The sequence below is a fragment of the Actinocorallia sp. API 0066 genome (assembly GCF_020991275.1).
Classification (GTDB): Bacteria; Actinomycetota; Actinomycetes; order Streptosporangiales; family Streptosporangiaceae; genus Actinocorallia.
Genome location: NZ_JAJLQY010000015.1, coordinates 112,271 through 169,941 on the forward strand (window position 1 = coordinate 112,271; position 57,671 = coordinate 169,941).

Annotated in this window: 50 protein-coding genes and 3 pseudogenes (2 of these 53 running past the window's edge); 23 read left to right on the plus strand and 30 right to left on the minus strand. The window is 71.4% G+C overall.

Annotation, left to right across the window (positions count from 1 at the left end; translation table 11 throughout):
• The 4 genes from LO762_RS29615 to LO762_RS29630 all read right to left on the minus strand — a co-directional run.
• Positions 1–747: the 5' portion of a peptidoglycan DD-metalloendopeptidase family protein gene (locus tag LO762_RS29615; RefSeq protein WP_230619434.1), read on the minus strand. 585 nt of this gene lie to the left of the window's left edge; the window shows 747 of its 1,332 coding nt (coding positions 1–747); it begins with the start codon at positions 745–747; its stop codon lies beyond the left edge, outside the window.
• 38 nt (positions 748–785) lie between these two features.
• A complete protein-coding gene (locus tag LO762_RS29620) occupies positions 786–2,507 on the minus strand; it encodes a hypothetical protein (protein ID WP_230619435.1) in 1,722 nt (573 codons plus the stop codon).
• Positions 2,508–2,572: 65 nt separating this feature from the next.
• Positions 2,573–3,916, minus strand: coding sequence for a peptidoglycan DD-metalloendopeptidase family protein (locus LO762_RS29625; RefSeq protein WP_230619436.1), 1,344 nt, complete (start codon positions 3,914–3,916; stop codon positions 2,573–2,575).
• A 32-nt stretch (positions 3,917–3,948) separates the two neighbouring features.
• Complete coding sequence (locus tag LO762_RS29630; protein WP_304523718.1) at positions 3,949–4,923, minus strand: alpha/beta hydrolase family protein; 975 nt, start codon at positions 4,921–4,923, stop codon at positions 3,949–3,951.
• A 322-nt stretch (positions 4,924–5,245) separates the two neighbouring features.
• Here LO762_RS29630 and LO762_RS29635 point away from each other — a divergent pair, with 322 nt between their 5' ends.
• Positions 5,246–6,232 (plus strand): helix-turn-helix domain-containing protein, encoded by a 987-nt coding sequence (locus LO762_RS29635; RefSeq protein ID WP_230619437.1) that lies wholly within the window; start codon positions 5,246–5,248, stop codon positions 6,230–6,232.
• 3 nt (positions 6,233–6,235) lie between these two features.
• On the opposite strand, the gene LO762_RS29640 is transcribed toward LO762_RS29635, so the two are convergent.
• The 7 genes from LO762_RS29640 to LO762_RS29670 form a co-directional block, all read right to left on the minus strand.
• Positions 6,236–7,996 (minus strand): hypothetical protein, encoded by a 1,761-nt coding sequence (locus LO762_RS29640; protein WP_230619438.1) that lies wholly within the window; start codon positions 7,994–7,996, stop codon positions 6,236–6,238.
• Positions 7,989–12,212: a DUF6603 domain-containing protein gene (locus LO762_RS29645; protein WP_230619439.1), complete on the minus strand. Its 4,224-nt coding sequence runs from the start codon at positions 12,210–12,212 to the stop codon at positions 7,989–7,991. The genes LO762_RS29640 and LO762_RS29645 overlap by 8 nt, the downstream gene beginning before the upstream one ends.
• A complete protein-coding gene (locus LO762_RS29650; protein ID WP_230619440.1) occupies positions 12,209–13,366 on the minus strand; it encodes a ComEC/Rec2 family competence protein in 1,158 nt (385 codons plus the stop codon). The genes LO762_RS29645 and LO762_RS29650 overlap by 4 nt, the downstream gene beginning before the upstream one ends.
• 9 nt (positions 13,367–13,375) lie before the next feature.
• Complete coding sequence (locus LO762_RS29655; RefSeq protein WP_230619441.1) at positions 13,376–15,718, minus strand: LamG domain-containing protein; 2,343 nt, start codon at positions 15,716–15,718, stop codon at positions 13,376–13,378.
• Positions 15,715–15,879, minus strand: coding sequence for a hypothetical protein (locus tag LO762_RS29660; RefSeq protein WP_230619442.1), 165 nt, complete (start codon positions 15,877–15,879; stop codon positions 15,715–15,717). The genes LO762_RS29655 and LO762_RS29660 overlap by 4 nt, the downstream gene beginning before the upstream one ends.
• A 9-nt stretch (positions 15,880–15,888) precedes the next feature.
• The gene (locus tag LO762_RS29665) at positions 15,889–19,173 is read right to left on the minus strand and encodes a hypothetical protein (RefSeq protein ID WP_230619443.1); all 3,285 of its coding nucleotides are present in this window, start codon (positions 19,171–19,173) and stop codon (positions 15,889–15,891) included.
• Between the two features lie 1,335 nt (positions 19,174–20,508).
• Complete coding sequence (locus LO762_RS29670) at positions 20,509–21,690, minus strand: helix-turn-helix domain-containing protein (RefSeq protein ID WP_230619444.1); 1,182 nt, start codon at positions 21,688–21,690, stop codon at positions 20,509–20,511.
• Between the two features lie 211 nt (positions 21,691–21,901).
• Here LO762_RS29670 and fxlM point away from each other — a divergent pair, with 211 nt between their 5' ends.
• The 3 genes from fxlM (at position 21,902) to LO762_RS29685 (ending at position 24,244) form a co-directional block, all read left to right on the plus strand.
• Positions 21,902–23,152 carry a methyltransferase, FxLD system gene (fxlM, locus tag LO762_RS29675; RefSeq protein ID WP_230619445.1) on the plus strand — a complete coding sequence of 417 codons (1,251 nt, stop codon included), beginning with the start codon at positions 21,902–21,904 and terminating at the stop codon, positions 23,150–23,152.
• Between the two features lie 103 nt (positions 23,153–23,255).
• Complete coding sequence (locus LO762_RS29680; RefSeq protein ID WP_230619446.1) at positions 23,256–23,852, plus strand: 3'-5' exonuclease; 597 nt, start codon at positions 23,256–23,258, stop codon at positions 23,850–23,852.
• A gap of 218 nt (positions 23,853–24,070) precedes the next feature.
• A complete protein-coding gene (locus LO762_RS29685) occupies positions 24,071–24,244 on the plus strand; it encodes a GlsB/YeaQ/YmgE family stress response membrane protein (RefSeq protein ID WP_230619447.1) in 174 nt (57 codons plus the stop codon).
• Between the two features lie 400 nt (positions 24,245–24,644).
• On the opposite strand, the gene LO762_RS29690 is transcribed toward LO762_RS29685, so the two are convergent.
• On the minus strand, positions 24,645–26,153 hold the full coding sequence (locus LO762_RS29690) for a hypothetical protein (protein WP_230619448.1): 1,509 nt from the start codon (positions 26,151–26,153) through the stop codon (positions 24,645–24,647).
• Between the two features lie 238 nt (positions 26,154–26,391).
• Between LO762_RS29690 and LO762_RS29695 the strand changes: the two genes are divergently transcribed.
• From LO762_RS29695 to LO762_RS33770, 4 genes are read left to right on the plus strand one after another with little or no spacing between them, the layout of a single operon-like run.
• Positions 26,392–28,623: a WD40 repeat domain-containing serine/threonine protein kinase gene (locus LO762_RS29695; RefSeq protein ID WP_230619449.1), complete on the plus strand. Its 2,232-nt coding sequence runs from the start codon at positions 26,392–26,394 to the stop codon at positions 28,621–28,623.
• Entirely contained in the window at positions 28,614–30,899 is a 2,286-nt protein-coding gene (locus tag LO762_RS29700) for a WD40 repeat domain-containing protein (protein ID WP_230619450.1), read from the plus strand. The genes LO762_RS29695 and LO762_RS29700 overlap by 10 nt, the downstream gene beginning before the upstream one ends.
• Positions 30,896–31,927 carry a MoxR family ATPase gene (locus tag LO762_RS29705; RefSeq protein WP_230619451.1) on the plus strand — a complete coding sequence of 344 codons (1,032 nt, stop codon included), beginning with the start codon at positions 30,896–30,898 and terminating at the stop codon, positions 31,925–31,927. The genes LO762_RS29700 and LO762_RS29705 overlap by 4 nt, the downstream gene beginning before the upstream one ends.
• Entirely contained in the window at positions 31,924–34,029 is a 2,106-nt protein-coding gene (locus LO762_RS33770; protein ID WP_230619452.1) for a transglutaminase domain-containing protein, read from the plus strand. Before LO762_RS29705 ends, LO762_RS33770 begins: the two co-directional genes overlap by 4 nt.
• A 68-nt stretch (positions 34,030–34,097) precedes the next feature.
• Here LO762_RS33770 and LO762_RS29715 read toward each other — a convergent pair whose 3' ends face one another.
• Positions 34,098–34,886 (minus strand): RDD family protein, encoded by a 789-nt coding sequence (locus LO762_RS29715; RefSeq protein WP_230619453.1) that lies wholly within the window; start codon positions 34,884–34,886, stop codon positions 34,098–34,100.
• 102 nt (positions 34,887–34,988) lie between these two features.
• Positions 34,989–35,810: a hypothetical protein gene (locus LO762_RS29720; protein WP_230619454.1), complete on the minus strand. Its 822-nt coding sequence runs from the start codon at positions 35,808–35,810 to the stop codon at positions 34,989–34,991.
• A gap of 733 nt (positions 35,811–36,543) precedes the next feature.
• Between LO762_RS29720 and LO762_RS29725 the strand changes: the two are divergent.
• Positions 36,544–36,753 (plus strand): annotated as a pseudogene (locus tag LO762_RS29725) (DUF58 domain-containing protein); the annotation flags it as partial.
• Positions 36,754–37,131: 378 nt separating this feature from the next.
• Here LO762_RS29725 and LO762_RS29730 read toward each other — a convergent pair.
• From LO762_RS29730 to LO762_RS29740, 3 genes are all read right to left on the minus strand, one after another.
• Complete coding sequence (locus LO762_RS29730; protein ID WP_230619493.1) at positions 37,132–37,554, minus strand: PIN domain nuclease; 423 nt, start codon at positions 37,552–37,554, stop codon at positions 37,132–37,134.
• Complete coding sequence (locus tag LO762_RS29735; RefSeq protein ID WP_230619455.1) at positions 37,551–37,766, minus strand: type II toxin-antitoxin system VapB family antitoxin; 216 nt, start codon at positions 37,764–37,766, stop codon at positions 37,551–37,553. Before LO762_RS29735 ends, LO762_RS29730 begins: the two co-directional genes overlap by 4 nt.
• A 91-nt stretch (positions 37,767–37,857) precedes the next feature.
• Positions 37,858–38,475, minus strand: coding sequence for a TetR/AcrR family transcriptional regulator (locus tag LO762_RS29740; protein WP_230619456.1), 618 nt, complete (start codon positions 38,473–38,475; stop codon positions 37,858–37,860).
• A 144-nt stretch (positions 38,476–38,619) separates the two neighbouring features.
• Here LO762_RS29740 and LO762_RS29745 point away from each other — a divergent pair, with 144 nt between their 5' ends.
• Genes LO762_RS29745 through ald form a run of 4 tightly spaced genes read left to right on the plus strand, consistent with a single transcriptional unit; the run spans position 38,620 to position 41,946 of the window.
• Complete coding sequence (locus tag LO762_RS29745; protein WP_230619457.1) at positions 38,620–39,885, plus strand: aminotransferase class III-fold pyridoxal phosphate-dependent enzyme; 1,266 nt, start codon at positions 38,620–38,622, stop codon at positions 39,883–39,885.
• Entirely contained in the window at positions 39,886–40,503 is a 618-nt protein-coding gene (locus LO762_RS29750) for a hypothetical protein (RefSeq protein WP_230619458.1), read from the plus strand.
• Positions 40,443–40,796, plus strand: coding sequence for a hypothetical protein (locus LO762_RS29755; RefSeq protein ID WP_230619459.1), 354 nt, complete (start codon positions 40,443–40,445; stop codon positions 40,794–40,796). Before LO762_RS29750 ends, LO762_RS29755 begins: the two co-directional genes overlap by 61 nt.
• A 34-nt stretch (positions 40,797–40,830) precedes the next feature.
• Positions 40,831–41,946 carry an alanine dehydrogenase gene (gene ald, locus LO762_RS29760; protein WP_230619460.1) on the plus strand — a complete coding sequence of 372 codons (1,116 nt, stop codon included), beginning with the start codon at positions 40,831–40,833 and terminating at the stop codon, positions 41,944–41,946.
• Positions 41,947–42,099: 153 nt separating this feature from the next.
• Here ald and LO762_RS29765 read toward each other — a convergent pair whose 3' ends face one another.
• On the minus strand, positions 42,100–42,495 hold the full coding sequence (locus LO762_RS29765; protein ID WP_230619494.1) for a RidA family protein: 396 nt from the start codon (positions 42,493–42,495) through the stop codon (positions 42,100–42,102).
• 148 nt (positions 42,496–42,643) lie between these two features.
• Here LO762_RS29765 and LO762_RS29770 point away from each other — a divergent pair, with 148 nt between their 5' ends.
• Positions 42,644–43,609: a YafY family protein gene (locus tag LO762_RS29770; RefSeq protein WP_230619461.1), complete on the plus strand. Its 966-nt coding sequence runs from the start codon at positions 42,644–42,646 to the stop codon at positions 43,607–43,609.
• 323 nt (positions 43,610–43,932) lie between these two features.
• On the opposite strand, the gene LO762_RS29775 is transcribed toward LO762_RS29770, so the two are convergent.
• Together LO762_RS29775 and LO762_RS29780 are read right to left on the minus strand one after the other, a co-directional pair.
• Entirely contained in the window at positions 43,933–44,112 is a 180-nt protein-coding gene (locus LO762_RS29775) for a hypothetical protein (protein WP_230619462.1), read from the minus strand.
• A gap of 93 nt (positions 44,113–44,205) precedes the next feature.
• On the minus strand, positions 44,206–44,640 hold the full coding sequence (locus tag LO762_RS29780) for a hypothetical protein (protein WP_230619463.1): 435 nt from the start codon (positions 44,638–44,640) through the stop codon (positions 44,206–44,208).
• 198 nt (positions 44,641–44,838) lie between these two features.
• Here LO762_RS29780 and LO762_RS29785 point away from each other — a divergent pair, with 198 nt between their 5' ends.
• Positions 44,839–45,525, plus strand: coding sequence for an ATP-binding cassette domain-containing protein (locus LO762_RS29785; protein WP_230619464.1), 687 nt, complete (start codon positions 44,839–44,841; stop codon positions 45,523–45,525).
• A 132-nt stretch (positions 45,526–45,657) separates the two neighbouring features.
• Here LO762_RS29785 and LO762_RS32975 read toward each other — a convergent pair whose 3' ends face one another.
• Both LO762_RS32975 and LO762_RS29795 read right to left on the minus strand, forming a co-directional pair.
• Complete coding sequence (locus LO762_RS32975; protein WP_255688032.1) at positions 45,658–46,584, minus strand: NAD(P)H-binding protein; 927 nt, start codon at positions 46,582–46,584, stop codon at positions 45,658–45,660.
• 30 nt (positions 46,585–46,614) lie between these two features.
• The gene (locus LO762_RS29795) at positions 46,615–47,094 is read right to left on the minus strand and encodes a hypothetical protein (RefSeq protein WP_230619465.1); all 480 of its coding nucleotides are present in this window, start codon (positions 47,092–47,094) and stop codon (positions 46,615–46,617) included.
• A gap of 32 nt (positions 47,095–47,126) precedes the next feature.
• Between LO762_RS29795 and LO762_RS29800 the strand changes: the two genes are divergently transcribed.
• The gene (locus LO762_RS29800; RefSeq protein WP_230619466.1) at positions 47,127–47,645 is read left to right on the plus strand and encodes an SCP2 sterol-binding domain-containing protein; all 519 of its coding nucleotides are present in this window, start codon (positions 47,127–47,129) and stop codon (positions 47,643–47,645) included.
• Between the two features lie 26 nt (positions 47,646–47,671).
• On the opposite strand, the gene LO762_RS29805 is transcribed toward LO762_RS29800, so the two are convergent.
• Both LO762_RS29805 and LO762_RS29810 read right to left on the minus strand, forming a co-directional pair.
• On the minus strand, positions 47,672–48,685 hold the full coding sequence (locus tag LO762_RS29805; protein ID WP_230619467.1) for an LLM class flavin-dependent oxidoreductase: 1,014 nt from the start codon (positions 48,683–48,685) through the stop codon (positions 47,672–47,674).
• Between the two features lie 5 nt (positions 48,686–48,690).
• On the minus strand, positions 48,691–49,554 hold the full coding sequence (locus LO762_RS29810) for an NAD(P)H-binding protein (protein ID WP_230619468.1): 864 nt from the start codon (positions 49,552–49,554) through the stop codon (positions 48,691–48,693).
• 69 nt (positions 49,555–49,623) lie between these two features.
• Here LO762_RS29810 and LO762_RS29815 point away from each other — a divergent pair, with 69 nt between their 5' ends.
• Entirely contained in the window at positions 49,624–50,223 is a 600-nt protein-coding gene (locus LO762_RS29815) for a TetR/AcrR family transcriptional regulator (protein WP_230619469.1), read from the plus strand.
• A 294-nt stretch (positions 50,224–50,517) separates the two neighbouring features.
• Here the strand turns inward: LO762_RS29815 and LO762_RS29820 are convergent, their stop codons facing one another.
• Positions 50,518–50,844: a hypothetical protein gene (locus LO762_RS29820; protein WP_230619470.1), complete on the minus strand. Its 327-nt coding sequence runs from the start codon at positions 50,842–50,844 to the stop codon at positions 50,518–50,520.
• 258 nt (positions 50,845–51,102) lie between these two features.
• Between LO762_RS29820 and LO762_RS34000 the strand changes: the two are divergent.
• The 6 genes and pseudogenes from LO762_RS34000 to LO762_RS29840 form a co-directional block, all read left to right on the plus strand.
• Positions 51,103–51,309, plus strand: a pseudogene (locus LO762_RS34000) (helix-turn-helix domain-containing protein); the annotation flags it as partial.
• 28 nt (positions 51,310–51,337) lie between these two features.
• Positions 51,338–51,553, plus strand: coding sequence for a helix-turn-helix domain-containing protein (locus tag LO762_RS29825; protein ID WP_230619471.1), 216 nt, complete (start codon positions 51,338–51,340; stop codon positions 51,551–51,553).
• 65 nt (positions 51,554–51,618) lie between these two features.
• Positions 51,619–51,741: pseudogene (locus tag LO762_RS34005) on the plus strand (helix-turn-helix domain-containing protein); the annotation flags it as partial.
• Between the two features lie 13 nt (positions 51,742–51,754).
• Positions 51,755–52,147 (plus strand): hypothetical protein, encoded by a 393-nt coding sequence (locus LO762_RS29830; protein WP_230619472.1) that lies wholly within the window; start codon positions 51,755–51,757, stop codon positions 52,145–52,147.
• Between the two features lie 8 nt (positions 52,148–52,155).
• Positions 52,156–52,425: a hypothetical protein gene (locus LO762_RS29835; protein WP_230619473.1), complete on the plus strand. Its 270-nt coding sequence runs from the start codon at positions 52,156–52,158 to the stop codon at positions 52,423–52,425.
• Between the two features lie 108 nt (positions 52,426–52,533).
• On the plus strand, positions 52,534–52,974 hold the full coding sequence (locus tag LO762_RS29840) for an NUDIX domain-containing protein (protein WP_230619474.1): 441 nt from the start codon (positions 52,534–52,536) through the stop codon (positions 52,972–52,974).
• On the opposite strand, the gene cyaB is transcribed toward LO762_RS29840, so the two are convergent.
• From cyaB to LO762_RS29865, 5 genes are all read right to left on the minus strand, one after another.
• Complete coding sequence (gene cyaB, locus LO762_RS29845; protein WP_230619475.1) at positions 52,971–53,549, minus strand: class IV adenylate cyclase; 579 nt, start codon at positions 53,547–53,549, stop codon at positions 52,971–52,973. The two genes, LO762_RS29840 and cyaB, sit on opposite strands and share 4 nt — an antisense overlap.
• Positions 53,546–54,163, minus strand: coding sequence for a hypothetical protein (locus LO762_RS29850; protein ID WP_230619476.1), 618 nt, complete (start codon positions 54,161–54,163; stop codon positions 53,546–53,548). The genes cyaB and LO762_RS29850 overlap by 4 nt, the downstream gene beginning before the upstream one ends.
• A 2-nt stretch (positions 54,164–54,165) precedes the next feature.
• Positions 54,166–56,151 carry a radical SAM protein gene (locus LO762_RS29855; RefSeq protein WP_230619477.1) on the minus strand — a complete coding sequence of 662 codons (1,986 nt, stop codon included), beginning with the start codon at positions 56,149–56,151 and terminating at the stop codon, positions 54,166–54,168.
• On the minus strand, positions 56,148–57,338 hold the full coding sequence (locus LO762_RS29860) for a radical SAM protein (RefSeq protein ID WP_230619478.1): 1,191 nt from the start codon (positions 57,336–57,338) through the stop codon (positions 56,148–56,150). The genes LO762_RS29855 and LO762_RS29860 overlap by 4 nt, the downstream gene beginning before the upstream one ends.
• A gap of 135 nt (positions 57,339–57,473) precedes the next feature.
• A protein-coding gene (locus tag LO762_RS29865; RefSeq protein ID WP_230619479.1) for a hypothetical protein crosses the window boundary here: on the minus strand, positions 57,474–57,671 show its end. Its footprint extends 264 nt past the window's final position; the window shows 198 of its 462 coding nt (coding positions 265–462); its start codon lies beyond the right edge, outside the window; it ends in the stop codon at positions 57,474–57,476.

The following is a 57,671-nucleotide window of genomic DNA, read 5'->3' on the forward strand; positions in this document are numbered from 1 at the left end:
GCCGACCTTGCTCCAGTTCTCGGGGGTGCCGTTGTAGCGGTAGAGGTCACCCGTGGACGGGTTCGTGGCGAAAAGCCCCGCGCCGCCCGAGTACAGCGCGCCCGCCGCGCCGCCGACCTTTGTCCAGGCGGTGCCCTGGCCGGAGTACTGGAAGACGCCCGAGCGGTCCGGCGACAGGGCGAACAGGCCGCTCCCGCTCGGCACCGGGTTGCCGCAGTTGCGGCTGACCTCGAAGTGCTGGTTGTAGGACCAGTTGACGGGCAGGAGGCGGCCGTCGATGGTGGCCTGCACGACGGTGCCGTTCAGCTTCTGCTCGTAGTGCAGGTGCGCGCCCTGGGACGCGCCGGTGTTGCCGACGGTGCCGAGCTGGCGGCCGCGCTCCACGTTGGCGCCGACGGCGACGTCGCGCCGGTCCAGGTGCAGGTAGCGGGTCTGCCAGCCGCCGCCGTGGTCGATCACGACGTAGTTCCCGGCGCTGCTGGAGAACTCCGAGATCACGACGCGGCCGGACGCGGAGGCGAGCGTCGGCTGGCCGAGGGTGGGCCCGCTGGTCGGGATCATGTCGATCATGTACTGGTTGGCGTGGCCGCCGTGGGTGGAGGTCGTCCACCGCTGGCCGCAGGGGACGGGCAGTTGGAAGGCGGGCTTCTCCGCCGCTCCGGCCGGGGCGGCGGCGGGCAGGGCGGCGACCGGCGCGAGGAACAGCGTCGCCGCCGCCACGAGGCCGATCCTTCTGAGGATCTTCATGCGTCTCCTTCGAGGGTGGGGGGTGCGAAGAGCGCGTGTCAGTCGGTGGTGATGCTCGCGGCGGGGCCGCCGATCCTGGCCCAGCCGAGGCTGAGGCCGGACCACTGGTAGACGCCGCTGCGGTCGGGGCTCAGCCCGTAGATGCGGTCTCCGGTGACGGCGAATTGTGCGCCGGGCCCGCCGACCTTGCTCCAGCTCTGCGGGACGCCGCTGAACTTGTAGAGGTCGCCGGTGAGGGGGTTCGTGGCGAAGAGTCCGGCGCCGCCGCCGTACAGCGCGCCCGCCGCGCCGCCGACCCTGGTCCAGGTGGTGCCGGAGCCCGTCCACTGGAAGACGGCGCTGCGGTCGGGGCTCAGCCCGTACACGCGGTCGACGGTGACGGCGAACTGCGCGCCGGGTCCGCCGATCTTCGTCCAGTTCTCGGGGGTTCCGCTGTAGCGGTAGAGGTCGCCCGATGTCGGGTTTGTGGCGAAGAGTCCGGCCGGGCCCCCGTAGAGCCTGCCCGCCGGGCCGCCGACCTTGGTCCAGGTGGTGCCGGAGCCCGTCCACTGGTAGACGGCGCTCCGGTCGGGCCGCAGCCCGTAGAGCCTGCCGCCCGCGACGACGAACTGGGCGCCCGGTCCGCCGACCTTGCTCCAGTTCTCGGGTGTCCCGTTGTACTTGTAGAGGTCGCCCGTCGTCGGGTTCGTCGCGAACAGGTTGCCGTCGCCCCCGATGAGCGTCCCGGCCGCGCCGCCGATCCTGATCCAGGACGAGCCGCTGGTCCGCTGGTAGACGGCGCTCCGGTCCGGGCTCAGCCCGTACACGCGGTGCGGGGTGTACGGCCGCGCGCGCCAGCTCAGCCGTGCCAGGTCGACGCCGCCCGCGCCCCAGCCCGCGCTGCTCAGCCACAGGCTCCCGTCGGTGTCCGCGACGACCTCGGCGGCGTGTGACGGCAGCCTGCCCACCTGGCCGGACTGGGTGAACCGGAACGGGTCGGTGCTCGCGTACACCTCGGCCCCCACGTAGTCCGCGGTGGAGGAGGAGCCGCCGAGGAACAGGTGCCAGAGGCCGTTCCGCTGCATCACGTAGGGGGATTCGGTCCAGCCGTCTCCCACGGCGGTGTAGGCGATCTTCCGGGCGCTCCACGTGACGAGGTCGGTGCTGGTCCGGTAGGCGACGACGTCGCGGCCCCCGTTGGCGCGCTCCGTCGCGGTGTAGTACATGACCCACTGGGACCCGATCCGGGCGACCATCGGGTCGCGCGCCTCCCATCCGTCCCGGAACAGGGGGCCCGCCGCCCGGCGCGTCCAGTGGTACAGGTCGGTGGACGTGGCGAGGTTGATCTGGCTCCGGGACGCGTCGCCCACGGTCTGGCCGCCCGCGTAGAACATGTAGTACGTCGATCCGGAGCGGATGACGTGCGGCGCCCACAGGTGCGACTCCCCGTAGGAGGGGTCGACCGTCAACGCCATGGGGCGTTTTGTCCAGGGGCCGCGCAGGCTGGGCGCGGTGGCGTGCGCGAACTGGTCCTCGTCCTCGGGGGAGGCGGGTTCGGGGTGGGTGATGCCGAACAGGTGCCAGGTTCCGGTCGCCTCGTCCCGGATGAACGTGTGGTCGTTGATGTACCAGGGCCGGGTCTCTCCGACGCTCGGGTCGTAGATCCGGAAGAAGTCCCCGGTGGTCACGGACTCGGCGGGCGCGGCGGCGGCCGGGACGGCGGGTACCGTCCCGAGCGAGACCGCCACGAGGACGGCGGCGAGGGCGGTGCGGAGGTGCACGGTGGGGCTCCAGGGGGTTCCCCGTGGGCGGGCCGGGGGCCGGCCCGCCCACGGAACGGTGTCGGTTATCGGCCGGAGATGGAGTGCGCGGGGCCGCCGACCTGGACCCACGACGTGCCGGACCCGGTCCACCGGAAGACCGCCTGGCCGTTGGGCGCGAGCCCGTACAGCTGGTCGGCGGTGACCGCGAACTGGCGGCCGGGACCGCCGACCTTGGCCCAGTTCTCGGGGGTGCCGCTGAACTTGTAGATGTCACCCGTGGACGGGTTCGTGGCGAAGAGTCCGGCGCCGCCCGCGTAGAGCTGGGCCGCCGCGCCGCCGACCTTGGTCCACGCGGTGCCGGAGCCGTTCCACTGGAAGACGGCGGTCCGGTCGGGGCTCAGCCCGTAGAGGCGGCTGCCGGTGACGGCGAACTGGGCGCCGGGTCCGCCGACCTTGCTCCAGTTCTCGGGTGTCCCGTTGTACTTGTAGAGGTCGCCCGTGGACGGGTTGGTGGCGAAGAGTCCGGCGCCGCCCGCGTAGAGCTGGCCCGCCGCGCCCCCGACCTTCGTCCAGGTGGTGCCGGAGCCGTTCCACTGGAACACCGCGCTCCGGTCGGGGCTCAGCCCGTAGACGCGGTCGCCGCTGACGACGAACTGGGCGCCGGGTCCGCCGACCTTGCTCCAGTTCTCCGGCGTCCCGTTGTAGCGGTAGAGGTCGCCCGTGGACGGGTTCGTGGCGAAGACTCCCGCCCCGCCCGTGATGAGCTGGCCCGCCGCGCCGCCGACCTTCGTCCACGCGTTGCCCTGGCCGGTGTACTGGAAGACGCCCGAGCGGTCCGGGGACAGCGCGAACAGGCCGCTCCCGCTGGGCACCGGGGTGCCGCAGTTGGTGCTCACCATGTCGATCGGGCGGTCCGGGTGCATGATCAGCAACTGGCCCTGCAGCCTCGAATGGACGATGTGCTGGTTCTCGGCGTTCTGGTCGCTGTTCGGGTTGTAGAGCTGCTCGTAGTGCAGGTGGGGGTAGTTGGCTCCGACGGAGCCCATGTAGCCGATGACGTCGCCGCGCCTGACCGTGGTGCCGGGCCGGGCGACGTTGGTCATGTGGAGGTACAGGGTGAACCAGCCGTTGCCGTGCCGGATCTCCAGCCCGCCGGGCGAGACGTTCTCGTGCACGTAGCCGTCGGCCGACGCCAGGATCGGGCTGCCCGTCTGCATCCCGTACCGGTACATGTCGATCTTCTTGTCGGTGGGGTTGTGGCCCCCGTACGTCTTCAGCTCGATCCTGGTGTTGCAGGGGAACGGCAGCCGGAAGTCCGGCCTGGTGTCCTCCATGCCCGCCTGCGCCGAGGTCGCGACCGACACGGCGGCGAGCGGCGCGAGGAACAGCGCCGCCGCGGCCGTGAGGCCGACCCTTGTGATCCTCATGTGTCTCCTTGGGGGTGGGAGCGTGCCTTGGGTCAGGCTTTGCGGAGCCGGCCGATGATGCCGTCGATGTCCCGGATGAACATGTCCGGCCGGATCCAGTGGCCACCGGGCCGTTCGAGCGGCTCGTGCGGGATGCCCGCCTGACGGAGCAGGGAGCTGAACTCGCGGTGGCCGTTGAGGACGTGGCTCTCGTTGAACCAGTCCCAGACGGTGTCGGGGCTGGTCCCGGCGACGAGGAAGACCCGCTTGTTGCGGTAGCTCTCGATCCGCTGGACCGGGTTGTCGGCGTTGATCCGGTTCTGGTCCCACGGGGCGCCGTAGACCATTCCGCCGCCGAGCTCGACCGCCGCCGACGACGCGTTGGCCCAGTGCACGACCGCGCCGCCGTCGCGGCGGAGGCTGGCCGGGCCCGAATGCGAGCTGACCGAGGCGAAATGGCCGTAGTACTTGGCCGCGTACTTCAGCGCGCCGAATCCACCCATGGAGAATCCGGCGACGGCCCTGCCGTTGTATTCGGCGTAGGTGCGGAAGTTCGCGTCGATCCACGGCAGGAGTTGCGCGATGTGGAACGTCTCCCAGTTGCGGGGGCCGACGTTCGAGTGGACCGGGTTGGAGTACCAGCCCGCCGCGCCGCCGTCGGGCATGACGACGATGATGCGTTTTCCGGCGGTCCAGTCGCGGACGCGGTGGCGGTCGAACGTGATGAAGTCCTGCTGTCCGCCGTGGAACAGATAGAGAACGGGATAGCGGAGGCCGCTGTTGTGGTATCCGTCCGGCAGCAGGACATTGACGCCGGGATTCCATCCGATCGCGTTTGTCGCGAACCGGTAGTACCGCATCCGGTGGTCGGCCTCGTTGCGGTCGACGACGCGCAACCCGAACCCGTCGCCGACGGCGCCGGCCGCCGACGCGGGGATCAGGGCGCCGCCGGCGCCGACGGTCAGCGCGGCGGTGAGACCGCCCGCGGCTTTCAACACACCCCTGCGGGTGAGAATCAACTCACTCAAATCATGCTCCTCGGACGGGGAATCGCCTGGTCAGCCACGCGGGAGCGCCCACCCACGGGCCGGTATCGGCCGACAACCTTCAGTACAGAAAAACGGGCATGTATGTATGGGTGGCGTCGGCGTGGAACCTGTTGCTGGGTGGGGGTTCCGAGCCGCCGGTGACTGGGCTGGCCGAACCTCATCTAAGCCGAGGTTCCGGCCTCCACCCGGGCGGTGCGCCCCCGTCCCGCCGACATCGGACATCCGCGAGGATGTCCGGCCTGCTGGGACGGGCCGGAACGTGGACGCGTCGGACAAAGCTTCGGACAAAGGGGAAGGCGTCATGGGCAGGCTCGAACAGCGGTTGGACCCCGAGGCGGGGCCGCTCCAGCGGTTCGCGCAGGATCTACGGGACCTGCGCCGGCGCGCGGGCAGCCCGTCCTACCGGGACCTCGCCGCCCGGACCCACTATTCGGCGTCCACGCTCGCCGCCGCGGCCTCGGGACTCAAACTCCCCACCGAGCCGGTGCTCGCCGCCTACGTCACCGCGTGCGGCGGCGACCCGCACGAATGGGAGGGCCGCCGGAGAAAGCTGAGCCTTCTGATGTCCGCTGCGGTGGTGGACGAGGAAGTGGAACCGGAAATGGCGGGAACGCCGTCCGAGGCGGAGGCGCCGGTTCCGCCCGTCGCGCCCCGAAGAACGGTGGACGTTTCCCGGTTCCGGACGCGGACGTTCCGCAACTTCGTCACCCGGTGGGCTTCGGTCCTTTCCCTGGTGCTCCTCTTTCTGGTCTTCCTGCAGAACCTGTATTCGCCGGAGAAGCCCAGCCACGCCGAAGTCCCGCTGGACTCCCCCAAGAAGGTGGCGGGCGATCAGGAACTGCGCGCCGATTCCGACGTCCCGCCGATCTACCGGCCGCAGATCATGGCGGCGGCCAACAGATGTCCGGCCCCCGAGGTGACGCCCGCGCTCGTCGCCGCGATCCTCAAGGTGGAAAGCGGATTCGACCCGAACCTCGCCGACCCGGCGAAGGACGAGTACGGAATAGCCCGCTGGACGCCGCGCGTCCTCCGCCACTACCTTCCGCTGGAACAGCAGGCGGTCGTCCCCGAGCCGCCGTTCACCGCCGAGGAGTCGATCGCCGCCCTGGGCCGGATGCTCTGCACGCTCGCGCCCATCCTCCAGGGTGTGCCCGGCGACGCCGCGCTCAACCTGGCCGCCGCCTACCGCACCTCCACGTGGACCGTCCAGCAGCAGGGGCCCGGCCTCCGCAAGATCGCCCCCTACCTGGACAAGGTGAGGACCCAGCTGCACGCCTACACCCCCTAGCGGTCAGGTGGAGAGGTAGGTGAGCTGGTGGGTGGTCTCCAGGAGGTGGTGGGCCAGGGACGCGGAGGTGACGGTGGCGGCCGGGACGTTGAGGGCCGTGCCGATGGCGGCGGCGAGAGCCGTGACGGAGAGGACTCGGCTCGGGGGGACGGGCTGGGGCGGGAGGGCGGTGCCGGTGGCCCGGAGGGTTCTTGAGTAGGTGGTGCCGGTCAGGTCCAGGGCGAAGTGCTGGGCCTGGGCCGGTTGGGAGAGGGTCAGTTCGGTGAGGGAGCCGGGGAAGAGGACGAGGAGGGTCGTCGGGGTGAGGAGTGTGGTCCGGAGGGGCGTCACGGGGGCGGTGTCCGTCCGGCCCGCGATCTGGAGGGCGGGGTAGGCGGGGATGAGGTCGGAGCGGATGAGGGCGCCGGTGACGGCCGTCTCGGGGACGGGCAGGGGAAGTTCCCGGTCGCGGAGCGCGTCGGCGCGGGTGATGCGGGCGATGCTGGTGGCGCCGTCGAGCAGGTGGGCGAGCCAGCGCGGGTCAAGCTGGACGAAGCGGATGGATTCCGGCGGCAGCAGGCGGTCATCCGGGATGAGGTAGCGGGTCGGGACGCCCGTGAGCTGGGCGAGTCCGGTGAGGAAGGCGGCGGCGTCGGCGGGGAGCGCGGTGTTGATGGGCGCGAGCGGTAGGGGGTGGTCGTCAGGCTCGGACTCGCGGGCGGCGGCGAGGGTGCGGCGGTGCTGCCACGCCGCGAGGGAACGCGCGATGGTCCGGTTCTGCAACGCGAGCAGGCGGCCGAGCTGCCAGGCCGCCGCATAGGAGACGTCGAGCATGCCCGTGGACGGGTCGTGCCGCAGCAGCTCATCGGCGGTGCGCACGCCCAAGGGCGCGTCATCCGACGCCGGGCCGGTGACGAGCGGTCCGCGATACCAGGAGGCGGTGCGGCCGCCCTGGCGGAGGGTGTGCCGTACCGGCACGTGGCCCTGGGCGAGGAACGTGTCGGCGGCGGGGATGCCGCTGTCGGGCAGCCGGAAGGACGCGCCCCGGTCGACGAGGGCGGCGGCGAGCGCGGTGAACGTGTGGTCGGCGGAGACGGAGGCGAACCGCCAGCTCGCGAGCGTCACCAGCCGGACGAGCGGGCCCGCCTCCGCCGGGGGGAAGACGAACCCGGTGGCGTCGTAGCGTCCTTCGACCGAGACGAGGTGCACGGTGGTGGCCGCGCCGGGCCGGGGGAGCCGGTTGGCGACGACGACGGCCGTCTCGTCGTCGGCCTTGCGGACGTGCGCGAGCAGCGCCAGATCCGACGTGCTCGGCAGGATCGAGGCCAACAGCGTCCGGGGCACGTCGATGACGTGCACCGGGTCGCCCGCGTGCTGCCCGGCCTCCAGCGGGGTCGCGGGCAGGTCCGCGAGCGTTACGGTCCGCTGTTCCGGCCGCTCGTCGCCGTCGAAGACCAGCAGCGCGAGCCAGGGCGGCGCGGTCGCGGACGGTGCGGTGCCCGCCCGCTCCCACGGCAGCGTCGGCCGGTCGAGCACCACGTGCGGCAGCGTGTCGGAGTGTTCGCCGAGGCCGCCGTCCGGCGGGAACACCGACCGGATCATGCCCGGCGGCAGTGCGAACCGCTCGCCCGCCACGCGGAACGTCCGGGATGTCGCGAACGACACGCCGGCGCCGACCCGCGTCGACGGCGCGACGTCCGCGACGGCCTGGGTGACGCCGATGGTGTAGTCGCCGGGCGGCAGCACCGGCCGCCGGAACGCGAGGAACGTCAGGTCGTCAGCCACCCGCGAGCACCTCCGGGGCCACGAGGAAGTCGGCGGCGCTCAGGCCGTTGAGGTCGAGGTTGAGGTCGGGCAGCAGCGCGCCCGCCACCGCCGCCCGCACGGCCGCGCCCGCCGTCAGGTCCAGCGTCTGGTCGACGGCGGCGGCCCGGACGGGCTGCGGCGTCCACGTGAACGCGTGGTGCTCGACGGCGAGGTCCGTCGGCGCGAACTCCGCCACCGGCACCACCAGCGGCGCCGACTCCAGCGGCGGCGCGGGCGTCACGACGTACCCGGTGAGCAGGTTCTCCCGCGTCGCGGCGTGTCCGAGGGACGGTGTCAGCTCCTCGCCCCACAGCGCGGCGGGCAGGTTCCGGCCGACCGGCGCGCACTGGAACAGCGCCTCGGCTGGCTTGCCGCCGTCGCGGGTGAGGGTGATCGTCTGGATCGAGGTGAAGCTCCCCGGCCGGGCGCCGACTGGCGCGATCCCGAACGCCGCCCCGGTCCCGGCGAGGTCGGCGGTGCCGGAGCGGCCGCCGGTGGCGGGCATCGCCGAGTCGACGACGAGCTCCAGCGAGCCCGGATCGATCGTTCCCAGGTCGTTCCCGGACGCCCCCTGCGGCGCGCCGCCGCGCAGCACCACCGAGACGACCTTGTCGGCGGCGGGCAGTTGCGCGTCACGGAACCGCTTCCACGGGACGGCCTCGGCCTTCTTCCCGCCCTGCGACCCGAAGTCGACGGTGAACGAGATGATGTCGAGGTCGATGTGGGCCCGCCCGCCGAAGTCCGGCCCCCAGAACTCGACGTCGGTGCCGACGTGCGCGGTGATCGTGTGCCTGCCGAAGAAGCTGAACGTGTACGACGCGCCGACCGTCAGGTGGAGCCCCGCCTCGTAGTGGTAGGGCTGCCAGGCGATGAGGAAGTCCATGCCCGCGTCGAACCAGGCGCGGAGCGACCCGTCCTCGTAGACGGCGCTCAGCGCCGCTCCCGCCATCAGTGCGCCGGGCGTCAGCGCGTAGTAGGCCGACCCCTTCAGGGAGAGGTGGTCGGAGACCTTCCAGGCGAACCCGAGGCGCGGCACCGACGGGTAGTGGTCGGGGACGGTGAAGTGCGGGTGGTATCCGCCGACCGAGAGGACAAAGTCCCCGGTGTGGTCGTCGCCGAACCAGCTCACGAACGCGAACCCGCCCGTCAACCGGCACGAGCGCGACAGAAGATAGGAGTTCGGGGTCAGTTGGGCGAGCAGCGAGAAGTACCCGTCGTCGGGCACGAACGACGCCTTCAGCGCGAGCTGGATCTCCGCGACGGGGGTGGCCCCGGCCTGGGCCGCGTCCGGCGTCGGCACCACCAGCGTGGACAGCCCGAGGACGTCGAGTTCGAACCGGTGCCCGAACCCGGCGGTCACCAGGAGGAACGAGTCGATCATCTTGAACGACGTGAATCGCACGCCGAGAGCGAGGAAGTAGTCCCCGACCGACGGAGGCAGGCTGTCCTGCAACCGTTCGATCTCCTCGCCCAGCGTCCCCGGCACGAGGGTGCCGACCGCCTCGGCGACCAGCGGGAAGTCGGCGATCGCGGTGACGGGCGGCGCGACGAACCGCCGGTTGTACCCGAACCCGGCGGCGAGCCCCTCCACAAAGAAGAACGCGGGCCCGCCTATCGGGTAGTCGAGGAAGGCGTAGACGAACAGCGACGGCCCCTCGGGGAGTTGCGCGTACGAGCCGAGCGCCCCGATCGTCAACGCCTCGGTTCTGATCACCGCCTTGCCGCCGTAGGCCGTGACGGTCGTGCCCTGGTAGGCGAGGGTGCCCTTGAGGAAGGCCCCGCTGACCTGGACGGGCCCGCCCGTGTAGGACACGCCGAGCCCCGCCAGGTCGAACACCGGCGGCGCGGCCGGGTCGGTGAGCGACACGGACGCGCCGAGTCCGTCGCACGAGAGCGTCAGGCCGCCGGCGGTGATCGCCGCGTCCACCAGGACGGTCAGCCGTGCGCCCTGCTCGAACCCGATCCCGACCCTGTCGATCGCCACCGGCCCGAACGTGCGCTGGACCTGCCGCCAGGTGACCGTGCTGGTCGGCGGTGTCGCGGGCGCGGGCCCCGGCGGTGGCGGCCCTGCGACGGGCAGCGTCACGGGCGCCTCGAACGCCCCGAGCTTCAGGTGTCCGGCGAAGGAGAGGCCCGCAGGCAGGTCTTCGACGGGTAGCGCCGGGATCGGCAGGGTGTTCAGCGCGGTGACCTCGGCCTCGGTGAGCGCGCCGGTAAGCGCGATCACCCGGAGCGGGTCGAAGCCCGTCGTCCCGAGGTCGAGGTGCGCCCCGACGACGGGCAAATGCGACAGGTCGAGCGTCGCGTCGAGGTCGATGACGAACACGTGCGTTGTGCCGTCCGAGGCGACGAACGCGTCCTCGACGTCGACGCGCAGCCCGGACGGCACGTAGGCCGCGACCGAAGGCACGACCGCGCCGACGATCTCCTTCACCTCGGGCGCGGGGCCCGCCGCGTGGGTGTAGACGGCGGCCCAGCGCGAGCCGGTGGTGTCGTCCTCGAACCGCAGCTCAAAGACGGCTTCGAAGCCCCCGGCCGTCGCCGTCAGCACCGCCCCGTAGCTCGGGCCCGCGCTGTCGTAGGAGAGAGCGAGATCCAGCTCGGCGGTGTCGACGGGGAACGACGCGGCACCGCCGATCGTCATGCGGCCCGTGCCCGAGGTGTAGGCGACCGCGAGGTCGTGCAGTAGGAGCCCGGCGAGCGGCGCGGGCACCGGGACCGTGCCGAACATCCCGGCCAGCTCGGTCAGGAACGTGCCGACGGGGATGACCGCGTCGGGCTGGCTGCCGCCTTCGAACGTCCAGCCGGACGTGTTGTGCGCGGCGGTCAGGTGGAGTCCGACCTCGTCGAGGCTGAACCCGGTGTGTACCAGGAGGGACGTCTCGGTCAGCTCGATGTCGAGCCCGGTGAGCACAACACCGGAGGTGACCTCCCAGTCTCCGGACACCTCAAGCGCGCCGCTGTAGGTGGTGGGTCTGCCGTCGCCGGGGCGTCGGAGCGTGAAGTCGAACCTGTCGACCTCCAGGTCGGGCACCTCCGGGTGGCCGTCGCCGAGGAAGTGCCGGACGGTCTCGGGCAGCCGGAGCGGCGGGTCACCGGCGCGCAGGCCGCCGCCGATCCAGGGCGAGCCGAAGCCCGCGCCGAGTTCCAGCACACCCTCGTCGCCGATCGGGAACAGCCCGGAGACGGTGCCGCTGACCTGCGGCGACCCGCTCAGCGGCTGGTCCACCCGGAAGGTGAGATCGACCGCTTCGAGGGTGAGTAGGCCGGGCACGACCTCCCACTGAACGTCGGTCTCGACGGTCACCGACACAAAGTCCACGGTCGGCACGGACGGCCGGACCAGCGCCCGCACGTCGGTGAGTTTCACGGTGCCGCCGACGTCGATCCCGAACGGCTTCGGGAACGCGGCGCCGCCGACGAACCGCGCGACGTCGTCCAGGCCGAGCGCGCCGAGCCCGGCGAAGTTCCCCCAGAACAGCGTGTCGGCGGACGGCCCGAGTTCGGCCCCGAAGTCCACCCGCCGCTCGACCCCGCCGACCGTGATCGGCACGCCCCCGAGCAGCGTGATAGTGCTGCGCGGCCGCAGATCCTGGAACAGCTCGGCATAGACCGGCTCACAGCGGAGCTGGTAGCCCACCTCGCTGAGGGTGAACAGCCCGAGGTCGAGCGTGATCCCCGAAGGCCCGTCGAGCACCAGAGCGGGCACCCGGGTGCCGTCCCGTCCGGCGACCACCTCAAGCTGCCCGGTGACGTCGCCGTGCCCGTCGGCGACCAGCAGGTCGAGCAGCACCGTCCCGGTCGAGGCGAGCCGCCCCGAGAACGTGAGATCCGGGCCGAGCCGCAGTTCCGCGCGCTGGAAACGCACGTCGGCGAAGAGCGATCCGGTGAGCACGGGGAAGGCCGTCGCGAACGTCCAGCCGTCCGGGCCGACGGCCTCGGCGGTGACGGTGACGCCGCCGCCGTCCGGCGTGAACCGCGCCGTGACGGCCATCCCGGTGAACGGCCCGGACGCGCCCGTGCCCGTCACCGTCAACGCCGCCGCGCCCTCGTCGCGCGCGGTGACGGGGTCGAGCACGAGCCTGCCGCCGGGGAACGTCCCGGCGACGAGGTCCACGACGCCCGGCAGCGCCGTCAGGTCCAGGTCGAGGCGCGGGCCCGCCGGGACGGCCCGCCGCACCTCCTCGGGGGTCACGGCTCGAACTCGCGGAGGATCGTGCCGTGGGAGCCGGTCGTGTAGATCGGCATCGTGACGGTGTCCCAGTTGTTCTTCTTGCCGTGCCAGGAGCGGATCCGGTTGCCGGGGACGGCCGTCGCGAGCCCCTGCGCGGCCATGATCCCCTGGTAGCGGGCGATCACCGGCCAGGACGGCAGGTGGTGTTTCGCCACGTACTGCGGGGCGCTGCCGACGGCCTCCCGGACCCGGAGGTTCTGCACGAAGTCCGGGGCCGAGGAGGTCCGGTCGCTGGCGTGGTGGCCGATCGTCGTCAGGTCGACGTCCTGGAGCCGGGCCCGGAAGCGGTTGAGCAGGAACCGTTCGGTGGCCCTGGTCGCGTCGCCGCAGAACAGGAGCTTCTTGCCGCGCGCCTCCACGAGGGTGACGACCGAGCCCCGGTTGGTCGGGTTGCTGTGGTCGGGCACGTACACGTGGTCGACGCCCGCCGCCAGGATCGAGATCCGGCAGTTCGGCTCGGCGACGACGGTGATGCCGCCGTCGGGGTCCAGCACGTCCATCGCGAACGGCGGGCCCGCCACCACCGGGACGCCGCCCAGCGTGGTCTCGCCCGGCCCGCCCGTGCCCGCCGGGTCGTCGTTGTGCACGACCTCCCTGATGTCGGTTACGGCGGCGACCGCGCCCTTCAGGAAGTCGTTCGCGCCGTTGGTGCTGTAGTCGTCGAAGTTCCGCGAGTGGTAGATCCGGCCGATCGTGGTGCCCGGCCGGAGCACGGCGGGGAAACGCTCGTAGTGGTCGGCGTCCGGGTGGGTGATGATCACGACGTCGATGTGGTTGGTCGCGCCGATGAACAGGTCGTCGTACAGGACGGCTTGGGCGCGCGCGGCGACCGTCGCGTAGTTGTCCCCGGCGTCGAACTCCGGCGACGTGCCGCAGTCGATCATGACGACCCGGCCGCCGGGCGTGGCGAGCACGGCGCAGTCACCCTGGCCGATCGCCACGTAGGCGACCCTGAGCACGCCGTCGCCGCGCCGCGCGGCGGGCGGAGGCGGCGGAGGCGGCGGTGGGCCGCCGCCCCCGACCAGGCTCGCGGCCGCCGTCGCCGCGAGCCTGATCCGCTTGAAGTCGGGCATCACGGGCGGCACGGTGTAGGGCTTCTTGCGCTTCGGCGGCATGCTCGCCTCTCAGCTCGGGTACGTGATGCGCCAGCGGCCCTGGTCGACGCGCCCCTTGCGGCGCCACGTCCACACGTACCGGCGGTCGTTGTCGTAGGGGTTGTAGTCGGCGGCGTAGGCGTACTCGCCCTGCTTGACGTTGAACAGGTCGAACTCCAGGCTGCCCGCGGCGAGCTTCTTGAGGATGCGCAGCTCGGCGGCCCCGATGGTGACGTCGCCGATCCGGAAGCCGGTGGAGGCCACGAACGTCTGCCCGAAGACGTCCACGAAGGAGTCGTTCGGGACCGTGCCCCACTTGAACGCGATGCCCTCGGGCCGTCCCTCGATCCGGTTCCAGAACTTGTTCGAGTGGTGGAAGCGGATGTTCGGATAGGTGACGGTGCTGCCGTTGGTGGCGTCCTGGTACAGCTCCAGGTACAGGATCTGGCCGCCGCCCCCGTGGCCGGAGTCGCGGCGGAGCTGGAGGTGCGCGCTCGGGTGCGTCACGGTGACCTTGCCGCCGAGCGGGCCCGACGTGCCGATCGCGACCTGGTCGGTGCCGAGCGGGTTGATCGCCAGCGGCTTGCCGCCGCCGGACTGGATCCAGGAGTAGTCCTGGTGGTGGCCGATCCGTAGGTGCGCCTGGTTGGTGGGGCCGACGTAGAGGGCGCCGCCGAGCGAGTTCTCGTTGGTGTTGACCACGTGCAGGCGGCCCTGCGGCGCGGCGGTGCCGATGCCGATCCGGCCGCCGAGCGCGGTCAGCGCGACACCGGTCGCCGCCTGGCCGAACAGCAGCGGCGTCCGCTCGACCGAGGCCGTCATGGTGCCGCCCGCGTAGCCGGGAATGTCGCGGTACTCGACGAGGATCGGGGCGCGGCCGGGCCTGGGCAGCCCACGGATCGCGTCGAACCTCAGCTCGACGTACTGGCCGGGGGCGAGCAGCGTGTCGCGGTCGGCGGTGACGTCCCAGGCGCGTTCGGCGTCGGTGACCTTCACCGCCGTCCAGCCCGGCGACGCGCTGAGCGTGACGCCGCCCGCCGCGCCGACCGTCGTCAACGCCCACGGCTTCTCGTTCCCGGCCGCCGCGCCGTCCGGCTCGGCGTCGAACGACACACGGAACGCCGCGCTCCGCGCCGGGAAGGAGATGCCCCTGCCGACGCCCATCACGTTGGTGAGGTGCAGGGTGAGCGCGCTGACGGTCGCGCCGTCGCTGAGCACCCGGTCGCCGCCGACGAACCGCAGGTCGATCGGCAGGTCGCGACGGCCCCGGTGGTTGACGACGTCGAGATACTGCACGCGGGTGCCGGCGAGCGGCCGGGTCTGGCCGACGTACCGGACCGCCCCGTACTCCAGCTCGACCTGGGTGCCGTGGGTGCCGCCGGTGCCGTCGGCGTTCAGCCCGGCGACGTCCACCGAGACCGTGCCGCCGGGCGGGATCGGCTTCAGGTTGTCCCGCCACCGCAGGTACAGGGCGGTGCCGTCGGGTTCGGCGGCCAGGTCCCAGTCCGGCGAGGCCGATTTTGGCACGACGCCGGGCGCGAGGGTGCCCCGGCGCAGCCGCAGCGCGAGATGGAACGTGCTCGCCGAGACCCCCGCCAGCGGGACGGCCTCCACGTCGGCCCGCGAGCTGTTGCTTACCTCCAGCGTCATCACCTGGTCGGCGGTGTCGGCGATGAACAGCACCGGCTGGCCGTCGTTGTTGACGAAGTCGAAGTCCAGCGGGTGCGAGCGGACGAACAGCTCCAGCGGCGGCTCGTCGTCGGCCATGTCCCGGCGGATCTCGGCCGCCGACAGGGCCCGCGCGTAGACCCGGAACCGGGCCATCAGGCCGGGGAAGGGGGCGCTTCCGTTGCCGCAGGCGAGCCAGAGTTCCTCGCGGTCGGCCGTCCGGGTGCCGAGCGAGGGGACGGCGGCGCGCTCCTCGCCGTCCACCAAGATCCGGGCGGCGGCGCCGTCGTGGGTGATCGCGACATGCCGCCAGACGCCGGGGCCGATCTCGCCGGGCGCGGTGCTGTGGCTCTCCAGGCCCTGGCTGGAGGCGAACAGGTGCTCCAACGTTCCGTCGTCGGTCAGGCGGAGCCGGAGGTTCGGCGAGGACTTGCCGAACACCGCGACCGTGCGCGGGTCCGCGCCCGGCGTCCAGGAGATCCAGGCCGACAGGGTGTAAGCCGACAGCTCCAGGGCGGGCGGGCCCGCCGGGACGGCGACGTACTGGTCCCGGCCGTCAAAGCGCAGGCAGGCGAACTTCGGGTCGGTGACCGGGACCGGGACGCCCCTGACCTGGCCGTTCAGGTTCCGGGGGCCGCTGTCGAGGACCGTGCTCTGCGGGGCGAGCGCGGTCAGCGGCCAGTGCAGGACAAGATCGTCGCTCATCCGTTGCGCTCCTCGGCGATCGAGACCGGGCCGAGCTGACTGTGCGCCTGCTGTTGGATCGTGCCTATCAGCTCGAACACCTGGGCGTAGGGGAGGCCGCCGAGGGCGTCCAGGATCTGGTTGACCTCGGGGAGGGACAGCGACAGGGTGATCTTCTGCATCGGGGGTCCTCAGTGTTCGGGGTCCGGAACCAACGTCAGCCAGCCCTCGCGGGCGGTGGGGCGCACGGGCGGGCCCGGGTCGTCGTGCACGGGGTCGAGCGGCCGGTCCGACCAGGCGCCGTCGGGGGCCTGCTCCCGCCACGTCCACCGGTGCCCGGCGATCGACGGGACGGGCAGCGCGAGCGCGTCGCCGTCGGTGAGGACGGGCGCGGCGAACCGGGGCACCCGCAGCCGGTCGAGCGCCGCCCGGTACTGCGCGGCGGGCAGGCTCACCGCCTGCGCGGGCAGCACCCCGGACACGACGTGCACGGGCGCGCGCGGATCGACGAGCATCAGCAACGTCAGCGGGTCGCCGGACGGGCTGACCTCCAGCGGCGGCGCGCCCGTCACCGGGATGAAGCCGCCTTCCGCGTCCGGCCAGTAGCCGACGAGGCCGTCACCCAGCCGGTCGGCGGCGCCGACCCGGACGGGGAAGACGACCTCGGGGTAGCCGTCGTGCTCGCGGGTGCCGTGCCGCAGATCCTGCCGGAACACGTTCCAGTCCTGGTGGCAGGCGGGCGGACCCATCAGCTGCAGGTCGAGTTCGGCGCGGACGACGGCCAGCGGCCGGATCGTGAACAGGTCGGCGCTCTGGTCCTCGGGCTCGATGCCCGACGTGAGCGCGTCCAACGCCGTCACGAACTCCGCGAACGGGTCGGGGCCGAGCGCCCGGATCCGCCCGACGAGCGCCCGAAGATGCGCGTTCACGATCTGCTCTGGCACCGAGATAGGCCCACCGGGCGCGGCCCTCCAACGAGCCAGCAATGCGTCGGCTGGGTCGGGTTCGGCGGAGATGAGGCCGAGGTGGACGCCGTCGTCGCTGTAGACGTCGAGGCCGTCGTTGAGGTCGTCCGGGACGAGCCAGCCGCAGACAGGTGAGGTGACCGGGACGTCGTTCATCTCGCGCAGGTCGTGATCGGAGTCGAGCCAGCGGAACGCCAGCCTGGCGGGCTGGGCCAGGCGCGGCGGCATCGCCACCCAGCCGGGACGGCCCGGCACCCGCAGGCGGCTCGCGGCACGCGCGGTGGAGACGTCGACGTCGTGGGCGAGGCCGAACGTGTCGACGATCCGCAGCCGCGACAGGCGCGTCACCCCCGCGCGGATCGGGTTGAACGCCGAGATCGGCTCGGGCGCGTGCCGCGAGTCGTCGCCGACGGCGGCCGCGACCCGCGCCGCGAACGCCTGATAGGCGGGGAAACCGAGCGGATCATCGATCGGGAGCTGCCGGGTGGTCCTGCGCATCAGAAGCGCGTCGTTGAAACCCGCGAGGACCTGGGCGAGGTTGCCCTCCTCGTGCGCGGCCAGATGCCGGTAGACCGCGACGAGCGTGCGCGCGCGCTGGTCGTCGCCGTGCTGCTCGTACCAGGTGAGGACGGGCTCGGGGTCCCGCTGGAACGCGGCGGGCGAGACCGTCCGCCCGGTGGCATTGCCGTAGGGCGCGGTGATCGTCCCGGCGAGGTAGCGCAGCACCCGCGAGGCCATCAGCGGCTTGGCGGCGTGCGACAGCACCGTCCGGCCGGAGTAGACGCTCGGGGAACGGACCGGGGCCGCGAACGCCGGACGGGCGCGCAGATCCGACGCGGCCGGGGGCAGGTCGTAGGCGGTCGTGACGTAGTCGGGCTTGAAGACCGTGCCGGACGGGTCGCGGTTGTCGCCGCCGCCCGTCGCCAGGTACTCGACCTCCCACTCCAGCAGGACCGGGTTCCACGGGTTGTGCGCCCAGACCTCGGGCGCGACGCCGAGTCCGGGCAGGTCGCGGCGCAGGGCGACGGGGTCGCGGGGGCCGGATGTGGCCAGGACCCGGCAGTCGAGCAGCCCGTCCCTGCCGTGCCGGTCCGAGGGGGTGGCGACGCCGCCGGTGAGCAGCACGACGGGTTCGGCGGGCAGGTGGAACCGGGGCGCGGGCACCGTGTCCAGTACAAACGCCGCACCGGCCGGGGCCGCCCGGTCGGCGTTGAACGCGGCCAGCGCGGCGGTCAGGGCGGACCTGGCGGCGGCGAGCGTCGCGGCCGCCTCGGCGGCGTCCCCGGTGCGGTCGGCGAGGCGGTCCATCGACCACTCCAGGTAGGAGCGGACCTCGTCGGGGTCCGGGTAGTTCTCGTGCGCGCCGCCCGCCGGGTGGGCGCAGACCTGGTAGCGGCACCAGTCGGCGAAGAGCTGCTCACGGTGCCCGACCAGCTCGGCCTCCACACGGTCCACCGCCTCCTGCGCGGTGTTGAGGGTGTTGAGCAGGTCGCCGAGCGGACGGGTCAGGACGAGGTCCTCGCGGAGCTGCCGGGTGGCCGGGTCGGGGTCGGGCTCGTCCTCGCGGCGGACCGTCCACAGCTGCCCGGACGGGAGCGGCCGGAACCCGTCGGCGTGGCGGCGCTCGTCCAGGCCGACCCCGACGTCCAGCGGCTTGGCCTCCAACTCGTCGGCGAACGACAGCGCTTCGAGCAGGTTCTCAACGGCGTCGGCCGCGTCGGTGTTGGTGCTGGTGCTGGTGTCGGTGCTGGCGCCGCCGAGTTCCGTGCCGAGTTCCGCGCCGAGATGGGCGGCGAGCGCCTCGGTCGCGGACGTCCCGACGTACACGCCGCCTTCGCCGTCGGAGAGCAGCGGGTTCACGGTGCGCCCGTCGGGCCGCCAGACCAGCGCGGCGTGACAGACCGTCGACTCCGGCCGCGCCGAACCCTCCGGCACGTTCCAGGCGAAGTCCTTCACCAGCGCCTCGCGCCACTGCTCGCCGGTCGTCAGCTCCGCGAGAGGATCCTGGGCGGCGTTGGAGTACCACCCGGCGACCTCGTAGACGGTGTCCGGGAGCGGCTGCGCGGTGGCGAACTCGGCGTCGTGGAACCCGAAGAGGCTGTGGCATCCGGGGTAGAACGCCGCGAACGTCGCCTCCCCGTGCCCGACCGCCGTCACCTCGTCCAGCCGGTCGCCCGGCAGCCCCTCCCGCCACTCCGCCAGCGGCACCGCCCGCCCGACCCGCCGGAACGGCACCCCGCCCGGCAGCGGAAACGCGATCCCCGTCGCCGTCGCGCTCCCCACCGGCGCCGCGTAGTCGCTCTCCACGACCCAGGCCCCCTCGACGGCCCCACCGCGCCGCCGCGTCACCAGCCACCGGTTCGGCACCGCCGGAACCCGCGTCCCCCCGCCCGTCTGCACCAGCCGCGTCAACGTGTCCGGCAGCGACCAGTGCAGATGCACCCCCGCCCGCAACGTGAAGTCCTGGTCCTGGAACGCCACCGGCAACACCACGTCACTCAGATACGGCACCCCCGCCCCCACATCCCGCCCCGACCCCGGATCCACATACGGCAACCGCCCAAAATCCCCTGCCCCCACCACATCAACATCCTCACCCACCCAAACCGCATCCACCCGCACCGGCACCACCAGCACCTCACCCATCCGACACCCCTCACCCGTTCTCCCCGAGACGCATCGTACGTTTCGCTTTAAGGCGACAACCACCAATACCTCCCCCTCCCCAGAAACAAACCCCACCACCCCCGACCGGAACCCACCCCACCCGACCTGCAAAAAAACCCAACCCCAACCACCCCCGCCAACAAATCCCACATTTAGCACCCAATGTCCCATTCAACCACCCCCAACCAGCCCCGATACCCCTCCAAATCCCCCGACCCCCCACCCATTTCGGCCCACCCCCAACCGCCCCCATCAGGAGAACGCACGGGAGCACACGAACACACTCGAACCTCTCGCCCTCACACCAGAGCAAGGTCCCGCTCAAGGAACACCAGCACCGGTCTCCCGTCATGGGTCAACGCGGGCACTTCGGAGCACGGCCCGCAGCGCGGCTCGTCGTCGGGGTGCGGATGCGTACACCACGCCGGGCACCCCGCCCGCGCGGCAGCAGCCTGGCCAGGCGGTTCCGGAGTCGTAGCGGTCGACAAGATTCGAGTCCTTTCGATGTCGGGATACCGCCGCGCCGGGGACGGCTCGGCGGAAACGTCAGGAGACAGCGGAACGGCGACGCCACGGCGCAAGCCAGGAACCACCCCGCCCCCGCTCATACGACGCCGGAGCGATGCGAGCGCCCACCCTGGACGGCGACGCGGTCACCCCGGCACGCGGCGCGGCACCGCACGGCATGGCCGCCCCGGAGCGGGGCGCGGAACCGAGCGGACGCGGAACCGCCGACCAGGACGGCACACCCCCACAACCCGCGACGGCCCGCCCAACCCCGCCACACGCGGAGGCTCGGACGGCAGGGCCCGGCGGGACACCAGCTGAGACGGCACGACAAGCGCGCTGAGAAGCACGTCCAACGCGCCCAGCGTCCCAGCCTCGACCAACCGCCCACCCACGACCGCCCAGTAATGGCGCGTCGCCTCCCCGAACCACACCATCACCCCGTACCGGGCCCGCAACCCCAACAAGGTGAGCCCCCCACCACCCGCCCGAAAGGCCGGAATCATCCCCTGATGGCCACTAACATGAGCCACGGATCAGACCTCCAGAGTCTGGTCAAGGCCCCGTTCCGGTGCTCCAACACCGCGCGGGGCCGCTTCGTGTTCCCACGATCACGGCCCCGCGAGCACCTAGTGTTCCAACCTGGAACACTCACCGATCACGCGTCGCCGATCACAGCCCCATCCGCCGCTGAAGCCCCCGCAACGGCTCCGGAAGGGTCCGGCGCACATCTCCTAGATGAGCCGCCACCGTACGCGCGGACGGATGGAATCTCGTCATCTGAGGCGCGATCCGCTCCGCACTCAACACCCGCGACATGGCACGGTCGTCATCGCCGGTCTCCACATGAACCCGCGCCATGTCGATCTGATGATGTGCTCTCCGCTCCGGGATGAGACCACCCAGAATGTCAGGGCCGATCTGCCGGTCACGCCTTGCCGCCTCATCCAGGTCACCGAGTTCCAGCGCCACCGCCGCCCCATGGATTGTGACGTTCTCCGCCATGAACTGGACCGAATGAACAGGCTTCGCAAGCCTGCCGGACTCGATCACTTCTGAGGCGAGACCGAAGTAGTCCCACGCCAGCGACGCCTTCCCGGCACGCGCCGCCACAACCGCAGCGCGTAGCGAGAGATACCCGAAGACCTCGCCCGCATCGCTGAGTTCGTCATTCACGCTGCGCCTCGCCCAGTCCAGCAGGGTCAGCGCCGGTGCGTACTCGTTCATCGACATGAGGATCAACGCACGCGGCGCGGGGATCATCAACGGAAGATGCGGGTTTCCCGAACGGCGTGCGGAGTCCTCAAAACGTTCCATCCATGCGAGCGAATCGCCCACGTACCCCAGGCGGCGGGTGAGACCGGTAGCCAGGTGATGAGCCCGGTAGAGGGCCGCCCATGCACGCGGAAGGTCACTGTCGTAGGCATGGAAGGTCAGTTCCTCGACAAGGGAGGGAAGCCGAGTCCCCACTCGGACGTACCGCGCGTTCTCCAGCAGATCCCGTAGTTCGGTGGCTTCCGCTTCCAGCACGGCGAGATCGCGCGGCGGTCCCTCAAGTTCCGGACCGAAGCCGACATACGCCAGCAGCCGCCTAAGCTCAGGGATCACCCGGTGGACATGATCATCCTCGCCGTCAAGGCGGAACGGTTGCCCATACAGTTCCGACGGATCGACGCCCAGCGCCGCGGCGACCGCCGCCACAAACGCCGGCGTCGCGACCTTGTGCCCCTTCTCGACCTGCGCGATGTGCGAACGCGAGTACCTCGTCCTTTGCGCAAGCCCCTGCTGCGTGAGGCCACGTCGCTTCCGCGCACGAGCTACGAGCACACCGACCGGGGTGTTACCTTCGGACACGAGTCCCGCCCTCCCACCAAGCTTCGCCCCCTCCACGGTAAGGGCGAGACCAGCGCATTCGCGGGGAATTCGGCACCCAAGACCCCATAGCCGCCCCGCCGGACGATCGGCGCGCAAGCCGCCGCGCGGGTTCAGCTCGCTGGAGGGGCCCTCCCTTGTGATCCTCCAGGCGGAATCGGTGCTCACGAGCAGCCCGAACAACGTGCCCGTCATGGGTGCCGCGACTAACCTCGACGTGGTGACGACCGACGAGATCGAAAGCTCCCGCACCGACTTCGCGCAGCTACGCGCGGACCTGGTCAGCCACATCCGAGGGCGTGGAACCTTCCGCACCGCAGCCGTCGAAAAGGCATTCAACACGGTCGAGCGCGAACTCTTCCTGGGCGGCATCGAACCGGACCAGGCGTACCGGCCGCGAGTCAACGTGACCAAGCGAGCGGTGGACGGGACGGCCCTGTCGTCGGCCTCGGACCCGAACCTCGTCGCGACCCAGCTGGAAGACCTCGACCTCCAGCCCGAGCACACCGCGTTGGAGATCGGCACGGCGACGGGCATCAACGCCGCACTGATGGCCGAGGTCGTCGGCCCCCACGGCAAGATCGTCACCATCGAGCTCGACGACGATCTCGCCGCCACCGCCCGCGAGTCCCTCACCACAGCCGGATACCCGCAGATCAAGGTGATCTGTGGTGACGGTGCGGCCGGCTCCGGACAGGACGGCCCCTTCGACCGCGTCATCATCACAGCGGGAGCATGGGACATCCCGGCCCAGCTACGCGCTCAGCTCGCGGTCGGCGGACGCATCGTCGTCCCGCTGCGCCTGCACGGTAGCGGACTGACCCGCTCCATCGCCTTCGACCTGCATCCCTCCGGCGTGCTGACCGGCAGCCATGCCCGCGTCTGCGGCTTCGTCCCCATGCGCGGTACCTCCGACAACACCCGCGAAGGGACCTCCATCCGCCTCGCCGACGAGGTCACGATCAACGTCGACGCCCAAGACACCGTCGATGAAGTGGCCCTCGCCCAGGCGCTCACCCACCCCGCCAACGAGCAGTGGACCGGCATCTTCGTCGGCGACTACGACCCCGTCGAACACCTCGACCTGTGGCTGGCCACCAACAGCGGCAACTTCGCCCGGCTCTCCGTGGGATCCACCGCCCGCAAGAGCGGCCTGATCGCCCCGGCACCGCGCTGGGCCGGTGCCGCCCTTCACGACGGAGGAACCATCGCCTACCTGGTCGTACGCCAGCACGGCCCGATCTCCGATGAGCTGGGCGTGATCGCGCACGGCCCCGACAGCGACCGACTCACCGCACACGTCATCGAACTGCTCCGCCAGTGGAACCGAACCCGCCCCGGCCAGCCGATCATCACCGCCTACCCGGCAGGCACACCTGATGGCCTGCTCGCGCCGGGAACCCGGATCGAGCGGCCCGACACACGCCTGACCATCTCGTGGTGAAGACGCACTGTTCCGCGCGGCCGAAGCTCTCAACCCGGCCGCGCTCCTGGCCAGCGACTGCGGCATACCCAGACTCGCCCGCAGTCGGATGGGAACGGCCCGCATGACAACATCCCAGGTCTGGACGAGTCACCGTTTCGCCGTCGTCGACGTTGAGGGGAACGGGCAGCGTCCACCGGATCTCGTTGAGATCGCCGTCGTCCCGGTTGAGGGAGGCATTGTCGGTGAGCCGCGATGCTGGTTGGTGAAGTCGCCCCGGCCCATCACCGCCATGGCCCGGCGTTTCCACCGGATCGCGGACGACGAGGTCTCGACCGCGCCCGAAGTGGCCGAGGTGGCCGAAGACATCCGCGGGGAACTCGACGGGGCCGTCTTCACCGCTCACAACGCGCATGTCGATCTCGGCGTGGTCACTCGCTCGCTGCCGGGCTTCCGCCCCGCCGAGGTCGTTGACACACTCAAGATCGCGCGCCGCCTGGTCCCCGGCCTGGACTCCTACAAGCTCGGCAGCCTGGCGGAAGCCTTCGAACTGACCGACGGAATTCCCCCGGGCCTGAGCCCGCATCGAGCGACCTACGACGCCCTCGTCTGCGCCCGCCTGCTCGTCCACCTGGCCTCACGGACCGTCAACACGGAGATGACGCTCTCCGACCTGCTGGGAAGGGAGAAACCCGATGACCCGGCTCCCACCCTTTTCTGACCAGCGGCGAGGGCTGTTCGTATCGATCGACGGCCCATCCGGCGCGGGCAAATCGACTATCCTCGCCCATCTGGCACAGCTCCTCATCGCGGACGGCGAACAGGTCCACACCACCGCCGAGAAGTCGAGACCAGGCCCGCGACCTGGGGTCCCGGTTGTTGGGTTTGGCCATCCTGAACCGGCCGTGGGTCAGGAGAACGCGTGGGAGCGGTGACCGGTTGGGCGGCTTCCCGGCCACCTGGCTGTTCAACGTCGACGGCGACCAGGGATTCTTCGACCTGACCACCTGGATCACCGCGATCCTCGGCTCGGTCGTCCTCCTGTTCGCCTACGGCCTCCTCACCGGACGCGGCGGAACCCGCCGGTCCTGGCGCCGTTCCGGCCGCAGGTGACAGCGCCCAGCGCCCGCTCCGGCCGCGTGACGGGCGGTGTGTGATGCCGTTCGCCGGCCTCTCCACGATCCTCATCCCGATCCTCCTCTCCCGCAGGTCCCGCAACCGCCCGTCGGACCCCGCCGACACCGACCTCCCGCGCTACGACCAGCCCGAACACCAACTCACCGAACCCTCTGGCGCAAACGCCCAGACCAGAACTGACCCCCCCGAAGCGGCCGGTGCCACCCACGGCACCGGCTCCTTCCACGCCCGGCTACCCCCGGATCAGGGGGCAGAGATCGGGGGCGTCTCGCGGTCACGATGACCGTGAGACGTCAAGGAGGCTCTGATGCGGGTACGGGGAACGGGCGGGTGCGGGTGCGAGCAGGACGGGGACTGCACGTGCCGACGGGTGCGGTCACAGTTCCAGGGTGGGAAGGCGGGCGTCGGGGTCGCGGGCGAGCGCGTCCCGCCAGCGGGCGAGCGTTCCGGGGCGCGGCGAGCGGAGTTCCAGGCCGCGGCCGCGAAGCCAGTGGGCGGCGGTCCACGCCGCCCGCACCGAGGCGTCGAAGACCTCGGCCGGGACCTCGGGCCGGTGCGGTTCGAGTGGCCGGGCCGGTTCGGGGAGCCGGAGCAGCAGGTCGGCGTGCCCGCCCCTGCGGCGCAGTATCTCCTCGACGGTCTGGTGGGCGGCGGCGAGCCGGTCGGCCAGAGCCCGGGCGTCCAGGGCGCCGGGGTCGTGGTTGCCGGCGCTGCGGGTCGCCCACCACGTCAGGTACTCGGCGGGCGGCCGCAGATAGAGGATCGGCGCGGGGGTGCGTTCCAGGAGTTCGGCGGCGTAGGGGTGCGGCCCGGCCCCGTCCCGCGCCAGGGCGCCGGGGCGCAGCAGGACGACGGTGCGCCACGGCCCGCTCTCCCGGCGGGCGATGTGCTCGGCGACCCTGATCCACACGTCGGTGCGCGCCATCCGCAGCCGGGGCGACGGGGTGCGGACCCGACCCCCGGGGGTCAGGTCGATGTCCGGCCGGACCAGGACGAACTGCCAGCCCAGCGCCTCGGCGAGCAGCGCCCCGGCCTGGGCGCCGCTCTCCCTGCCCCCGACGACGATCAGCGTGTCCAGGTCGTCCACGCCGAGCGGGGACGGGTCGATGGGCCGCTGCTGCCCGGCGATCGAGTCCTGGACCAGTAGGTGGCCGGGCCACGTTTCGGCGGCGGCCCGCCACGTCCGGTGCGCCGCGCCGCCCTGCCAGCTCGGTTCCTGTCCCCGGCGCAGCGCGGCGCGGGTCCTGGCCCGCAGCTCCCAGCGGACGGCGGCGTGCTCGTCGCCGGGCACGGGCGGCTCGGCGAACCCGGCGGCGGCCACGAGCCGTGCCAGGTCGGCGTGCGGGAGCGGCGGGACGCCGTCACGGAGCCGGAACTCAGCGACGGCGTTCGTCGCGGTGCGGTACCGGCCGCCCGAGATGATCTGGAAGAGCCGTGCCTCGAAGCGTTCCTGCCCCTCGGGGTCGGCCAGCAGCGCCCGGGTCGCGGCCAGCGGGGCGGACGGCGCCGGATCGGCGAGGTCGGACAGGTCGGGAACCTCGTTGAGCGCCTGGACGGCGCGGTTCATGGTGTGCGCGAGGTCGGTCAGCGCGTTGTCCCGGATCTCCCGTTCCGGCAGCCAGCCGAGCACGCCGAAGACCTCGGTGACGGAGAGCCCGGCGAGGGTCGCGAGATCCCTGACGAACTCGGGTGTGAGGCCGCGCCTGTGGTCGAGGACCTTACGGACGGAGTCCTCGGAGCGGCCCACACGGGCCAGCCTCCTACCTACCTCGGCCTTGGACTGGGCGACGCCGCTCTCCTGCAGCGCGGCGAGGCACATCGCGACCGCGGCGCGTTCCCGTTCCCGCGCGTTGCCGCCGACGCTGCCACGTTCGAGCCGCTGCACTTCCCGAACCTCCGACCTGTCCCGAAAAACGATACAGATCGGCCGAACTCACGGCCGCGCGTTCGCGGAGAATGCCGGGTGCTCCGGGCCGCACCGGGAACGCGCGCATTGCGGAGACACGGCGCGGGAGACACGTGATGGAGGATTCGTCACGGTATTCACTGTTCCTCTCCGTGCTCACTCGGGGCCGGGGCACGATGAGGTTTCGGGTGGGCCGCAGGCGGACGGGAGGCCGTGGGTGAAAGCCGGTGACGTGATCAACAGCCGCTACCGTCTGGTGAAAAGACTCGGTTTGGGCGGCTATGGCCAGGTCTGGGAGGCGACCACGGGGAACGGTGCGGAGCCCATCGCCATCAAGATCTTCTACCGGGAGCAATACTCGCTGACCGCCTACCACTTCTTCCAGGAGGAGGCGATGATCGGGTCCCGGATAGGTCATCCGGGAATCGTCAAGGTGTGGGCTCCGGGACACGACCCGGCCCACGGGTGCGACTACTTCGTCATGGAACTCGTCCCGGGCGGCGACCTCGGGAGGGAGATCCTCGCGAACCCCGAGGGGCTGCCCATCGGAAGGGTGATCGTCCTGGGCGAGCGGATCGCTGACATCCTCGCCGCGATGCACGCCGAAGGCGTCGTCCACCGTGACCTGAAACCCGGGAACATCCTGCTCGCCGCGCCCGACCAGCCCAAGATCTGTGACTTCGGCGTCGCCCATGTACCGAACCGCTCGCCGGGGCCCACGCTGACGATGGTCGGAGTCGGCAGCTATCTCTACATGGCTCCCGAGCGGTTCGACGAAAGGGACGAGTTCGAGAAGACGAGGATCAGCAAGCCGCATCAGTCAATCGATCTGTACGCGCTGGGCTGCGTCCTGTTCGAGCTGGCCACGGGTGAAAAGGCCATCGTCCCTCCGGCCAGGGCGAACTACTTGCCTAGCAAGGAGGACTACCGGAAGGCGCACCGGGAGCAGAAGCCGAAACGGCTCCGCAGCATCAAGGAGGAGATCCCGCTCTGGTTCGACGAGCTGGTCAACGCCCTGCTTGAGAAGGACCCGGCGGCGCGGCCGGTGAGCGCCGCCGACGTCGCCGAACGGCTGCGGGCCGGTGTCGCGCCGCCGCGCGTCAGGTTCCGCAGGGTGCGGCGGCTGCGCCCGTCGCGGCGGGTGCTCGTCAGGCTGGGCGGCGGGGCGGTCGCCGTCACCGTCGCGGTGGCCGTCGGGTTCGCCCTGGTCCGCGCGAACACCCTCGCCACCGAAGCGGAGCTGCCCGAACTCGCCCGGACGCTCGCCGGGGAGGTGGACTCCCTCCTGGCCGCCGAACCCGAGGTCGCCGCGCGGGTCGCCGTCACCGCGTGGCGGGTGTCGCCGGTGGCCGAGGCGCGCGCGGCGCTGGTCGCCGTGCACGACACGCCCTGGCAGGGCGGGCTGCGCGGCGACGAGGAAGGCGTGCACGGCCCGGTGTTCAGCCGGGACGGCGCGCTCCTGGCGTCCCGGCGCGAGAACACCGTGGTGCTGTGGGACATGACGACGCGGCGGCGGCTTCCGGGGGCGCTGGTCGGCCACACGGAAAGAGTGGATGACGTCGTGTTCAGCCCGGACGGCAGGCTCGTCGCCACCCTGGGCGGCGACGGCACCGTCCGCGTCTGGCACACCGCCACCCGCGCCCAGTCGGGCGCGCCGCTCACGTTCGTCTCGTTCGCCGCGGCGCGGGGGTGGGACGGACGCAAGGGCGGGATCGGCTTCGTCGACGACACGACGCTGGCCGGGGTCGGCCCGACGCGCGTCACCTTCTGGAACGTCGGGAACCGGGCCGAGACCGCGACGCTCCCGCTGCCCGCGGGCACGTCCCACGCGGCGCTCAGCCCGGACGGCGCCACCCTCGCCGCCCTCGTCGGCGTCTCCACCCAGAGCCTCGGGAACACGAACATGCAGGTGGGAAAGCGGATCGAGGTGTGGGACACGCGCACCCGCGCCCGGCTCCCCAGCCCCGCGCCGCCCCCCGGCGTCGCCCTGTCCGCCGGGTTCACCGCGGACGGCGGCCACCTGGTGGGCGTGGACGCGCGGCAGCGGGTGGCGCTCTGGGACCTCACGAAGCGCCGCCTGGTCACGACGGCCGCGACCATCCGAACCGATCTGCTGGTCGGTCCCGGTGGCCGCGCCGTCGTGACGAGCCGGAACCAGCGGACCAGGGTCCTTGACCCCGCGACGGGCGAGCCACCGCCGGAACTCCCGGCCTTCGACGGCCCGGCGTCGGGCATGGCCTTCAGCCCGGACGGCACCCTCCTCCTCGTTCCGGGCTACCTCCCCGGCCCGCCCGCACTGTGGCGGCTCGCCTCCGGCCACGGCGCCCCGTCCGACACCGCCCTGGTCGCCGTGGCGTGCGGCCTCGGGAACGGCGCGATGACGTCCGCCGACTGGCTCAGGTTCGCGCCGGACGCCGACCCGGCGACAGGAGAAAGCGCATGCCCCTGATTCGTGTCCCCCTGGGCCGCGTGAGCCGCCGCACGATCTTCCGGATCGGCAGGGCCGTCGTCGCGCTTCTGGTCGTCGGGTCGGTCACCGCGTTCACCCTCCGGACCGACCGGATGGGCCTGGAGTTCGCCACCGGGACCGCGTGGCTCCAGAGCCGTCAGGTCGAGAAGATCATGCTGGTGGACGGCGTGTCCGGCGCCGTCACCGGGTCGGTCCGGCTGGACGCGGTGCGCGGCGCCGAGGCGCACCAGAGCGCCGATCCGCTGTTCGTCTGGCAGGGCGGCGCGCCCGACCTGGGGCGGATCGACGCGCGGCGGCTGGCCGCCGCCGACCCGGTGCCGCTGCCCGCCCCGCCGTCCCGCGTGGTCGGCGCGACGGACGGCACGTACGCGTTCTTCGACGACGGGCCGCCGCGCTACGTCCCGCGCGCCGACCCGGCGGCGCACCGCGAGGTCCGCGGCTTCACGGGCCGCGCCGACGCCGTGGTGGTGGACGACTGGGGCGAGCTGTGGGCGCTGTCCCTGGCCACCCGGCGCGTCGTGCCGGTCCAGGACGGCGTCGCCGGCGAACCCGTCAGGTGGACGGCCTCGGGCAGTGTGGACCTCGTCGTCCACGACGGCGAGGCGGCGCTGTTCGACCCGGCCGAGGGCGTGTTGCGCGAGCCGCGGACGGGCCGCGTCACCCGGCTGCCGGTCGCCGGTTCCGGCCTGCTGCCCGTGGCGGACACCTCGTCGTCGTTCGTCGCCGTGTTCGCGCCGCCGCGCACCCTGATCGTGGACCCTTCCGCGTCCGGCTCCGGGGAGCCGAAGACGGTCAGGGTCGAACTCGGTGACGCGACGACCCACGCCGGGCACGCCCTCCGGTTCGAGAACCGGATCTACGTGCCCGACCTCCCCTCGGGCCGGTTGCTCGTCTACGACCTGCTCCAGGGCAAGGAAGCCGACCCGATCCAGATCACCGACAAGGTGATCGTCTCGGAGGGCTTCGAGATGTTCCGCAAGGACGACATGCTCTGGGTGAACGAGATAGACGGCCCGAACGCCCTGGTGATCCGGGACGGCGAGCACCGTCTGATCCGCAAGTACGAGGAGCCGGAGCGCCCGCTGCCGCCGACCGGGACGGTGTCGCCGCTGCCGAACCCGCCGACCTCCCGGACGTCGGCGCCGCCGTCGCCCTGGACGCCGCCCTCCAGCCCGCCGCCTTCGGTCGCGGCCAGCGGCACCGCGACCTCGACGCCCCCGGTGACGACGCCTCCCCAGCACGACGGAGTGCCCGCGCCGTCGCCGCGGCCGGAGTCGAGCGGCGCGCCGGAGGGCGCGCCCAGCGCGGTCCCCGAACCCGTGCCGACGCCCGGCGACGCCGAACCCTCGGTGCTGGGCGGCCCGGCGGGCGCGCTCGAACTGCGGTTCCGCCCCGACGGGCGCGCGCTCGCCGTCGCCAGCGTCAACCAGGTCACCGTGTGGGACGTGGGGACGGGCAAGCCCCTCGGCACGCTTCCGGGCGCGGGACGTCCGATCGCGTACAGCCCGGACGGCACGGTCCTGGCCACGGGATCGACCGCGGTGGACGGGTACGGGGTGATCCGCTTCGACGCGCGCACCCTACGGCGCACCACCGACCCGCTGCTGGAAGGCGCGGACCCGCTGGGCTCCCCCGTGCAGTTCGACATTCTGCTCTCCTACGCGGGAGGCGGCAGATTCCTGGTCGGCGGCGGCGGCCCCCGCGGTAACAGTCATGACCCCACGCGCATCGTCTCCTGGGATCTGGCGCGCCCCGCCGAGCACACGCTGATCGGGCTCAGCTTGCGCCAACGGCTGCGGTCCGACAGGGCGGGGACCCGGCTGCTGCGCGTCGGGTTCGGCACGGCCAGCGTCGTGCCGCTGACCGGCGGGCCGCTGCCGACCGGCGCGGGGCTGGCCCTGGGCGACGCGACGGACGCCGCATGGACGGGGAACAGCGCCCGGGTGGCGACGGTGGGGACCCGCGTGGCCGTCAGGTCCGCGACCACGGGCGCGACCGTCGCCTCGTTCCCCGCCCCGCCCGGCGTCACCGCCATCGCCGCGAACGGGGACGGCTCGGTGGTCGCGCTGCACGGCGGCGGGGCCGTCACCTTCTGGGCGACGGCGACGGGTCAGCGGTTGGGCGAGCCCGTCACCGGCTACCAGGCGCAGAACGGGTTCCTCCCGCTCATGGAGTTCAGCCCGGACGGGAAGACGCTCGTCCTCGGCGGCAGCCCGACCGGGGCCATATGGATGGTGGAGGTACCTCGCGGATGAGCGACGGACAGACACGATGGGACGGCGGCAGCACGCCGCGGACGGCCATGGGCGGCATCAGCCGGACACCCTGGGCCGGGAGCTTCCAGCAGGAGTTCACGGCGGCGGTGACCGCCGTCTCCCAGGTCGTCAGAGGCAAGGGCGAGGAGGTCGAACTGGCGTTGACCGCCGTCTTCGGGGGTGGCCACCTCCTCGTCGAGGACGTGCCCGGCGTCGGCAAGACCCTCCTCGCCCGCTGCCTCGCCGCCGCGATCGGCGGCACCTTCCACCGCATCCAGGGCACCCCCGACCTCCTGCCCTCGGACGTGACGGGCACCGAGATCATCGACCCGGAGTCCGGTCGGCTGGAGTTCCGTGAAGGCCCCGTGTTCGCCAACGTCGTCCTCGCCGACGAGCTGAACCGGATGTCGCCGAAAACCCAGTCGGCGCTGCTCGAGGTGATGGAGGAGGGCACCGTCTCGGTGGGCACGCGGGAACCGTTCCGGATGCCGGACCCGTTCGTCGTGGTCGCCACCCAGAACCCGGCGGACTACGAGAGCACCTACACGCTGCCCGACGCCCAGCTCGACCGCTTCATGATCCGGCTCTCGCTGGGCTACCCCGACCTGGACGCGGAGATCGAGATGCTGCGCGACCACACGGGGAAGCGCCCCGAACCGCTCTGCCAGCCGATCCTCCGGGAGAGGCTGGAGTACTACCGGGAACAGTGCCAGACCGCCGTCTACGTCGAGAACAACGTCTACAGGTACATCGCCGAACTCGTCACGGCGACCCGAAGGCAGGTCGGCCTGGCCCGCGGCGCGAGCCCGCGCGCGGGCGTCGCGTTGATGCGCGCGGCGCAGGTCAGGGCGGCGGCCTCGGGCCGGACCGCGGTGAAGGTCGACGACGTCCAGGAGATGGCGGAACCCGTTCTCGCGCACCGGCTCGTGCCGGAGGCAGACCTCCTCGACTCCTACGACGCGGCGGAGGCCGTCCGGCTCGCGCTGCGGAACGTCGCGACCCCGAGCGCGACCGGCTCGTGGCGGTGACCCGGCGCCGGGCGGGCACGGCGTGGGCGCTCCTCACGGGCGCCGCCTGCACGGCGGGGCTCGGCTTCCACTCGGTGTTCGGGCTCGCCCACCTCTGGCTTCCCGTCGTCGTCGTGTGCGTGGGGACGTCGGCGGTCGTCGGGCTCGGGCGGCGGCGGCCCTGGATCGCGCTGGCCGGTTCGGCGGCGGTGCCCCTCGCCGTCCTGTGCGCCGTGGACGGCCCACCCGCGCGGATCGCCACCGCCGCGCGGGACGGGTGGGCGGGCCTGCTCGACACGACGCTACCGGTCGTCGCGGACGTGACGACGCTGACGGTTCCGCTCCTTGTGGTGTGGGCGGGCACGGCGGGCGCGGGCCTGGTGGCCGGGTGGTCGGACCGCCCGTTCCCGCCGCTGCTGCCGGTGCTGGGCGTGTTCGCCGTCGCGATGGGGTACGGCGCGGCCGACCCCGGCGTCAACCTCACCCACGCGGCCGCGCTCACGGCGGTCGCGGTGGCGTTCACCGCGGTGCGGGCACGGGGGGCCGGGAACCCCTGGGCCGTCCTCGCCGCCCTGGCCGTCGTGCTTCCCCTCGCGTTTCTCGGCGCGCGGGGGGCGGGCGACCGGGACCCCCACGACTTCCGGGAAGGGCGGGCGCTGTCGCTGTGGGTGCGGGACGAGGTCAGCCCGCTCTCCCGGGTCTCGGAGTGGCTGGCCCGGCCACGCGAGCTGTTCACCGTCGAAGGCGCGCGGACCGGGGAACCGCTCCGCCTCATGGTGTTCGACGGCCACGACGGCCTCCGCTGGACGCCGTCCGCCGCGTTCGTCCGGCCGGGCCTGCGGATCCCGGCCCGCGTCCCGGTGACGGGCCCGTCAGAGCGCGTCACCGTCCGGTTCGGCGAGACGGGCGGGCGGTGGCTTCCGGTCCCCGGCTGGCCCGACCGGATCACCGCGCCCGGCGCGCGGGTCGACCCGGTGACGGGCACGCTCGCGCTCACCGAACCGGCGGCGCCCGGCTACGTCTACGAGGTGTGGACGAGCGCCCCGCGCCGGCCCGACGCGGCGGCCGTGGCACGGCTGCGCGCGCTGCCGCTCGGCCCCCGGCGCGCCGGGGCGGCGCTGCCCCCGCGCCTCGCGGAACTGGGCGCGCTCGCGGCCCGCGACGCGCGCGGCGCCTACGGTTTTGCGGAGAAGCTGGCGGCCGTCCTCAGCCGGGAGTGCTCGGCCGACCCGAGGGCCCGCCCCGGCCACTCGCTGGGCCGGATGGCGGCCTTCTGCACGCCGGGCCCGGACGGCGTCGGCACGTCCGAGCAGTTCGCCACCGCCTACGCGTTGATCGCCCGCGTGTGGGGGCTGCCCGTCCGGGTCGTCCTGGGCTTCGACCCGGCCCCCGGCGGCAAGGCGCTCGCCGACGTCCTCCCGGTGCGTTCCGACTCCGTGCTCGTCTGGCCCGAGGTGGAGTTCGCGGGCGCCGGGTGGGTGCCGTTCCGGCTCGAACCGGACTCCGCGGGCGCGGGCGCGGAGGCGCTTCCGCCCGACCCGGCCGCGCCCGCGCCGTCCCCCACGCCCGAGAAGTCCGACGCGCCGAAGCCGACGCCCAGCCCCACGATGACGCCACGGCCCCCGAAGGACTTCCCCGTGCTCGACCTGGTGCGGAACGGAGGGACGAGTTGGGGGATCGTCCTGCTGGTCGTGCTGATCTTCCTGCTCGTTCCGCTCGCCTATCTGACGTCGGCTCTTGTGCTGCCCGTGCTGGCGCGGTGGCGGGCCCGCGCGGCGGGGCCGCCCGCCGCGCGGATCACCGCGGCCTGGCTCTACGCGACCCGTCCCGTCCGGGCCCGGCTCGGCGCGGACGCGCGGGCGCTCACCCCCACGGGGACGCTGCGGCGGCTCACCGCGCGGGACACCGACCCGTCCCCGCTCGTCCCGCTCGCCGAACTCGTGGACGCCACCCTCTACCTGAACCACACGCCCACGGACGCCGACGCGGCCACCGCCTGGCGCGCGGCCACCGCGTTCCGCGCGCGCCTGCCCGCCAGGCTGTTCCTCCGCCGTCTCACCCCCCGCGACCACCTCTTCTACGCCCTCCTCACCACCCGCCCCCTGCACCGCCGACGCCGCTGACGCCTGGACGGCCGGGCCCCCACCCCGGCCGTCCACCGGTTCTCCGATGACGCGACAGCCCGAGCGCGTCAGCGGGGAACGACCTTGGTCTCGCACACCATGTCGGAGAACGTCTGCCTCCTGCGGTCGAACAGCGGCCACAGGTAGCCGAGCTGGCAGGGCACATAGTCGATGATGTGCGCGAACACCCGGCCGACGCCCCGGAGGGGGCCGAGTGGGAGACCGGTTCTCCCGTGCACGACCCGGAGCCGGAACAGGCCCTTGCCGGGGCTGTAACCGAGCGTCCCCTCCATGACCCCGTAACCGACGTAGAGCAGCACCCCGACGAGGAGGATGATGAAGACCTGGGAGCCGGAGAGGGGAGCTCTGGGTGGCTTCCCCGCGGTGAACACCTTGATCAAGTAGACCAGGACCAGAATCCAGATGAATTGATCGACGCAGGCGGCGACGAACCTCCGCAGGATGTACCTTGCCGCTTCCGTCCCCTCAAGGAGTTCGGGCCACCTGATGAAGGGGGCGCCGGGGGGCGGCACAGGCGGTCGTCGGGTGTCGCCGTGGTAGCCCGGCGCGGGCGGCCCGAGCGGCGCGGCGGGGCGCGCGGCGAAGGGGACACCGAGCGCGGGGGACAACGTCGCGTTGTACCTGGCCCGCTGTTCCGGGTCGAGCAGCACGGACCTGACGGTGTCGGCGAGGTCGAGGAGACGTCGGCGCTCCGCGGTGTCGATGCTCACGTCCTGGAGGACGCGGAGCCGGAAGCTCTCTACCGCCCGGCTGACGTCGTGGGGCAGGGCGTCGCGGGGAACACCGAGAAGCGCGTAGTAGTCACCGGCCCCCTGGAACGGGCGATGGTCGGACATAGGGCCTTTCCCTCCTGCACGGAAGTGACGCCCTCTTTCCTAACGCCCGCCACGCGGCCGGATTCGGCCGGAAACGCCCGTTGCTTCGGACAGAACCGACCTTCAGGAGCTCCACCACCTGCTTTCCTGGGCGGTGAGCCACACCGGGTCGTCGGGGAGGGTGAGGTGACGGCGGGTCACGATGTCGAAGTGCAGCAGGGCGGACGCGACGGCGGCGAGGCTGAGGCGGCTGTGCGCCGGGACGAGGTCCGCGTGCCGGAGCTTGCCGCGCAACTGCTTGAGATGGTCGTTGACCTGCTGGGTGATCCGGTCGCGGACGGGCCCCGTGTCGTAGGAGCGGAGCAGATGGTGGGAGCCGGTCAGGTCGAGCGCCTGGCGGCCGATCGCGGGGGACTCCGGCAGCGGGGCCCTGCGGGAGGAGTCCACCAGCCACGGCCGGCACAGCAGGAACGCGACCATGAACTCCTTGGTCATGACGTTGAGCTGGACCGCGGCGCCCGTCGTGGCGCCGCCGGGCTCGTGCGTCACGTCCGGCGCCCGAGGGGTCGGGCCGACGAGCCGTACCCGGATGGCCCGGCCCCGGTCCAGCATCGTCGCCGTCCCGACCCGCGCGGCCCCGGTGGTGAGCACAAGACCCAGCCCGCCGGTCGGGGTGGGCGGCAGCCACAGATGCTCCGTGCCGACCTCGATGCGCAGCGCCCGTTTTGCACTGAGATTGTCGATGACGGCGCCGGAGTCCGTCGCCGTGATCCGGCCCGCCACGCGGGACAGCGACGGGTCACCGTCGATCGTGACATCGGTGTGGGAGCCCCGCCCGAAGACCAGGCTCTCCCCCGGAGTGAGCGTGCGCGGCTCTTCCTCGGGCGGCCCCACGATGACGGTCGGGGCCACGCCGTCCGCGGGCCCGCGTGCGTCGTGCGTCATGGCTTGACCCTCCAGGGACGTGCCGGGGCGACAGCGCGGATGCGCGGGGCCGAGCCGCGTGTTCCCCAGCGCAGGCGACTGCTGTGGGGACATCATCGGATATCGCTGGCCCAAAGGAGGCAGTTGCGTGGAAACCGCACCATCGAACAGCGGAGACCCCGACCTCGCGCACGGTCGTCGAATGGGCGCGCTGACGGCGACGGGTCGGCTCGTCGCGGTCACCTGCGGCGTTCTCCTCGGCGTGGGGGCGGTGCTCGCCTACCGGGAGTTCCTGGTGTTGGGAGCCGGCCTGCTCCTCGCCGTCGTGTGTTCCGTCGCGCTGGTTTTGTGGCCCGCCCGGACAAGGGTCGGGGCGGCGGAGCCGGTGATCAGGGTGGCGCGGGGCACACCGGCCCGGCTGCCCGTGACCGTGACCGGCCCGCGTGATCCGCTCGGTCCGCTCCGGGGCCTCGCGGTCCGCGTCGCGGGCGCCGACGTGGGGCTGGACGTTGTGGTCGGGGCCGGAAGGGGTGACGTGGAGCTGCCGCTGGAGACGGGCCGTCGCGGCGTGTTCGAGCTGGCTCCGTCGCTGGTGCTGCGGGGCCCGTTGGGCTGCGCCGAACGGGTGCACGGCTCGCTGGGGCGGGTGCGGCTGATCGTGCATCCGGTGGTGGTGCCGATGCCGCCGCTGGTCGGCGCGGTGATGGACGGCCCCGACGGCCTCACCCAGCTCGACCCGTCCGTCTTCCACTCGATGCGCGAGTACGTGCCGGGCGACGAACTGCGCAGGGTGCACTGGCCGACGAGCGCCCGCTGTGGCCGTCTTATGGTGCGGCGGCTCGCCGACCCGGCGGCACGCTCCCTCACCGTCGTCCTCGACGTGGACACGGCCGCCTACGCGGACGACGCGGAGTTCGACGCGGCCGTGGACACCACCGCGTCCCTGATCAACGCGCTGCGTTCCTCCCGGATCCGCACCACGGCCTCTCTCACCGCCGCGGGCCGCACCCTGGTGTCCCCCCGCCAGGTCACCAGCCCCCGCCCCTTCCTGGACGCCCTCGCCGAAACCCACCGAACCCCCACCCCCCTGAAAGCCCACCCCCTCCCCGGAACCGGCCCCCTGCTCGTCGTCACCGGAAGCTCCGACCAAGGCCAACACCCCTACCTCCGAGCCTCCCCCCGCCCCGCCCACCTCATCCGCCTCACCCAAGCCGCCCCACCCGCCTACCGCCCCCACCCCCGCCTCTCCCTCCTCACCGCCCCCACCCCCCAACAAGCCGCCCGCCTCCTCACCCGCACACGCTTATGCCCCCTGCGCGACAACGGAGCGGTGGTAGTCGGGCTACTTGCCGGGCTCGGGTCCGTACCACTGGAGGGGCTGGCCGGTGACCTGGGCGACGTGCTCGAAGTCCCGGTCGCGGTGGAGGAGGGTCAGGCCCTGGAGTTCGGCGGTGGCGGCGAGGACGAGGTCGACGGGGCCGGCGCTGCGGTGTTGTCCTCGTCTGGTCAGGGCCTCCTGGACTTTCCAGGCCCTGTCGTAGGCGCGGTCGTCGACGGGGGTCCAGCCGAACAGGAGGCGCAGGTCTTCGACGCCCTGCTCGCGGTCCGCCAGGGATCGGGCGCTGAAGAAGAACTCGAGTTCGGTGACGGGGCAGACGGCGATGAGGCCCGCCGCGGCGGCCTGGTCCCAGCCGTACTGTTCGGCGTCGGGGCGCAGGAAGCGGGCGAGGGCGCTGGTGTCGATGAGGAACTGGGCGGCGTTCATCGACGGTGGTAGGTCTTGTCCTCAAGGAGGTCGAGGTCGAAGCCGCCCTCGGCGGCGTTGGCACGGAGCCGGGTGAGCGCGAGGGCCCGTCGCCGAATCTCCAGCACCTCACGGAGCGCCGTGTTGACGGTCTCCTTCTTGGTGCTGGTGCCCAGCGCCTTGGCGACATCGGCGACCAGCTCGTCGTCCAGGTCGATCACGGTCCGGCTCACCTGTGCACCTCCTTGGATATCAAGTGTTCCTTCGATGATATCTCACCGGGCCGTCGTCGCCGACAGCTACGACGCTTCCGACGGCGACCGGCTAGCGCTCGGGGACGGGGTTCGTCACGTGCAGGAAGCTTGCGAGGTGGTGTTCGATGATCTGGTGTTGGCGTTCGGGGGACATGGCGGAGGGGAACAGGACGGCTTGCATCGCGACGCCGTCCATCAGGGCGACGGTCTCGACCGCGACGGACTCCGGGTTGGTGCCGGGGAGGGCCATTCCGGTTCGGACGGCGTCCTCGACCATCTTGCGTAGTTCGTCGACCGAGGCGTCGTGGCTTGACTGCCGGACCTCGCGTAGATGCGGGTTGTGCAGGGCGAGGCCCCAGAAACTGACGTCGATCCGGGCTTCGAGCAGGCGTGCGTCGTCGAGCGGGAACGCCTCCTCCAGGACCATGCGGATCAGCTCGACGGAGTTCCGCGCGTCCGCGCGCTGGGCGTCTATCCGGCGGTGGACCTGCCCGAAGGCGGTGCGGTGGGCCGTGACGAGGATGTCGGCCTTGTCGGTGAAGTAGTGGGCGAGGATCCCGGTCGAGCAGCCCGCCTCGCGGGCGATCTCGCGGATCGTCACGCCTTCCAGCCCGACGCGCTCGACGACCCGCATGGTCGCGGCGACGATCTCGGCGCGCCGCTCCTCGTGGTCGACGATCTTCGGCACGGGCACTCCTCCTGACGGCGACGCCCCGAACATACCCGAGTCCGGTTTACGGGACCGTTACGCCGCCGACTTATATCGGACGTCCGTTCAACATAACTTACCGGCGTTCCCTCCCGGTAACCGACGCCCGAAAGGTTCCGCCCCATGACCAGCTCCAGCACACTCCCGACCGCCTCCCGGCGCGGCTCCGGCGCCCGCGACCAGGCGCTCCGCCGCCGCGCCCGGCAGGTCGTCCCCGGCGGCATGTTCGGCCACCTCGACGTCGAGCGGACCCACCTGCCCGCCAACTTCCCGCAGTTCTACGAGACCGCCCACGACGCGACGGTCCGCGACGTCGACGGCAACGAGTACGTCGACCTGATGTGCTCGTGGGGGCCGGTCCTGCTGGGCTACGCGCACCCGGTCGTCGAGGCGGCGGCCCGGCGGCAGGCCGAGATCGGCGACATCAACAACGGCCCGTCACCCCGCATGGTCGAGCTCGCCGAACTCCTGGTCGCCACGGTCGCGCACGCCGACTGGGCGGTCTTCGGCAAGAACGGCACCGACGCGACCACCGGATGCTGCACGATCGCGCGGGCCGCCACCGGCCGCACGAAGATCCTCAGGGCCACGACCTCCTACCACGGCTCGAACCCGCCGTTCACCCCGATCCTGTCGGGCGTCACGCCAGAGGACCGGGCCAACCTCGTCGAGTTCGCGTACAACGACCTCGCGTCGCTGGAGACGGCGGCAGCCCCGCACGAGGGGAACATCGCCGCGGTGATCGTCACCCCGTTCTTCCACGACGGATTCGGCGACCTCGCGCCCGTCGACCCCGCGTTCGCGACGGGCGTCCGGGCGTTCTGCGACAGGATCGACGCCGTCCTGATCCTCGACGAGGTCCGCACCGGCTTCCGGCTCGACGTGCGCGGCTCGTGGGAGCCCCTCGGCGTCCGCCCCGACCTCAGCGCCTTCAGCAAGGCCATCGCGAACGGACACCCGCTCTCGGCCATCACCGGAACCGACGCGCTCCGCGACGCGGCCGCCGGGGTCTACCTCACCGGATCGTTCTGGGCGCAGGCGGTCCCCATGGCCGCGGCGATCGCCACCCTCACCGAACTGGTGCGCGTCGACGGCGTCTCGCGGATGCGGGTGCTCGGCGAGCGGCTGACGACCGGCCTCAACCGCATCGCCGCCGACGCCGGCGTGCCGCTCGTCGTCAGCGGGGTGCCCGCGATGCCCAAGATCCGCTTCGAGAACGACCCCGAGCTGCGGCTCGCCAACGAGTTCTGCGGCATCGCCCTCGAACACGGCGCCTTCCTGCACCCCTGGCACAACTGGTTCCTCAGCGCCGCCCACACCGAGGAGAACATCGACGTCGCCCTCACCGCCGCCGCCATCGGCGCGGACGCGGTACGGACGGTGATCTGAATGGCCCAGCAGTCACCGACAGGCGCCCTCCCCGTCACCGCCTCGGCGCAGCCGATCGGGCGACTCCGCACCCAACACCTGCTCCTGATGATCGTCGCGGCCGCCGCACCCCTGGGCGTCGCGATCGGCAACCTGCCCACCGGGCTCATCCTCGGCAACGGCATCGGCCTGCCCGCGGCGTTCCTCGCCGCGGCCCTGGTGATCTTCTGCCTCGTCACCGGGTTCATGCGGCTCGCCCGCGACGTCCGCACCGAAGGCGGTTTCGCCGACCTCGTCCGCGCGGGCCTCGGCCCCGGATCCGGGCTCGGCGCCGCGTACGTCACCGGCATGGCCTACTGGGCGGGCGCGCTGGCGCTCGCGGCCGCCACCGGGTACTTCGGGAACCTCATCGGCACGTCCCACGGCGTCACCCTCCCGTGGTGGGCGTACTCGCTCACCGCCTTCGCGCTCGTGGCGTTCCTCGGCCGCGCGCGCTGCCGGAGCGGCTCGCCGCCGTCCACCCCCGCTTCCTCTCGCCCGCCCGCGCGTCCACCCTGCTCACCGGGGTCGGCGCCGCGATGTTCGTGGTCTTCGCCGTCGCCGGGGCCGACCCGTACATCGGGCTCGCCACCTCGCTGACGGGGCTCTTCACGCTCGGCATCGTCGCCGCGCAGGCCCTCGTCTCGATCGCTGTCGTCGCCTACTACCTGCGGCGCGGGGCCCGTCCCGGCTGGTCCTCCCTGGTGGCGCCGGCGCTCGGCGCCGCCGGAGCCCTCACCGCGTGCGTCGCGATCGTCGCGAACTACCCGGTGCTCACCGGGTCGGACTCCGTCGGTGCCCGGCTGCTGCCGCTGGTGCTGCTCGTCGCGCTCGGCGCCGGCTACGTCGTCAACGCCGCCTCGGGGCGGACGGCGTCTCCCTCGTCCCGCTGAACCTCCTCTTTCCCACCACAAGGAAGAACAAACCATGCGCATCGGAATCCCCGCCGAGGTCAAGAACCACGAGTACCGGGTGGCGATCACGCCCGCGGGCGTGGCCGAGCTGAGCTCACGCGGTCACCAGGTCTTCGTGCAGCGCGGCGCGGGCCTCGGGTCCCACATCGACGACCAGGACTTCGCCTCGGCCGGAGCCAAGATCATCGACGACGCCGACGACGTGTGGGGCACCGCCGAGATGGTCCTCAAGGTCAAGGAACCGGTCGCGGAGGAGTACCACAGGCTGCGGCGGGGCCTCACGCTCTTCACCTACCTCCACCTGGCCGCCGACCGTCCACTGACCGAGGAACTGCTGGCCAGGGAGGTCACCGGCATCGCCTACGAGACGGTGCAACTGCCGTCCGGCGGGCTGCCGCTGCTGTACCCGATGTCCGAGGTCGCGGGCTGCCTGGCGCCGCAGGTCGGCGCGCACGCGCTGCTGAAGGCGCGGGGCGGCCGGGGTGTCCTGCTGGGCGGCGTCGGCGGCGTCGCGAACGCCAGGGTCGTCATCATCGGCGCGGGCGTCTCGGGGCAGAACGCGGCGAACATCGCGCTCGGCATGGGCGCCGACGTCACCCTCCTCGACACCGACCTGGACAAGCTGCGCATGTCGTTCTGGCGCCACGGCAACCGGGTGCGCGGGCTGGCGTCGTCCAAGCTCGCCATCGAGGAGCAGGTCAGGCAGGCCGACATGGTGATCGGCGCCGTCCTCGTCCCCGGCGCGGCCGCGCCCAAACTGGTCGGCAACGAACTCGTCGCCCAGATGAAGCCGGGCTCGGTGCTGGTCGACATCGCCATCGACCAGGGCGGCTGCTTCGAGGACTCCCACCCCACCACCCACGCCGACCCGACCTACCCGGTCCACGACTCGATCTTCTACTGCGTCGCGAACATGCCCGGCGCCGTCCCCACCACCTCGACCCACGCCCTCACCAACGCCACCCTCCCCTACGTCACCTCCTTGGCCGACAAGGGCTGGCCCCGGGCCTGCCGCGAAGACGCCTCCCTCGCCCGTGGCCTCAACACCCACAACGGCCGCCTGACCAACGCCCCCGTCGGCACCGCCCTGGGCATCCCCTCCGTCCCCCTCACACACGTCCTCTCCTGACAAGCTCCCGGGCTGGTCCCGATGCGGAACCTGGGCCGCGTTCATCGACGGTCGGTCTTGTCCTCGCGGAGGCCGAGGTCGAAGCCGTCTGCGGCGGGGGTTCGCGCTGAGCCGGACCAGCGCGAGCGCCCGCCGCTCCTCAGTGATCAGGTGTCAGGCCACCGCGGTGCCCTCGAGTTCGACGAGCAGGGTGGGGATCGCCAGGCGGGTGACGCCGAGCAGGGTGGTGGAGGGGGCCGCGCCGACGGCGCCCAGTCGGCCCGCCAGGACGCCGTAGTGCTGGAAGAGCAGGTCGACGTCGGTGGCGTAGACGTTGAGCCGTACCAGGTTCGTCAGCGCCATTCCGGCCTCGGCGAGCACGGCCTCCAGGTTGTCGAGGCTCAGCGCGAGCTGCGCCGCCATGTCCCCGTCATGCTCGGGCTTGCCGTCGGCGCTCATCGCGGTCTGGCCCGAGCAGTACAGGGTGCGGGTGTGCCCGGAGACGACCTCGCCCTGGTTGTAGCCCAGCTCCGTCGACCACGACCACGGGTTGACGGCCGTTCGCTCCACTGCCATAGGGGTTCCTTCCAGTTCGTCAGCGCGACGGCCGGTAGCCGCCACACTTGTTCTGAGGGCTCAGATCCGAGAGCAAGCCTGTCGATGAATCACGACATCCTGTGTCGTATATTCGGCGGAGTTTCCGCGTAGGGTCTTCCGCATGCGTGCTGACCGATTGGTCTCGCTTGTGCTGTTGCTGAGGCGGCACGGTCGGCTGTCCGCGGCCACGCTGGCCCGCGAGCTGGAGGTGTCCACCCGCACCGTGCTGCGCGACATCGACGCGCTGTCCGCGGCCGGTGTCCCGGTCTACGCCGAACGCGGTCGGCACGGCGGCTACGCGCTGCTCCCCGGTTTCCGGACCGACCTCACCGGGCTGAACCACGACGAGGCGCTCGCCCTGCTGGTCGCCGGGTCGCGGCGCGGCGCGCAGGCGTTCGGTCTCGGTTCGGCGCTCGCCTCCGCGATGCTCAAGGTGATCGACGCGCTGCCGGAGAACCAGCGTGACCTCGCGGTGAAGGTGACCGAGCGGCTGCTCATCGACCCGGAGACCGACCTCCTCGCCCGCCGCCAGACCGTCGAGGAGGTACCGGACGCCGTCATGGCCGAGGTCAGACGCGCGGTGTTCGCCGGACACCGGCTCCGCATCCGGTACGCGCCACCGAACCAGGATCCACGCTGGCGCACGGTCGACCCGATCGGACTCGTCACCGTCCGCGACCAGGGCTACCTCCTGGCCGCGAGATCCGGCGCGGACCGCACCTACCGGCTGACCCGCATCCTCGCCGCCGAAGCCCTCACCGAGCCCGCACACCGCCCCGGCCAGGTCGACCTGGACCGAGCCTGGCAGGAACGCGGCACCCGCTTCCGCACCAGCGGCGCCCAGGTCACCGCCCTCATCCACCTGAACCCCACCCGCCGCGAAACCCTAACAAACACCGCCCTAGCCATCCTCTCCGAACAAACCACCCCCACCGGACAACTACGCCTGGAAGCCACCTTCCAAGACCACCGCCACGCCGAATGGGCCCTATGGCAACTAGGCCCAGACGCCGAAGCCCTCACCCCCCACTCCCTCCGCACCGCCCTACACCACCGAGCCACCACCACCGCCACCCGCTACACCTGACCACAACCCGCCCGCCGGGGCCACCGCTGCTGACGGCTTGGTACGCGCCGCCTGGAGGCCGCAGTCGCGGACATCGTACCGCTGTGCACCAACACGACGCACCTGGTCGCGGACCAGATGACGGAATAAACGACGGAGATGCCGTTCTACCAGGACGCACCGAGATCACCCTGCTGATCTCCCTCAGAACACCCACCGCCCCGTCATCGACTCCACCCGAAGGTAGTCGTGGACTCCGTCATAAGCGAACGTGAGCACGCGGGAGCCGGGCGGCAGACCCCGTACCCAGCGCAGGGCACCGCAGATGTTGGCCGCGGAACGCCTTACCCCTTGAATTCGATCCTCGGGTCGAGGTCGGCGTTGAGATGGTCGCCGGCGAGGACGAGGAAGAGTTCGACGGCATCGTGATACGTCAGGACGCTTGAGGTGCGCATGGGCTCGGGCAGATGTGCCTGCTGATCGCCCAGGTGATGGAGATATTGGATGAAGGCCAGCCGTTGCATGGTGTGAAGACTGGGAGGGCTGTTCGGTTGGGCCATCTGGACAGTGTCCCGCGCGAACGCCGAGCGTGACGATCGATTTACGGCTCGGTGCGTTCAGGGGCTACCGGCTGCGAGGACGGTCTGAACGATCGTCGCGATGGTGCCGATCACTGTGAAGATGATGGTGATCACCGCGATGAACAGTTGCTTGCTCTCGATGGTCATAGACTCGGTCAGGGGAGGGGCCGCAGTGGCTGTACGGCCGGGGCGGGCTCCGCGTGTCGGGGCTGTGATCGCTCGTGGGGGGCGCCTGATGCCGAGGATCGAGAGGAAGATGTCGCGTTTGTAGACGTCGTGGGATGGCTCTCGGGTACAGGCCATCAGGCGTCCGTAGGCGCGGTGTCGGCACGGGGTGCCGCGGGTGGTCTCGACACCGCAGAGGGTCGGTACCTGGCAGAGCTGGTAGTAACCCGCAAGCAGGATCGCGATCACGAAGAATCCCGAGTAATAGCTCCAGCCGACGGCGCAGCACGCGATGATCGCGAGCATCCAACTCATCCTCATGCCGCGTTCTTTGTCGACCCTTGTCTGTCGGCGTCCCGCCACTTCCTCTTCTCCCCGGCGTCGGTAACCCGGGCCAATCTAGAGAGAATTTCAGTTTGGCAATGTGTCGCATGAGGCAGTCGTGAGGTGAGTTCGGGCTAACCTCACGGGCGCTGCTGGGAACACCTTGGGAGCAGGCGGGCGGTGGAGCAGGTCGACCTGACGATCGAGCGAGGCCAGATCGTCGCCCTCGTCGGCCCTAACGGCTCGGGCAAGACGACCCTCGCCAAGATCCTCGCCGCGCTCTACGCCCCGGCCACGGGCACCATCCACTGGAACGGCATCGACGCCGCCCGGTTTGATCCCGCACACCTGCGAAGCCGCATCGCGGCGGTGTTCCAGGACTTCCAGTCCTTCAGCGAAACGATCGCCGAGAACGTCGCGTTCGGCGACCTCGACCGCGAGACCGACCGCGACCGGATCGGCGAACTGCTGGAGATCGTCGGCTTCGCCGCGGGCGAACTCGACCTCGACCAGCTCATCGGCCCCGAGCACGACGGCGGGACGGCGCTGTCCGGCGGGCAGGCGCAGCGCCTGGCCATCGCCCGCGCGCTGTACCGGGACGCCGACCTCCTGATCCTCGACGAACCGACCTCCGCACTGGACGCCAGGTCGGAGCACGGCCTGCTCGCGGCACTGCGCGCCATGGGCCGGACCACGATCCTGATCTCGCACCGGCTGGCCAACGTCGCCGAGTCCGACAGGATCCTCGTCTTCGCCGAGGGCCGGATCATCGAATCCGGCACCCACGCCGACCTCATGACCGGCGCGGGCGTCTACCGCGAGCTGTACTCCCTCCAAGCAGACCTGTACACCCCCGACGACAGCTAACCCGGCACCCGGCTTGGACCAGCGCGCGGTGACGTGGGCGCAGGCGAGCGCGGTGAGGGAGCCGGTGTGGAGGGTGCCGCCGCCGCCCTACACGCGGTAGCCCGGCACCGCCCTCGGGCCGGAACGAGCTGGTTATTGGGTGGTGTTGGGGGTGGTGGGGGTTGGGGTGTTGTTCAGGTGGTGGAGGGTGTCTTGGAGGGTTTGGTGGAGGGGGTGTGGGGTGAGGTGGGAGAGGGGGCGGGACAGGGTGGGGTTGACGGTGTAGTCGTGTTTGTTGGTGTCGGCCAGGTAGCGGCAGAAGTTGTAGGTTTCGCCGGTGAGGGCGGCTAGGAGGGCGGCGTCCAGGCGGGAGTTGCTGAGGGGTGCTCGGACGATGTGGAGGGTTCGGCCCAGGGCGTTGGCGACGGCGTGCAGGAGTTGTTCGTGGGTGGGGTGGGCGCTGGCGGGGACGTCGAGGGTCAGGCCCGCTAGGGCGGGGTCGGTCGCGGCGGTGAGGAGCGCCTCGGTCACGGTGCCGGGGTCGACGACGGCGACGCGGCGGGTGCGCCAGGGGCCGAGCGGGAGGATCGGCAGACGCTGGACGAGCCGCAGGTAGGGGCGGAACGCCCGGGAATGAGCGTCGATGACCATGCCCGCGCGCACCGCGGTCGCGCCGGGGACGCCGGTCAGGATGATCCGCTCGACCTCCAGCCGGTTGCGCTGGTAGGGGGGCAGTGCCACGGCGGCGGGCGGGGCGAGGGTGGTGAGGAACACCGCGCGCGGCAGTCCGGCGGATCGGGCGGCGGCGGCGAACCGTCGTGCCGCCTGGCTGTCGCGTTCGTCGGTGCGGCGGCCGGACGGGCCGAGCGAGTGGACGAAGTAGAACGCGACGTCCATCCCGTCCAGGGCCTGGTCGAGGCCGGCGCCGGTGACGGCGTCGCCGCGCACGACCTCGGTCAGGCCGGGCGCGGCGCGGGCGGGGTCGCGGACGAAGCCGCGCACAAGGTGGCCCGTGGCGAGCAGGCGGTCGGCCAGGGCGCCGCCGTTGAACCCGCTGGCGCCGACGATCAGTGCTCTCATCCGGTGCTCCATGAAGGTCGAAGGGGGACGTCAGGCGCGGGCGGTGCGGTGCTCGTGCCACCACAGGGCGAGCGCGGTGGCCGGGGCGGTGAGCAGGACCCGTGCCTTGGCCCTCGGGGCGGCGTACGGCCGGACGTCGAGGTAGCCGTACATCTGGTGGCGGACGACCAGCCCGCCGCGCAGCGTCCAGATCTCGGTGCCGAACTGGCCGGAGCGGCCGCCGAACCCGCCGGTCCAGGTGAGGACGAGGGTGTCGGCGCCGGTGCACTGGAGGTCCTTGCGCACCCGCAGCCGCCGCGCCCGCCACAGCGAGGCCATCGCGGTGGCGGCGGGCCGGATCTCTGTGATGCCCTCGTAGCGCCGGTGGGCGCCGTCGATGATCCAGTCCGCGACGGCCTCGGAGTGGTAGAGCGCCAGCCACTCCTCCAGTCGGGCCTCGTTGGTCAGCCGTTCGGTCTCGGCGGCGAACGCCGCGCCGTCCAGCGGCGCGGGCGGGGTGGTGTGGGTCATGCGGCCTCCCGGGGCGGCTGATCTGTCGGGGTGTGAGCCGCCGGACCTACGACCAGTACTGCGGGCTGGCCCGCGCGCTCGACGTCGTCGGGGAGCGGTGGACGCTGCTGATCGTCCGGGAGCTGATACCCGGCCCCAAGCGGTACTCCGACCTGGCCCGCCACCACATGCGCGCCGCGCGTGGCCCCGCCGAGGAGTTCCGTGCCGGATGGTCGGTGGGAATCCTGTCCCGGCTCCTGGACTCCAGGGCGCTGGACGGCCTGGACGGCCGCTACCTCTTCCACATCGATGACGACACCGTGCTGTTGCGCCTGGAAGACGGCACGGCAACCGTCCAGGAGGCGCCCCAACCCGAGGACGGCCCGGTCGACGCCTCCCTGACCCTCGGTTCGGACACCATGGCGGCCATCGCCGGCGGGAACCTCCCCATCAGCGACGCCGTCCTGACCGGCCGCGTCCACGCCGAAGGCGACCCCGCACACCTCCACCGACTGACCGAGATCCTCAACGGGGCACTGAGGGCACTGGCCACCCGCAGGACCGGGGACTGACGTACGGGCGGCGTTCCGCTCAACGATCACCGGTCGCCCTGGTCGGACCGCAACGCGGCGGTGACGGCGGGCAGGACCTTGCGGGCCAGTACCTCGATGCGGGCGGCGGCGTTGTCGGGGGCCTCACCGGGGAGCTGCGCCCAGAAGTGGATGTCCTGGATGTGTGGATGGGTGCGGATCAGGTCGAGGATTCTTGTGGTGGCCGTGGCCGGGTCCCATGCCTTGTAGGCGCCGCCGGCCAGCAGGGCGTCCCGGTCCCTGATGCGTGGGGTGGGTTCGCCCGGGCCCTCGTTACCCCAGTCGATGTAGGTGTTCATCTGGTGGAGCGCGTGGTCTCCGACCCGTGCCCATTCCCGTTCGGGGTCGTCGGCGACGATCGCCCACTGGGCGCAGAAGACCTTCGGGTCGCGGCCGAGGGCGCGGGCCGCGTCCAGGTAGGTCGGGATCGTGGAGTCGACGGTGGACAGGAACCCGTCACCGATGGCGGCGGCCCGGCGGACGGCCGGTCCGGCGATGCCGCCGACGAGGATCCGTGGCGGCCGCTCGGGGACCGGACGGACCTTCACCCCCGTGACGTTGTGCCGTTTGCCGACGGCGTTGACCTCCTGCCCGGACCATGCCTGCCGGATGATGTCGACGCCCTCGGTGAACAGGCTGGGCCGGTGGCCGAGCGATTTTCCGAAGGCGGCGTACTCGGTGTGCCGGTAGCCGAGGCCGACGCCCAGGTCGAATCGTCCCCCGGACAGCAGCGACACGGTGGCCGCGTCCTCGGCGAGTCTGATCGGGTCGTGCAGGGGCGCCAGCATGAGGTTGGTGCCGAGCCGGATCGTGGTCGTGCGCTGCGCGGCGGCGGCGGCGAAGACGAGCGGGGACGGGGTGTAGCCGTCGTCGGCGAAGTGGTGCTCGCTGAACCAGACGGATCCGATCCCCAGGGACTCGGCCCAGGCGATCTGGTCGAGGACGGACGCGTACAGCTCGGTGAAGGTCAGCTTCGACGGTTCGGGATTGCGCAGGTCGTACCAGAGGCCGATACGTGGCATTTCGGTCATGCGAACCACTCCGCGTGCTGTTCGGCGAACGTCGGGAAGGTGAGCGCGGGCCGGCCGGTGAGTTCGTGGACGGACTCGTTGGGCCCGGCCAGGAAACCGTTGCGGATGACGACGTCGTAGAGGAAACCGAGGTCCTCCACGAGGTCCTCCTTGTGGCCCTGCTCGCCGAGTGCCGTCTCGAACTCCTGCCGGGAGATGTCGCGGAAGGAGATCTCGCGATCGGTCGCGCGGCTCAGGGCGGCGGCCATCGACTCGCCGGTCACGTCCTGACGGCCGACCACGTGCACGTCCCGGCCCGCGAACCGGGACGGATCGGTGAGCAGCACCCCGCAGACGTGGGCGATGTCGCGGGCGTCGACCGCCGCGATCGCGCCGTCGCCGATCGGCAGGGCGACCACACCCGTGCGGCGGGCCCGCTCGCGGACCAGGTCGAGGTTCTGCATGAACCAGCCCGGCCGCACGATGGCGTGGTCGACGCCGGAGCCGCGCAGGTGTTCCTCGGCCGCGTGGTGGGTCCGGGCGATCGCCAGGGGCGAGTCCGCCGACGCGGCCGGAACCGAGACCTTCACGATCGGAGCCCGGCGGGACGAGGCGTTGACGTCGATGACCCGGATCTCCTGGTCGAGCTGGTCGGGGGTGTTGGCGGTCAGGAGGAGGACCGAGTCGGCGTCCGCGATCAGGCGCCCGATCGTCTCGCCGTCGTCCAGGTCGCCGGGCACGGGTGTTCCGCCCGCGGCGCGGACGCGCCGGGCGGCTTCGGAGGTCCGGGCGAGCGCTGTCACGTGCGCGCCGGCCTGGATGAGCCATGACAGGAGGGGGGTGCCGACGGTGCCGGTCCCGCCGATGATCGCGATCTTCATTCTCGAACTTTACATACCTTCGGTCGGTTTGTCGATGGCGACCGGTGGGCCGCCGCATAGGATCAGGGCATGCGACGCCAGCAGTCAGAACGCTCAGACACCACCAAACAGGCCATCGTCGCCGCCGCACGCGACCTGTTCACCGCGCAGGGATACGACCGCACCAGCATCGACCAGATCGCGGAGAAAGCGGGAGTGTCCAAGGGCGCGCTCTACCACCACTACCGCGACAAGACCGAGGTCCTCGCGGCCGTCTACACCGACATGTGCCACGACATGGGCGAACGGCTGCTGGGCGACGTCAGGCCGGGAGCCGACCCCGTCGAAGCCCTCAAAGCGGGCAGCCGCTTCTTCCTGAACGCCTGCGCCGAGCCGTCCTACCGGCAGATCGCGCTCATCGACGCCCCCGCCGTCCTCGGCTGGGCCCGCTGGCGCTCCATCGACGCCGACGGCGGCGGTTTCGGCCTGCTACGCCAGGGGCTCACCGCGGCCGCCGACGCCGGCCTGATCTCCCCCGACCACCTCGAAGAGCGCGCCCACCTCCTCATCGCCGCCCTCATCGAGGCGACACTCCTCATCGCCCGCTCCGACACCCCCCACACCACCCAGGCCGTCCTGGCCCAACTCCTCGACCAACAGTTCGAAGACCTGCTCCCCACACACACCTAGCCACGCCGCGAGGGTGGGCCCTACCGGACACAGCCGACAAAGCCAAAGGCCGATGTCCCGTCGGACACCGGCCTTGACGAAGTGCCCGGCGAGGCACTCGGCGGAGGATACGAGATTCGAACTCCTACCTAAGGCCCTTCTGACCTGCGCCGCTGGCAAAGTAACAGCTCGTCCCCGACCTGGGCCAGCCCGCGCGGCACGCCCCAGTACCCGACGGACGAACGGCAACCCCCTCGTACTCCGCAAGGTTTTGATGGAGGTTGTGGGCTGCGGTCCCGAAAACACCTCTCGTTCTCAATCGGCTGTGCCCCCGTCGGAACCGCCTTCGTCCTGCCCGCCCTCCAGAGAATGCTTAGGTTCCTCGGCTTCGGTCTTCAGGCGGATTTTTGCCTCTCTGGCCAGTGCTTCGTCTGCGGCCTTGCTACGCAAGAAGCGTCGCGTGGCGACTGCTGCGCCTCCCACCACCAGCACGCCTGCGATCCCTAGTCCCGCGCCCTGAGCCCTGAGGCCGGCGGATTTGCTTGCTACGGCCGCCTTCTCGATGATCTCGATCAGGTTCTCGACGCCGCCCGCCAGCTTCGCTTCCGTCGTGAAGTCTTGGTACTTGCCTAGGTTCCCCATCCGCTCTCCCAGGGGCTACGCGATGCTTCCTGCGCACATCTTCGTGTAGATCACCCAGTCGTGCCGCAACATCGCCAAGAACGGTCCATCGAGGGATCGCCGGCGCGGGCTGTTGCTGTCCGACCCCGCTCCTGGGTTGGGGACTGGCGGGTTCGAACGCGTGGACCCCTTCACGTCGTCTGACCTGGCCTCATTTGCTGCACGGCGCTGCCCGTCCGAACTTGTGTTCGAAGTATATCAAGCCGTAGTTTTTCGTACATGCTTTCGAATCTAGGGAGGCGCAAGCGTCTCGCGCAGGACCCTGAACGTCGCTATCGGCTACGGCTCGCCGCCGGGTTCACGACCCAGCGCGACCTGGCGAGGGCGGCGGGCCTGAGCGACGCGACCGTCTGCCGGATCGAGAGCGGGACGGTCCATGCTTCCGCACGCTCGCTGATCAAGCTCGCGAAAGCGCTGGACTGCCGTGTCGAAGATCTGCTGGTGAGGACTCCTGATGGCCCGCGTCCGTACAAGCCGCATTCCCGACCCCTCGATCGAGCCGACCATCTCGGTGCCGCGCGCGGCGCAGTTGCTCGGCGTCTCCCGCACGACGGGCTACAAGGCCGTCGGCCTCGGCGATATCCCGATCATCCACGTGGGCAACTGCCTGCGCGTCCCTACCGCCGAGATCCTCGCCATGCTCGGCATGGCACCCCAGGGGGCCCGATGACCAAGGTCTGCTACACCGACCCTTGCCCGGTTGTCGCGTTCCTCGCGGGTGTCCGGGCCCGCAAGGGCATGACCGTCGCCGAACTCTCTCGCCGGACCGGCATCTCGGAGCGGAGCTTCGGCCGGTGGGAAGACGGCGAGACCGCGCCCGACGCCGACAACCTGACCGACTGGGCGAACGCCTTCGGGTTCGAGCTCGCCCTTGTCCGCAAGGCACGACGTGCCGCTCGTCCAGCTCACCGCCCGCGACCTGACCCAGGGGAAACGCGGCATCTGCGGGCACGCCGAGGTCTCCCGCGCCTTCGGCCAGTCCGACCACGGCGACCCCGACATCGGCGGCCGGTTCCCCTGGCCCCGCTTCCTGCAACTGCTCACCGAGGAGGAACTCGACATGGACGCCAAGCAGGTCTACGACGCGGTCTGGAACCGCGACGCCATCCCCGGCCCCGACAAGGACCCCAAGAACCCCACCTGGAAGGCCGCCTCCGTCCTCACCGACACCAACAAGCGCCTCCGCGCCCTCGAAACCAAGGTCGCCGACCAGAACGCCAAGCTCACCCAGATCCTCGCCCTGCTCCAGAAGCCCCGAGCCTGAAAGGCGCCATGCTGCTCCCCTCCGTCCTCCGCACCATCGTCCCCGTGATCGTCGGCGTGCTCCTCGGCCAAGCCGCGCGCGTCGGCCTCGACCTCCCCGAGGGCGCCGTCACCGAGATCACGACCATCACCGTCACCACGCTCTACTACGGCCTGACCCGCGCCGCCGAACAGCGCTGGCCCGCCGTCGGCCGCTGGCTGCTCTCCCTCGGCATCGACGTCGGCCGCCCGTTCTACGCGCCCGGTGATCCGACCGCCACGCTCTACCGGGAGTCCTGATCTTCGCTGATGCCGCCCCGGTCTCGGGGGCGGCACCCATTTCGCGTTCTGGCGGGTGTTCGGGCGATCCTCGGCAGCCTCGCGCCTTCCTCCCTCTAGCCTCTTCCTATGCTCGTCGCTGACACCCATCTCATCCTCACCCGGCCTGACGGCGCTGTCCTGTTCCTTCTGCGTCAGGGAACCGGCTACATGGACGGCTACGCGTCGCTGGTCGCCGGGCATGTTGAGGCCGATGAGGCGGCGGACGTCGCCACGGTTCGCGAGGCGAAGGAAGAGGTCGGCGTGATCGTCGAACCTGACGGTCTTCGGTTCGCGCACGTCATGCACCGCCACGCTCCAGGAGAGCCGGGCAGCCGGGTGTCCTGGTTCTTCACGGCGTCCTCGTGGATCGGAGACCCCGCCAACATGGAACCGGACAAGTGCGCGGGTCTCTTCTGGTGCGATCCTGCGGACTTGTCCGGTCTGGGTGTTCCGGTGGTTCCGTACGTGGCCGAGGCGCTGGCGTGTATCTCTCGGGGCGAGGGTTTCAGCGCGAACGGCTGGCGTTAAGCCTCACGGCCGAGCAGCAGGTAGGGGTATCCCCGGCGGTCGCGTGCCCCGAGGAGCTGCTCCCCGACGGCGTCGATCAGGTCGGCGATCTTCTCGTGGGCGTCGTCCAGGTGCCCGCTGCCGATGTACTCGAACTCGACGAACGAGCCGAGGTCCTCGACGGCGTCCACACAGATCTCGACGTCGGCGAGCTGCCAGCGCTCGCGCGCCTTGTCCACGGTCACCATGTCGGCGAAGCCGAGCCGGTGGAGGGCCTCGGTGATCGGGTCCGGGTCGCCGATGACGGTCTCGAACTCGTCGGCGTGCGAGGCATTCGGGTCGCCGAGGGGTAGCCACTGCTTGAAGTTGAAGCTGTGGGTGACGTCTGCGGGGTCGCCGGTGCCGGGGTCGTCGTGGCGGAGTCTCAGCCACTCGGAGACCACGTCGTCGGCGAGGAAGTCGCGGCTCGGGTGGTTGAAGTAGCGGTCCGTCTGCCGCGAGGTTCCGATGAGTTCGGCGCCCAGGGACTTGAGCTGGTCGCGCAGGCCGTCCGGGTCGGGGGCCGCGTATTTGCGTTCGACCTCTGTGTTCTTCACGCGCTCTCCTTCGCGCTGGTGCCGCCGTCGGATTCGGCGACTCGGGTGTTGATGAGGTCCGCCACCTGATCGACGATGGCGGCCTGGTCTCGCAGGCCGTTGATCACTGGCACCTGGCGGAGGGACGCCCACGCCAGGTACTGGCGTCTCACCCGTTCCAGGTAGCGAGGGCCCTGTGTCTCGAAGCGGTTGGTGTCTTCGAGGCTGGTCACCCGTTCGTGCGCGGCGGCTCCGGGCAGGTCCACGAGCACGGTGACGTCCACCGGCAGGGCTCCGGCGAGCGCGGCCTCCAGCGACCGGAGCAGGAACGGCGACGTTCCGGCGACGGTGCCGTAGGCGACCACGGCGCCCGCCCAGCGCTCCAGCACGATGAGGTCTAGCGGCTGGGGCTTCAGCGCTGACGCCGTCGCCATTCGAGACGAGGCGAACGCCAGGGACTCGGCGTCCGCAGACAGTTTCTCGGCGGACATCAGGGCGGTGCGGATCGCCGTCCCGTAGCGCGTGTGCTGGACCGGGTCGATGGCCTGCGCCCTGCCCGACGTCCACAGCAGGATGAGGGAGTTCGCGAGGGTGGTCTTGCCCGCCCCGTTGACGCCCTCAAGGCAAACGATCATGACTATCCCTCTCTGCGCCGGTAGCGCTGATCGAGGTCGAAGGCCGCGCCGTCCGGCAGCACACGCGCGGCGAGCGCCGCCAGCAGCGCTGAGGGCTCCACGTCGGCGGTCTCCGTGGCGGTCTTTGATCCGGTGAGCTGGGCGGTCAGGGTGCGGAGCAGATCGAACGTCGCCGCGCGGTATCGACGGACCAGCTCGCCGGCCTCTCCCGAGGGGGAATCGGCGACGGAGGATCTGACCGCCATGCGGGCCTCGTAGACCGGTGCGAACATGCCTTCCGTCCATACGCGGCACCATCCGGCCATCTCCTCGACGATCGGGTCGGCGTAGGCCGAGGAGTAGCGGCAGAACGACGGGTCATAGCCGTGGAGCAGGTCCGGGCGTCGTCTGCACAGCATGTCCGCGTACCGGGAGTTCTTGAGCACCTCCAGTTCGGTCGCCATGTAGGCGACGTGCTGGAAGACGGGCTCGCCGGACATGGTCAGTTCCTCGCCGTCCAAGTAGCGGCTGACTGCGGCGACGGCTTCCAGGCGGTCGGCTGCCGGAGCGCAGATGATGTCGGTGCGTGCGAGGAACGCGAGGTTCTCCCTCAGCTCGTCCACGGTCAGCAGCGGGTCGAAGGTGATGAATCCGAACTCCAGTGGGACGCCGAGGTGGGAGCCGACCCGCAGCGCGTCCTCGGCCTGGGAGATGGTGTGGCCCTTGCCGTAGCGCCGGAGCTGGCCGGGGCTGCCGGACTCCACGCCGACGAACAACCGGCGCATGTCGCTGACCGCGTTGGCCAGCAGCGCCGCCCGCCGGAGGTTCCACCGTTCGGAGTGCCGTCGGTCGAAGAGCTGCTCCAGGCGGGTGTAGACCTCATACCTGAGGCCATGGGCCCGGCAGGCCCGCATGATCCTGTCAGCGTGCAGCCTGGGAGGAGGCGGGTCCTCAAGACCCTCGGACCCGAAGAACTCCTCGTCCACGAGCGAGATAGCGGGTGGCCCGGTTAGGCGTCCGAACCTCGCGAGGATCGCGGCGCCGGCCGTCGAATCGTCCCGATGCCAACCCTCGCCCTTGTGCTTGCGGGGGCAGAAGGTACACGCCCCGTACTGGCAGCCGAACGACGTCTCCAGCGAGACCTGCCCGCCCGCCTGGGCGACCGTGAGCACGAGCCCGTCATCGGGAGCCACCAAGACCGGCGGCTCCTCGCGGCCCGTCGCCTCGATGGACTGGCCGGGAGTCATCAGGCCCGGAATCCGCTTCCACTCCGCAGGCTGGGCGAGCCGTTCGCAGAGAGTCTGCAAGGGGCGTTCGCCGAGCCCGGTCGCGACGAGCACCCGGCCGGCGTTGGATGCTTTCTTGAACGGTTTGGCCGCTTCGTCGGGTGAGAACGCGGCCAAGATGTTGCCCAGGACGACCACCGGTTGCTGGTCCACGGCCTCGATCGCCTCGGCCAGATCAGCGAGCATCCTCCATTGACCGAAGTTCACGCCCACCCCGACCACGTCAGGCGCTCTGCCGAGGGCCGCTCGGACGAGGTCGAGAGATGGTGCCTCCGCGACCGTGTAGTCGATCACCTCGACCGTGGCGGCGTGGGCGTACCGCAGCCAGGAGGCGAGCCGCGCGATGCCGAGCGGCAGCCTCGCCCTGCGGTACCGTTCGCGGTCGCCGAGGCCGATGAGGAGAACCGACGGAACCTTGAGCCGGGCGGTCAGCTCGACGCTGGTCGGAAGCGTCATCGCCCACAGGTCGCCGCCCCGAACGGACGTCGCGACCCCGAAGCGGCCAGCGAGCAGATCGGCAACGAGCGGAGCGTCGGGAAGCCCCGTCGGCCGCACCGCCATGACGGAGGTCTGATCCTCGGCGACTCGCACCGCGTACGGCCGGAGCGGATCGCCGCCCAGCACCGCGCCCGGTGCGATCTCGGCGAGGCGGGCGGCGGCCGACTCCCACGGTGTGGGCTGTTCCGACAACGCTCGCAGGAAGTCCCCTACCTCGGGATTCACGACGCGCTCCCAGACCTGACCGCGAGGTCCAACGGGTCGCCGATGAACAGGCCGTGGCGAGCCTCGAAGTCCAGGGCGTTCCGGCCGCATCCCTTCCAGTAAGGCTGGATCGGGAACTCGTCGTGGACCCGCTGAAGCCCCACCGCCACCTCGGCGAGGACCTCGTAAGAGGGCCGGATCGTGAGCCCGAGATCGCTGTGGACGTCACTGTGGAAGGCGTTGACGATCGGGGAGACGCCCAGCGCGGCGAGGGCTCGCGCCCCCTCGATCGTGGATGCGGGAGACTCCAGCCCGGCGATGAGGATCGAGTGTGCCCGGTACCTGCCGACGACCGCGACCAACTCCCGCAGGGCCCGCAAGATCTGGGCCTGCCCGTAGTCCGCGTGCTTCCCCGGAGCCACTTGCTCGAATCGGCCGGAATCCCAGACCTCCAGGTTGAAGCCCACATGGATGCCCGGAACCTGACGCAGCTCACCCAGGAGGCCGAGATCCCGCGGAGGCATGGTGACCACGTGAACCGACACCTCGGCCGAGGCTTCCTCGACCGCCTCGCCGACGGCCCGCGCGAGTTCGACGTGCCGCAGGAACCCGGTATCCAGGTTCCGTTCGTTACCGCCCACGATCATCACCTGATTCACCCGCGACGGCTCGCCGGACAAGACCTCGGCGACCGCCCGCCGGACCTCATCCGGCGTGAGCCGGTTCGCGAACTCCGTCTCAGCAGCCGTGCCGTGCAGCGAGCAGAACCGGCAGTTCGTTCCGTCGGTGAAGAAGTAGCAGGCTCGCGGCGAGAAGAAGCTGAGCGCGCTCCCGCCGTAGAGGTTCGCGACCGCCGCCAAGCCAGGATCGGCCCTGAGGCTGGTGAGATCGTCGGTCAACTCCACCGGCACCACGCGCCCGAGCCCACGGAGGGCGGGCCGTCCCCGGTCTGCGGTCAACGTCCAGGTGTCGTCCCCGTAGACGTTCACGGCGACGGTCACGGGAACACCGGCCTTGGACCTGATCACGATCTCCTGCGGCGTCTCCGAGCGAGCGCCACCCCAGACCGGCGAGTTGTAGAAGTTCCGCCGACGCACCGCACTCGGCCGGGAGGCGAACCACTCGGCGAACGCGTCATCCACCACCATCCCGTGGGACAGGAGGCTCAGCTTGATCCAGGCCGCCCCCTCGACCGTTGGCGCGCTCACCGCCGAGCCTCACGGAACGACGGAACGAGCGTGATCGTGTCCGGAGAACCAGGCTCGGCCACCCTTGTCTTGCCGTTGCTCATGCTTCCTTCTCTCCTTTGCGTTTGGGTACTCAGCCGCAGCCGCTCCGCTGACTCAGGTGGCCAGGCGAGGGGATTGCTGATGACCGGGCGGGCGGCGGAGATCCGCCCGAGCGGGCTCACGTCGTCGCCACGGCGGAAGGAACGCCCCGAGGGCGTCGCGCAGCCAGGTGACGGGGGCAGGCTCAACGAACGGCTCGGGTTCTCCGTCCAGCCACGAACTCGGCATCGGCCGCTCCGGGAACGGAGCCGA

Coding starts and splice junctions, on each gene's coding strand:
- LO762_RS29625 (WP_230619436.1), bottom strand. CDS start 3,916: ATGAGGATCACAAGGGTCGGCCTCACGGCCGCGGCGGCGCTGTTCCTC.
- LO762_RS29635 (WP_230619437.1), top strand. CDS start 5,246: ATGGGCAGGCTCGAACAGCGGTTGGACCCCGAGGCGGGGCCGCTCCAG.
- LO762_RS29650 (WP_230619440.1), bottom strand. CDS start 13,366: ATGCCGCCGAAGCGCAAGAAGCCCTACACCGTGCCGCCCGTGATGCCC.
- LO762_RS29655 (WP_230619441.1), bottom strand. CDS start 15,718: ATGAGCGACGATCTTGTCCTGCACTGGCCGCTGACCGCGCTCGCCCCG.
- LO762_RS29660 (WP_230619442.1), bottom strand. CDS start 15,879: ATGCAGAAGATCACCCTGTCGCTGTCCCTCCCCGAGGTCAACCAGATC.
- fxlM (WP_230619445.1), top strand. CDS start 21,902: ATGGGTGCCGCGACTAACCTCGACGTGGTGACGACCGACGAGATCGAA.
- LO762_RS29680 (WP_230619446.1), top strand. CDS start 23,256: ATGACAACATCCCAGGTCTGGACGAGTCACCGTTTCGCCGTCGTCGAC.
- LO762_RS29700 (WP_230619450.1), top strand. CDS start 28,614: ATGCCCCTGATTCGTGTCCCCCTGGGCCGCGTGAGCCGCCGCACGATC.
- LO762_RS29705 (WP_230619451.1), top strand. CDS start 30,896: ATGAGCGACGGACAGACACGATGGGACGGCGGCAGCACGCCGCGGACG.
- LO762_RS29715 (WP_230619453.1), bottom strand. CDS start 34,886: ATGTCCGACCATCGCCCGTTCCAGGGGGCCGGTGACTACTACGCGCTT.
- LO762_RS29720 (WP_230619454.1), bottom strand. CDS start 35,810: ATGACGCACGACGCACGCGGGCCCGCGGACGGCGTGGCCCCGACCGTC.
- LO762_RS29730 (WP_230619493.1), bottom strand. CDS start 37,554: ATGAACGCCGCCCAGTTCCTCATCGACACCAGCGCCCTCGCCCGCTTC.
- LO762_RS29745 (WP_230619457.1), top strand. CDS start 38,620: ATGACCAGCTCCAGCACACTCCCGACCGCCTCCCGGCGCGGCTCCGGC.
- LO762_RS29750 (WP_230619458.1), top strand. CDS start 39,886: ATGGCCCAGCAGTCACCGACAGGCGCCCTCCCCGTCACCGCCTCGGCG.
- LO762_RS29755 (WP_230619459.1), top strand. CDS start 40,443: ATGTTCGTGGTCTTCGCCGTCGCCGGGGCCGACCCGTACATCGGGCTC.
- ald (WP_230619460.1), top strand. CDS start 40,831: ATGCGCATCGGAATCCCCGCCGAGGTCAAGAACCACGAGTACCGGGTG.
- LO762_RS29770 (WP_230619461.1), top strand. CDS start 42,644: ATGCGTGCTGACCGATTGGTCTCGCTTGTGCTGTTGCTGAGGCGGCAC.
- LO762_RS29775 (WP_230619462.1), bottom strand. CDS start 44,112: ATGCAACGGCTGGCCTTCATCCAATATCTCCATCACCTGGGCGATCAG.
- LO762_RS29780 (WP_230619463.1), bottom strand. CDS start 44,640: ATGCTCGCGATCATCGCGTGCTGCGCCGTCGGCTGGAGCTATTACTCG.
- LO762_RS32975 (WP_255688032.1), bottom strand. CDS start 46,584: ATGAGAGCACTGATCGTCGGCGCCAGCGGGTTCAACGGCGGCGCCCTG.
- LO762_RS29795 (WP_230619465.1), bottom strand. CDS start 47,094: ATGACCCACACCACCCCGCCCGCGCCGCTGGACGGCGCGGCGTTCGCC.
- LO762_RS29805 (WP_230619467.1), bottom strand. CDS start 48,685: ATGCCACGTATCGGCCTCTGGTACGACCTGCGCAATCCCGAACCGTCG.
- LO762_RS29810 (WP_230619468.1), bottom strand. CDS start 49,554: ATGAAGATCGCGATCATCGGCGGGACCGGCACCGTCGGCACCCCCCTC.
- LO762_RS29815 (WP_230619469.1), top strand. CDS start 49,624: ATGCGACGCCAGCAGTCAGAACGCTCAGACACCACCAAACAGGCCATC.
- LO762_RS29820 (WP_230619470.1), bottom strand. CDS start 50,844: ATGGGGAACCTAGGCAAGTACCAAGACTTCACGACGGAAGCGAAGCTG.
- LO762_RS29825 (WP_230619471.1), top strand. CDS start 51,338: ATGGCCCGCGTCCGTACAAGCCGCATTCCCGACCCCTCGATCGAGCCG.
- LO762_RS29835 (WP_230619473.1), top strand. CDS start 52,156: ATGCTGCTCCCCTCCGTCCTCCGCACCATCGTCCCCGTGATCGTCGGC.
- LO762_RS29840 (WP_230619474.1), top strand. CDS start 52,534: ATGCTCGTCGCTGACACCCATCTCATCCTCACCCGGCCTGACGGCGCT.
- LO762_RS29850 (WP_230619476.1), bottom strand. CDS start 54,163: ATGATCGTTTGCCTTGAGGGCGTCAACGGGGCGGGCAAGACCACCCTC.